We start from the raw sequence: 57,671 nt of genomic DNA on the forward strand, positions 1-57,671 counted from the left end.
CCGTGATGTGCCGGCCGCTTTTCGTCGCTCGAATAACTCGGCAATATTTTGGAAAGGCGACAGCTTGTTCAGCCCATACGTGCAAGTTCGACGGCTTCCCCTTTCTTGAGATAGGGAATTAGTCGAAAGTTCTATCTGGCTGGCAGCGGGCGTTGACGGGCAGCCCAGCGCCTTTGATTTCCCGGGAGGAATTTTGCGTGGCCAATCCATTTTTCTCAATCCTTCTGCCAAGCCGAAATCGCCTGGAGCTTCTTAAATTCGCTGTTGAATCGATCGTCGACCAGGACTGGCGCGATCTTGAAATCGTTATTTCGGACAACGCATCGGAGCCCAGCTATGCGCCCTATGTGCGGGAGATTACGGGTCTCAGCGTAAACTATATCCGCTCGACTGAAACGCTTTCCGTGACAGAGAACTGGAACAAGGCGCTTGATGCCGCCCAGGGCCAGTATATTATAATGTTAGGCGATGATGACGCTCTGACCCCTGGGTGCCTGCGTCGTTTAGCCAAGACGATTCAAAAATTCAATGGGCCCGCCGTCCTATACGTCATGGCCTACCACTATGCCTATCCAGGCGTTCACCAGTGGGCGCCACAGGGATACCTCGCGAAGGTCAATAACAGCGTTGTTTTTGTTGAAGCCTCTGGTCCCTACGAATTGCCGAGAGACCAAGCCCGTCAACTAGGCATCGACGGTCTGCATTTCCGGCACAATGTCAGCTTCAATGCGCAACATTTTATATGGAAGAGAGAATATATTCGCGAAAGGTCAAGGATCGTACCTTTTTTTCAATCGCCATATCCAGATTATTTTGCCTGCTTTGTAACGTTCCTCACCGCTCCGCGTATTGTTGTCGTGCCGACTCCAGAAATGATCATTGGTATTTCTCGGCAGTCCTTCGGCTTTTACTATAGCAACGACAAACAGGATGAGGGATTTCAGCAATTTCATGCCAAGGAGAATTTTGTCAACGGGTCGGCGATGAGCGGTAGAGATGTCCGCGCGGCGCTGGGCGCGCCCGGATCGCAGCACTATAGAAACTGGCTGTTGGCGGCTTTGTCTGCCAAAAATGCATTGGGCGATCTTGACGGCGTGGAGGTCGACTTGGCCCGCTACCTGAAATTGCAATCCTACGAACACCACAAGAAAAAGCGCTTTCCCCGTACCTGGACCATTGACGAAGCCAAGGCGTTGCGGACGCAGAAAAAGGCGTTGAAATCGCGCCTATACCGAGCTTTTTTCAGGTTGGTGGAGTCGCTGGATAAGCGGACCATCCTTCCTATTGCCTACATGACTCCTAGAAAAATGGCCAACTTCGGGCTGTATCACCCTTCCGTGGTTGACTTTCAAGAAATCGAAAATCACTTCAACATTCTTGATGCGTATAATTGGATTAAGCGTCGGAATAATTGATTCGATCATTATGATTCGTCACGAGATGACGGATGCGCGTTGTTTTGCCGTCCCATCGAATACTGCAATCACTCGGTCTGCGAAACCTGGGGTAAATTCATCATGGGCGGAATCAAAGGGATTCCCACTCACCCAATCGCGCTTTGATGTATCACAAGGCCAGCAGCGGTCACTGACCTGCCCCTGAGGTTTTCCTCCATCTTGGATTAGAGTCCGGCCTGCAGTGAACCGCCCCCATTTGTTGGACCGCCTGAGGCTAGAGTTTCCGGCCTCTTTGAACCGCCCCCATTTGTTGGACCGCCTGAGGCTAGAGTTTCCGGCCTCTTTCACGGTGGCGGACTGGCAGCGCCACCGGGGTTCTGCAACGAGATCGGGGTCTTGTGGCCGATCGCACCGTGCGGTCTGACCTCGTTGTAGTATCTGAGCCAATCCTCCATCTTTTCGGTGGCATCTGCAAGCGTCAGGAACCAGTGCGTGTTCAGGCACTCGCTGCGGAACCTGCCATTGAAAGCCTCGATGAAGGCGTTGTCCGTCGGCTTGCCGGGCCGCGAGAAGTCCAGCGTGACACCCTTGGCATAGGCCCAAACGTCCAAATCTCGCGAGACGAACTCCGAGCCCTGATCGACCCTGATCGTCTTGGGATAGCCGACCTTGGCGCACACCCGTTCGAGTGTGGCGACCACGTTTTCTCCCCGATAGCTGAACCGGGGATCGATGACGGGCGAGAAGCGCAAGAAGGTATCGACGACCGTAAGGATGCGGATTTTCCTGCCGGTCGCCAATTGGTCATGGACGAAGTCCATCGCCCACACATCGTTCGGCCGCGTTGCCGGAGCGCGGTCGTCGCGCAGCTTCGCCTTGACCCGGCGCTTGGGTGTCTTGTTCCTAAGCTGTAGTCCCAACTCATTGTAAATCCTATAAGTTTTCTTGATGTTGATGCCCCAGCCCTCACGATGGAGCATGACGTGGACGCGCCTATAGCCGTAACGGACCCGTGTCTGGCAGATCTCCTTGATCCGAGCTGCGATGCCGGCCTGGTCGGGTTTGCGTGACCGATAATGGTAGGTCGAGCGATCGAACTCCAGGGCGGTACACGCCCTGCGGATCGAGACGTTCCACTCCTTACAGATCACACTCACGAGCTTTCGCTTACGGCCAGGCCTTAGAGTTTTCGGCGGATGACGTCCTGCAGCATCTCTTTGTCGAGAGACAGGTCTGCTACCAGCTTCCTGAGCTTGGCGTTCTCGTCCTCGAGCAGCTTCATCCGCCGCATCTCTGGCGGTGTCAGGCCCTCGTATTTCTTCTTCCAGTTGAAATAGGTCGCCTGGCTGATCCCCGCACGTCGGCAGATGTCCGCCACCGGTACGCCATCGGCGCCCTGCTTGAGAATGAACGCCTTCTGCGCCTCCGAAAACCTGCTTGCCTTCATCGTCCTCCGCTCCTCCCAGCCTGGGGATTCGGCCGCGGAAAACTCTAACTCAAAACGGTCCAGTTTCTTGGGAGCAGATCATCACGCACGAGGGTGCGTTCGTTGGGCGCGAATGAGATCAGCAGATTTCTTCGACGATCTTAGCCGCGACATGACAGGGATGGACCAGTCCGGGTTAAATCAAAACCGCCGGCTTAACTATCGAATTCTACCGATACCGAGTTTCGTCGCCCGCCGGACTGAGGGGCACCACGGAAAGTGCCCGCGGAATTCGCCTGCGTTTTACTATTTGGACACAGCATATGTTGCTCGCATATGCACTTTTAGCTGCAAATCTAGCTCGCCTTGCCACCATTCTATGGTCTCCGACAGGCGCTCTCTGATCGTTCTTATCGGCCGAAATCCGACCTCGTCTCGCAGGCGCGTAACGTCGGCCACTATGGCGGCTGGTTCGTTTGGACGGTCCGGGAGTGCGCCGAAACGCAGCTCTCCAACATTGCCTGCGGCCACTCGAATCTCCTCAGCGAAGTCTCTTATGCGCAGCGGCTGGCCGGAAGCAATATTGATCGCACCAGTCACCTTCGACAATGCGAGGGCCGCAAGAGCTTCGCCGGTATCGCGAACATCAGAGAAGTCTCTGATTTGAGAGCCAGACGTCATTTTTGCCGGCCTCCCCGAGAGCAGGCTCGCCACGATCGACGATACGAGTCTGTTCGGATGTTCGTTCGGGCCAAAAAGAAAGAAGAGCCTTGCCCAAACGAATTCCATTCCGGAGTCTGCCGCAAACTTCCCTACGATGCGCCGGATCGAGTCTTTGGAAACGGCATACAGACTTAATGGCCGAATAGCCGTGGTCGCTTCGTTGCAGGCACCACCTTCGGAAAGATCATATTCCATGCAGGTGCCGGCGCAGACGATACGGCGAACACCCCACTTTTCGGCGGCCGAAACCAGCCGGATCGTCGCAGCGGACCAATCGAGGTTTTCGACCGCGTCCCAGAATTTTCCGTGCTCTACATACCAGGCCAGATGAAGCACAACTTCAGGTCGAGCCCTGGCAAAAGCAACATCCAACCCCTCGGGTCTGAGCAGATCGCAGACGATTACTTCGCAACCCTGCATCGACAGAAAATTGCGGGACGTTACGTAGACATCATGGCCAGCGGCTGCGAGCGCAGCAGTCGCCCATCTCCCGACAAATCCTGTGCCTCCAGTGATAAGGATGCGCATGATAACCTATGCTCCTCTTACCAACCGTATCAGAATTCGTTGCCATACGCGGGCAAACTTCTATCTCGGAATAGTTTTCTTTTGATGATCTTGCGCAATTTATAAACTCGGCGATCCACGTAAATCGGCAGGGCAGCCCGGATCAGGATCTTCTGAAGGGCCGAATAAGAGGAACGATCAATGTAATGCCGACATTGGGCCGCGAAGAGGTGCCGCAATGCGATCATGTGTTCGACTGGGGGCTTCGTGCCTTTTGCTGGTGAATAGGACTTGGTCACCAGCCTCTGGATAAATGTGACTTCCGGAACCACAGCCACGGCCCGTTTCAGCAGCGAAGGAAACAGGATCAAATGATCCAACGCCCAGGGGTGCGGAAACGCGGCCCAGCAGTCTTGAAAGTCGGCGAGCAGCGCATCCCGGCGCCAAAGTCCGTAAAACCACCCGGCGTGGGAATTGAACATCAACTGGATGACCGCGGAGACAGTTCCTTTGCCCTTGAATGGCCTCGGCCTGCTCAGCCGGACCTCTTTGTTCCTGGATGTCGAACGTGTGCTCGCAACTGCAACGTTGGCAGTGGGGTCGGCGATGAGCGCGTTGTAGAGACCTTCGATGTAATCCGGCGAAGACAGATCATCATGAGCGCGCCACATTACAAACTCTGTCTCGCAGTCGCGCAACACGCTTAGAAAATTCGGCATTGCGCGGATATTTTCGGGATGCCGGACATATTTAACGCGCGGATCTTTCCTCACATACTCCTGGGCAATTTCACCCGTATGATCCCATGAGGCATTATCATATATGCGAATTTCAATGTCCTTCAGTGTCTGCGAAATGAGGCATTCGAGACACTCCGCAAGCTGGTCGCCGCCGTTATAGACGGGAACACCCACAATGACTTTCGGCATGAATACAACCCAACCGTGGAGGCAGTGTGGCCTTACATCTGGAGGGGTATGAATACTTTTTTTTCCAATAAGTCAAGCGCGTACTCTTCAAGGGGAACTGAAGGACGCATCGCCACTGATGCAATTTATCCCAAAACAACCATACAGTAACGTTGCTTCATTTTAGTGTTTTATAGCCTTAGAATTTTTATAAAATCCGAAAGTGGTAAGCATATAAGCCTGCAAAGTCGACACACCTAGTAAATTTTGGGTATATTAGCATGTCGGTTTTCTGAATGTAATCTTATAATCCTGTTTCGCTACACCTACGATAACGATATCAAGGAGTTTATTTCGGATTCTGGATCGCTCATAATTCAGAATATCGTATTAGTTGCATTAATTCAGTTTCACACTTTGAAAACTAAGTGCTGTCAGCTATCCCCACGCGTTTTCTTTTTTTGCAGAAATGTTACAGAATAACTCGAACACTAAGATGCCGTAACTAGGCAACGTGCGTGGCCGTCTCGGCACTGTGCGGTCTAGGGCGCTATCAATTGGCCAGCGCAGTTTAGATTGGGGTCAGAATGCATTCAAATGCAGTTTTGAGAGTAGCAAGTCACCTGTTCAAATCCCCATCTTAACTTTTGGAATCGCGGTCGGCGGCCTTGAAGAAGAATTGCCAGTTGACGGAAATCGCACTCGTAACTATCCGACTGCACGGAGCCGAAGGTAGCGGAAGGTACTGGCGCTAGCAGTCGCTGGCGATGTCTAAGTTATATTCTTCACTGACGATGAAAACGAGCATGGGAACATCGGGCCTACGGAATTTGTGATATGACTGCTTAGGAGAAACTTGGGAATATCAATTCCGGCCTAGTTTCTGTCAATTGTCATCTTCCAAACGGTCGACGGATCATCTGTGGCTTCATAGAAGCCTTTGCCAACGCGTTGCCGCTCCAGCATCCGAGATTGCCGAATAGCTGCAATGCCCGAGGCCGGAGGAGCTTGGCGACCAGTTTATCCGTAACATCGACCAGCGTGCAGTCGGATCGAGTAGGGCATGATGACCTTACGGAATAAAGGGTTTTCTTAGACCGGCGCGAGTTCGAGCTCTTCGCGGAACTGCACGGCGTGGAGATAGGCATAGCGCCCGCCGCGGGCGAGCAATTGCTCATGCGTGCCCTCTTCGACCACGCGGCCAGCCTCGATCACGCAGATCTTGTCGGCCTCCTGGATCGTCTGCAGGCGATGGGCGATGACGACGACGGTGCGTCCGGCGCACAGATCGTCGAGCGCATTCTGCACGGCCTGCTCGGATTCGGAATCGAGCGCCGCCGTCGCTTCGTCCAGCAGGATCATCGAGGCATCGCGCAGGATGGCGCGGGCGATGGCGATGCGGGCGCGCTGGCCGCCGGAGAGCTGCAGGCCGCGTTCGCCCACCTCGGTATCGTAGCCCCGCTCGAAGGCCTGGATGAAATCATGGGCATAGGCCGCCTTCGCCGCCGCCTCGATCGCTTCCTGCGAGGCGCCGGGATGGCCGAAGGCGATGTTCTCGCGGATGGTGCCTCCGAAGAGGTAGACGTCCTGGCCGACATAGGCCATCGCCTCGCGCAGGCTGCCGATCGAGACCTTGCCGATATCCTGGCCGTCGATGGTGATCACCCCCGATTGCGGCTCGTAGAAGCGCAGGATCAGGTTGACCACCGTCGACTTGCCGCCGCCGGACTGGCCGACCAGCGCCGTCGTCTTGCCAGCCTCGACATGGAGCGAAAGCTCGCGCAGCACCGGCTCGTCCGGCTTGTAGCCGAAGGTCACCCTGTCGAAGACCACGGTGCCGCCCTTCTTCACAAAGGCCGGCTTGGCCCGTTCGACCGCCCCCTCCCCGGCGGGCGTGTCCATGATCTCGTAGAACATGCTGACGCCGGCGATCGCGGCGTTGAGGCTGACATTGGTCTTGGCCAGCGCCTTGGACGGGGCGTACATGGCCAGGAAGGCGAACAGAAACGAGGCCAGCCCCCCAAGCGTCAGCTCGCCATTCGTGATGCGCCAGCCACCATAGACGATCACCGCCGCCACGGCGACGCCGGCCATCGTGTCCATGATGGGATCGGCGCGGTAGGCCAGGCCGGCCATCTTGTTGGCGGCCATCTGCGCCTCGAGGATGCCGGCTTCCATGCGCCGGCGCATGGCGTCCTCCATGCCGAAGGACTTCACCACGCGGATGCCCTGGGAGGTTTCCTGCAGGGTGCCGGTGATCTGGGTGGAGCTTTGATATTGCCGTCTCACCAGGCGCCCGACCCGGCGCGTGACATAGCGAAGCCCGAGGATCGCCGGCGGCATCACGATCATGGCGGTGAAGGCCAGCAGGGGATCGCGCACGAACATCACGACCACGAGCGAGATGACCTGCAGCACATTGGTGACCAAATCCACCAACAGGTTGGAAGCCCCGCGTGCGGAACTGGCAACAAAGCCGTTGGAGGTGACCATTTCGCTGGAATGGCGCGCCGTGAAATACGCCATGTCCTGCTGCACGACATGGTCGAACAGGCGCCTTTGGATGTTGGCGATGATGCTGTTGCCGATCCTCGCCATGATCGTATCCTTCAGGTAGCCCGATACGCCCCTGACCAGAAACACCACGATCGCCGCCACCGCCAGGCCGGCAATCGTGCGCAGGCTGACATCGCCCCCCAAGGCGCGGATCACCGGTCCGATCAGCCAGGCCAGCAGCCCCCCATCGCCGCTTCCACAGCGCCCGCCGCGATCGAGGCCGCATAGAATTTGAGATTGCGAACGCCCTCATCCCGGAACAGGCGCCGCAGCAGCGGGATCGCGTCAATGGGGATCTGCTTCGAAATATTGGTCTTGGTGGTGGAAATGACAACAACTCCTGTACTCGCGCGCGCTTCTAGCATTCGCATAGCGACAAAGCTAGTTTCCCCGTGCCGTGATCTTGCCTTTCCGATACCACGGGCGGGAACTATGATCCCGCGATACGCGGTGAGGCCGACCCGCCGGCGGCCGCCGATTCCCCCCTCAAATGACTGTTGCAAAGGGAAGTTTCCGCCAGCCTGTCAGGCGCGCGCTTCCTGGTCGGCGGATTCGGCAACGTGGCGGCAGGACGCCGGCGGCTTCCTGGGCGAGAAGGCTGGAGTTCGTGCGGATGGTGCCCGAGAACGAAGCTGTCGGGGTCCAGTCTCCGCTCGCGGCCCAAAGGGCCGGGCCGAATATGCCGAGGACGACCACAGCAGCACCCACCCACACGATACTGACCGCGATTGGAAGCCAGAGAGGGAAACCGGGGACTATGTAGGCCGCTACCCGGAAGGCGGCCACGATGTAGGGCCAATACGCTTTTCTTCCGCCACTAAAGTCCTCCCGGCCCACGCGTGATCTCGACCCCAAGCATCCATCATATTTATATGAATTGGATCAACCGCGCCGACCTGGTAGCGCTCTAAGCTAGATCGCGTGGGCCTGGAAAATGTGTGGGCCCTCCAAGTCGACCCGATCTCGGCGCGGCACGTCTTGGCCGCGATGGAGATGGCCTCACTCGCATGGGTTGACTGGTTCAACGACCGAAGGCTTCTCGAACCGATCGGCAACATTCCGCTCGCAGTGGCCGAAGCAAACGACCACCTGCATTGAACAAACCGCCAATCGCGGCGCAATTCGATCAAGCCAGCGTCCGGCAGGTCCAGGGCAGTTCGCGGCGCGACCGGAAACCGCCCCCGATATCGCTCGTCAATCGGCCGCCAACGTGTAGCTCTTGGCGACCGGATTAACCCCTGGAGGTAGCCAGCTGACCGGTTCAAACTCGGGGCAGGCTCGTCCGCTCAGAAACTCCCCCCAGCCGGGTGGTCCAAAATCGGAGAGCATCTGAGCGATAAACCGACTCCTTCTCAAACCAGGAAAAAGGGGGTCTCAGGTCAACCCGCCAGTCTGGAATAGTCACGAATGACCCATGCTTCCCGTCGAAAGTCCTGAGACACCGCTTGTCACGCGTGCCGACGATTTGCCAGGTTCAACCCGCAACAGAGGGGCCCGCATTTCGATCAGCAAGATTCCGACGAGCATAAGCGCTCCAAAAAATACGTGTGACTGCAGGAGATCCAGCGACGGGATTGTAGGATCGCTGGCTAGCGCCCACGGATATCCAGTCAACAGCAGGGAAACTCCCAATAACGTAAGCGCAATCCGTGCCCGTGCACCTTGCCACCGCTCGAACACCCCCTTAAGCGCAACTATATAGACCGGCAAAAGGATATTGTAGTGGTGCACCCAAGCGATCGGTGAGGCCATGGTAAACAGCAACGATGCAGTGCAAAACTCCAGAAGCCTTGAAATTCGATCAGTGCCCTTGGAGCGAACCAAAAAAGGAGTGAGCAACATCAGAAGGCTTGAGATGATTGTCGGAATGTAAACTGCTGCGATATACGGGGGAAACGCGGATTGCGGAATCGAGCCGCTGGGATCCCGGTCAAGTGAGGGTCCCTGATACAGTTCGCGAACCAAGAAGCCACCAAGGGATTGATTCAGATGCTGATATTCCCCGTGCTTGGACAGGAATGAAAGCACACTCAAATAATCGAGGTGGGTAAGCCAGCCGTAAAGACTTATGGAAAGCGCAAGTGACGCCGCCGTCACGCCAATCATTCCAGCGGCGAAGCGCCAATTTCTTTGCCAAAGCGCCAGCACGCCCAAGGGAAGGAATTGTGGCTTGACCGTTGCAGCCAAAGCGATAAGCGCCCCCGCTAACACACGCCGATCATTCAAAACTGCCCAGCAGGCGAGCAAAAAGAGGAAACCCAACAAGATTTGCATTTGTCCGATTTGAAAGGCCAAATTGCTGGGATAAAATCGGAGCGCTAGGATAAAGGCGATCGGACCAATCGGAACTGCGACCTTAAATATTCGAATCGAGCCTAGAACTCGAACTGAAAATACAGCGAATACGAGACCAGTCGCGATCAGCAGGCCAGCATTGATGAAGTTCAATTCCTCAGGCGTTCGAATTCCAATCCAACGCAGCAGATCAAGAATAAGCAAGCCAGCAGGGGGGTATTGAAATTTGACGTGTTCGGAAAAGAACAACGTCTGATAAACCAATCCCGAAGAAGGCTGCTTCAGGAAATCGAGGGCGCGCCCCATCGGAAGCCAAGAATCTTCGCCAGAGTACTTAGCTCGGAGTATAATATAAACGCAAAGCGTAAGGCATACTGCGGCAAACGCGATCCAAATGGCGATAGACAGCCGACTCGCCCACTCCCCGAGCGATGACGACTCAGCGGGCGGCGCATCGTAGTCATCAGGTTCTCTCGACGTCTGTGCACGATCAATCACGAAGAACCTCACTGTTCGGGTCAACAGCAATCCCGCGGGGCGACGTATTCATCCCTGGCACCTTGTCAGCTTTGCCGGCAGTGGGCAGCGCTTTCCTGATGAAAACATTTGAACCTCATTTCGCTCGCTGAGCGACACGTTTGTGAGAGACATAAGTTTATTTACCAGATTGATATCCTTCAACAAGATCGCATTTGGCGGATCAAATCAGGATAGCCCAATTGTAAGGTCTTATTCTTTTGAGCTAATCCCTCACCAACTTATTCACGCTTCATAGCAACCCTTTTTCGTATTGGTTCTTCTCCGGCCGATCCGAACCTGATCCTGGAACCAGACCTCGATTGCCTTGCGCCTTGCCTGTGAACCGCGCCAGGGTTGGCGGTGGCTCCAAACTTTGAAAGATTGGAGCAATGATCATTGATGCCGGAACGAAACTGCCCACATCCGCCGTTTGAAAATTCCTGGCTTGCGATGCATCGGTCATCCCGGGGCATGCCGCGGATAGACTAGCGGCGGCGTTTCGCCCATGCTTCTTTCGCCGGCCTAAGGGGGGCCGTTCGGTGGTCTGACCTGGGGAGATATGATCCTTGATTTGCACCGGCACGGCTTGTACGTGTCGGCGATCGCCCTGCCCCCTAGGGTCGAGACTCAATCAGAGCCACCAGGTGACGGCAGCAGCGAGGTATACGCCTGCAGCGAAGACGATAGCGAGTTTGTCATAGCGTGTTGCGATGCGCCGCCAGTCCTTGAGCCTGCAGAACATACGTTCGATAAGATTTCTCTCTCTGTAGAGGGGTGGATAGAAGGGATGAGGTCGCTTGCGGGTTGGATTGTTGGGTATGACCGGCCGAGTTCCGCGCTCCAGCAAGAATTGGCGGAGGCCATCGCTGTCATAGGCAGTGTCTGCCGCACACAAGGCGGCTGGCGGCAAAGAAGCGAGCAAAGGCAGGGCTACTCTGACATCGCCCAATTGGCCGGGGGTCACTTCGAAGGCTATTGGTCGTCCCCAACCGTCTACAACGGCATGGATTTTGGTCGTGCGGCCAGCGCGTGAGCGCCCGATCGCTTGAATTTGGTCCCCCCTTTTCCGCCAGCGGCGGAACGATGGGCCTTGGCGGTTGTGGAGTCGATCATCTGCGCCTCGCCAGGAGTAACCTCGATCAAGGCGAGGAACAGGCGACGCCAAATTCCCTGCATCGTCCAACGTCGAAAGCGATTATAGACGGTGGTCGCCGGACCGTACCGAGCTGGGCAATCTTGCCAGCGGCACCCACTTTTGAGGACGTGGACAATGCCGCTGATGACCCGGCGATCATCGACCCGATGCGCGCCGGATCGATGCTTCGGCAAGAGTGGCTCAATCCTCGCCCATTGATCGTCACTGAACCAGAACTCATTCGCCATGATCCAAGCTCCAAGCTTCATTCAAAGCTTTGAATCACATTGGAAAAATTCTTTCAATAGCTTGAATGAGTTTCGACCCTAGAGCAAAATGCGTCCTGGCGGGAACGGATCCCCAACGTTAGCGCATTGGTATTAAAAGCATTTTACGATTCTTGGTGATTCCATCTGAAGGCAAAACACCCAAGTCCCTACTGCCGAATATCCTCAAGGACCGCGCAAGGTTGGCCGTGACTAAGTAGTGTCACCATCAGATGATTGTGATAAGCTCGTGAAACCCAAGGAGACAGGGCCAGCTTTCGAATATCTCCATTCGATATCAACTACTCTTTTCGGCTATGCCGGGTTGATTCACTCTTTTAACGAAGATTATTTTTTGTTACGCTACCACAAGTAAATTGTTCGGTAACATTGACATTTTTGTCGTAGAATTCGACATTCTCTTAACACTCTATAGCTATTGAGGCAGGAATGGAAGTTTTAGCGTCGGCAGCCAACAAGGTGCTTAATCCACTCGTAGTCGATCTCGACGGAACCTTAATTGCGTCGGATCTTCTCATCGAATCTTTTTTTCATTGTGTTGGGAAAAGCCCTACCAGTTTGCCGTCTCTACTTTCTTCCTTGTTGAAGGGGAGGGCCCAGCTGAAACAGGCATTGGCGTCGCTGGTCGATATAGACGTTGCAACGCTGCCTTATAATCAGGAGGTCCTGGGTTTGATCGAAGACGCCCGTCGTCAGGGGCGTCAGGTTTTTCTTGCAACTGCTACCAACGAGCGATTTGCACGCGCCATTGCCGATCATCTCGGCGTCTTCGATGGCGTATTTGCCAGCAGCACAGATCACAATCTCGCGGGTGCCAACAAAGCGGTGGCGCTCACGGAAGCATTTGGCGAAGGCGGCTTCGACTACATTGGGAACCATCGTAGCGATCTAGCTATCTGGCGGCACGCCGGAAATCGCTATGCAATAGGTCTTGACGCGGGAACACTTAAGAAATTGCACGAGCTCGGCAATGTGATTGTGCTGAAATCGGCGCCCGCGAATTTGAAAACTTGGAGACGAGCCCTTCGAGTTCATCAATACGCCAAAAACATTCTTGTCTTTGTTCCTGCGTTTGCGGCGCACGCCTTTAACTTGGAAATTATCCTGCAAAGTTGCGCGGCTTTCTTTGCTTTCTGTGCAGCAGCGTCAGCGATCTATCTTCTGAACGATCTCGTGGATCTTAGCGACGATCGACTTCACCCGTCTAAAAGAAACCGGCCACTCGCCAGTGGCGCCTTATCCGGGCACGCGGCTCTTGCAGCGATACCTATTCTGGGACTGTGCGCTGTCGTGGCCTGCATGTTCTTACCATGGATATTTGCCTTAACGCTGGCCGGTTATATCGTCTTGACGACTTGCTATTCGTTCTGGCTGAAGCGCAAAAAGCTTGGCGACGTTGTTGGCCTCGCACTTCTGTATACCATCCGGCTCCTCGCCGGCGCCGCTGCAACCGGCATCGTTCTATCCGAATGGATTCTGGCGTTTTCGCTCTTCGCATTCACTTCTCTGGCCTTGATCAAGAGATATACCGAGTTGCTTGTTCGCCTCGATAATAATCTTCCAGAGTCAAGCAGCCGTGCATATATCAAGGACGATCTATTTATACTCGCGGCCCTTGCAGCGGCTTGTGGTACAAATGCGGTAACCGTCTTTACGCTATACATTACGTCGGATGCAGTAAAGGCAATGTACAGGCATCCGAATTATTTGTGGATCTTATCGCCCATTCTGCTCTTTCTGCTCGCACGCGCCCTCATGGTCGCGCATCGACGCGATATGCATGATGATCCGGTCATCTGGGCATTGCGTGATCGCACGAGTCGCATTGCCATGGCATGCTCATTCCTGATTGTCGTTTTGGCGTCGCTTTAACATGGCTCAATCATTTACGACGCCGACTACGCCTGCCTTGGGGGCTGGATCTGTTCGGTCTTGGTGCATTGCCTTCGCGATCGTATCGTTTGGCACCGCACTCTCCCTAGTAATGTCGGGATATATTGGTGGATGGGGCAATAATTACTACCATCTACCTATTCTTGCGGGGCTTTACAACGAGCCACAATTCTCCGGTGATATGTTCATCCAGAGTTTGCGCTTTTATTCATCGGGATTTTGGCAGGTACTTTCTGACCGCGTGCATGGCCGGGATGTTTATTGGATACTTTTTCTCTTTCAGATCCTATCGCGTATGCTTTTGTTTGCCGGTATGCTCGCGTGGGCAGACTTGCTAGGCATCAAGGCCAGCAAGGAACAATTGGTATTCGTCACACTGATCGCTCTTTCGTCCATCCTCCAGGGATTCGCGAAGGCGGGCGCCGGAGGATTGCTGATCGACGGTTTCACGCAATCCGAACTTGCCAATAGTACGACCCTTTTTGCGCTTGCCTGGGCCGCTCGCGGTCGGATTACCGCTGCATTCGTGATGAATGGCTTGACGTTCTTTCTCAATGCCTTTGTTGCCGTCTGGACAGTCGTCCCGCTGCTGTTCATCATCTGCACTCAATGGCGGCAGGGCAGGTGGACCTTGCGTTCGCTTTCCAAGCCGGCGGCACTCGGTCTGGCGGGTGCCGCGTTTCTGGCAGCACCTGTCGTCTACAATATCATGACGAACCCATACACCGAGGCGACGCCAGCCTTTGGTTACATTGACTATCTCAAGGCCTTCTATCCGTATCACTTCCTCGTTTCCTCCCTCCCTTTGCAAGACCTGTGGCAATTCGCCGTCATTTTTCTTTGTGGCGCAATTGCCTCATCGATGCTTCGGCAACCGCAGTCATATCTTATACCTGCGCTGTGCGGGGCTGTTGTCGTCTGGGTGATCGGAACCTTCCTTCCTGCCCTGACGGACGCAAGGATGTTGCTGAACCTGCACCTTCTGCGATCGGGCACGACTGTTCACCTGCTCTGCGCAATCGGCATCGCGGCCCTGACGACCAGATGGACATTCTCATCTGCCGAGTCCGATCGCCATGTATGGGCTCCAGCCATGGTCGCGCTGTCCTGTACATTCAAGACGATGCTGATCCCATTGCTCCTGGTGCTGGGAATACGCAGTCTGTGGCCCGTCGTCAAAACACCGTGGCGCTATTATGCTGCACCTGCCTTTCTTGCAGCAGCGGCCTTGTTCATCGCGGTGCACATCTATGGAATCGCGGTTTGGGAGCGTAACGCCCTGAATAGCCGAAACGACTGGGAGGCCTTGGCCGAATGGGCCCAGACCAACACGCCTTTGAAAGCGGTGTTCCTCATGCCTCCTGGAATTTCGCGGGGCACAGGGCAGATGCTCCCCCCGTCGAACGAGGATCAGGATAGGCTCTTCGAGGGGTCGGAGGTCTTCCCCTATTTTTCGCACCGCCAGTCCTGGGTATTTACCCCCTCCGGCGCCGCTGTCATGTGGGCACCCGCCTATTACTGGACATGGCGGAACCGGCTGACGGAGGTGAGAAACCTGAAGAACTTGCCCGATCGCCTCAATTATGCCGCTCGGCAGGGGATCTCGTATGTGGTCGACGGCTGCCTGCAGTCATCCCCCCAGGCGCCCGTGGCCCAGTTTGGCAATCTTTGCGTCTTTAAACCTTCAGAAAGCACGCCATCATGAAATTCGGGACCATTGTGCTCGTGCTCGTCAGCGTGCTGCTTTCCTCCTCCGCCCAGATCCTGCTCAAGCTCGGAATGTCAGCCCGATCCGTCCAGACGGCGATGGCGAACCGATCGGATCTGAGGGAAGTACTCGTCGTCGTTGCGCTCAACCCATTGGTCATATTAGGACTGCTGGCCTTTGGCCTAAGTGCTGTCGTATGGCTTTTGGTCCTTGCCCGTATCGACGTGTCGCAGGCCTATCCGTGTGTCGCCCTGGGGATCGTTCTAACCGTCGTCGCCGGAATCGTCCTACTAGGCGAACAGATCCATATGATGCGGATCATTGGCCTAATTGTGATCATTTCTGGCGTGGTCTTGATGGCGCGTGCGAATTAACGTGATCCTGATGGTGTGCCAGCACGATCACATATGGTAAGTCAGAACGAATTCCATTGTCGTTATTTTAGAATCGCCGAAGTGTTTTTGGGAATCGTCGGTGAAACGTCTGACATTATTTACCAAGGCAATGTGGACGTACACGATTGACTACATTCTGGCCGGCTCGGCGGAGAGTTGCTGTGGAACGGGATAGACGACGTCGTGAGACAGCGCCATCCTGGAGTAACGGCCCGGAAACGCTATGAAACATGGACGCGTTCGGATGCTCTCCTTGCGAGCGCCGGGGTGATGCACGAAGCGATTGCCAGCCGTCGCCTTCCTCTAGGTGTTCAGTCCCCAGCTCAAGTGGTCTGGCTGATGGCTGAAGCGTTCTGGCTCTGCACCCATGCCTTACAGATGGCTTCGCATGGCGTGAGGCCGCGTAATGTTTTCAGGCGCTTGGCGAAGTTGCAGGCGTCGAGGAACGTGGCGAGGTGGTGCCGAAGCTACCGATGGGTATCGTAGTGATAGCGCCGCACGGTCGCCTCCTCGAGCGTCCGGTTCATCCTCTCCACTTGGCCGTTGGTCCAGGGGTGGTTTGGTCTTGGCGAAGCATACGTCACTTAGGCTCGCCTGGGCGTTTCAGGTTTTGGCTGCAAATAATCAAAACGGTGGTCCATCTAGCGAAGGAACGAAACGGATCATCCGCCTCCCGCCGTCTGCCCCCCTGCCCTGTCATGCTGTAATCGGGTTTTCATGAAGTCGACAGATCGCTCCAAAGCAAGTTTTCCAGCGTCCGTTTCGAGGTTGAACTGGAATCCATGCCAAACTTTCGGAATACTATCTGGCGGGAAAAACAAGCGATCAAGCGGCACGCCATAACCGCCAACCTTTTTTGCGAGGGCATAAGACTGCGGCGCGAGAGCATCGTCACTTGCTGCCGACATGAATATCGGGGGAAAGCTCGATGTGACATGGTCAAGGACAGAGAATTGAGACAGTCTTGGATCGTTCACGAAGTCTTTGGTTCCAAAATAGGACCAAAGCACCCCCCTTCTGCCGAAACGTGCCAATTTGGTGTCGTACATGCCACAGTGGAATACCACGCCCAGTAACTGCGGTGGTTCGAGGGTCGGCACAATACCGACATCGGCTGCATAGGATGGGGAGGTGATGGCGTTCGCCACTTGCGCGGCAATCTGAGCGCCCGCAGAATCACCTGCGAGAAAGAACCGGGATGGATCCACATGCAAGCGCGCCGCATTCTTGCTGAGAAATCCAAGTGCGACGTTAACTTGCTTGACCGGAGTTGGGTAAGTTGAGCCGGGCGCCAAGGAATAATCGACGCCGACCGTGGTGAATCCTTTGGATGCCAGGATCCTCAAGTAATTGGCGATATAATCCTTGCTCCCTGAAATCCACGAACCGCCATGCACCCAGACGACCGTCGGTAAAACTTCATCGTTCTTATCGACCGTCGAAGGATAAAAGACATCGAGCTTAGGGTCGGTATCAGTTGCATCGTAGCTGATGTTGAGTTGGGCACTTACTCCGGCTGGAACATATTGTTCAAGCGCCCTGTTTGTGGCGGCGCCGTCTTTATCCCAGATGTAACGCCACATCAAAGCCGATGGCCAAGGGCTCCAATAATAAACGGCACCGGCAACGACGATGAATAACGCCATCACCGACGATACCCCCAGAATTGCCTTCTTGATGTTAATCTTGGCCACTAAACTGCCTCATTTCGACTGGTGCAATCTGCGAATACCTTGGATGTAGGTATAGCAAAGTTTAAAGGCTGTCTTGGTGCACGCATATTAAACTTATTTAATACAAAATACCCGAATTGGGGTCTTGCTCGAAGAAGATTCCATCGGCGACGGCGCTTTATCTCATATTGACGTATTGACGCTGGCCTTGCGCCAGACGGCGCTATCCCCGCCAATGACATCCCAGGTAGGCAGGGGAGCCTTTATCGCAATGCGGCCGACGGGTACCGGCGCCGTCACCCCGCGCAAGACCGGCGCCAATGGCGTCGTTCGCCGCTTCGGGCATGCCGAGCTCACGTCCGCGACGGGCGGCGAAATCACCATCGTCACCCACCCCAGCGAAGTCGGTTTCAGCCCGATCGACCTGCTCGATGCCGCCCTCTCCGCCTGCCTCGAGCTCAGCGCTGGCATCGCCGCGAGCGAAGACCGGTACGCGACAGGCTGCGCGGCGTCGAGGCGAATGTGAGCGGCGTGAGTGCCCGGATGGCTCGTGCATGGTTCATTTCCAGGTCGAGATGCATGTAGATGCCGATCTCGATGAAACCGGAATGGAGGAGACCATCGCGGCGGCGGAAAAGCTCTGCACCGTCAATACGCTGTGAAGTGAGCCTTCTTTCGAAATCCATCGACGGGCATGACAGTCGGCACCTGGAAACCTCGGCGCCAGGGTTCCTCCGCCGTACGTGGTCAGCCCTCGGACAACGCACCGTTCAGGTGATCGGCCAGCCGGATTGTCAGCGCAATGATTGTCAGGGTCGGATTGGCATGGCCGCCTGTCGAGAAGATCGAGCTTCCCGCTACATAGAGATTGGAAAGCCCGAACACCCTGGCATTTTCGTCGACCACCCCGTCACGAGAGGTCCGGCCCATCCTGGTCGTGCCGATCAGATGATAATTGCCCTTGAGGTTGTCCTCGGTGATAGGCTCGTTGCTCGTAAGCCAGGGCTCCAGCGTCGCCTTGCCGAAACCCAGCCGCTGCAACTCGCCGGCCACCGCCTCGGCGAATTTTCGGGCCGTGGTGCGCTCGATCTCCGAGATCCGCCAGTCGACCACCGCCCGGGGCACGCCGAGTGCGTCGCGCTCGGCGGACAGGGTGATGCGGCTATCTGGTCGAGGCTCTTGTTCGAGGTCCGCAACGACCCTGATCGTACCGGCGGGAAAATAAAGCTGGCGGCCCGTGATATATTTCCTCCAGAGCGTCCGGATCATGGAGAGACTGCCCAGGGACAAGTGCGCGAAATCCCTCAGGGCGCCTCGATAGCCGCGCCGGCTGGTCAAGGCCGCTCGCATACGCTTGGCGGCCTCCACATCGAAAGACGAATAGCAAAGGCCCGCACTGGCGTTGAGGAGCTTGTGCTCGCGCTGTGCCCGCTCCGACAGGGCAAAACCCAGCTCGTATTGAACCGTCCGGTTGCCCCGGACCTCATATTTGTTGATGGCGCGTTGGAGCCGCAGCGATTCTGCCTTGTCCGCCTCTACCGTCAGGATGGTCCCGCGCGGGTGCTGGGCGAAATATCGCCCTATGTTGTCCCCGCCCGGCAAGGCCCGCTGCAGGCCGGCATTCAGATTGAGCAGGATCCTGGCATTCTCGATGGCGCTGCAACACAGGACAAAGGCCTTTGCGGCGATCTCGAGGCTGCCGCCATTGAGAGACGCGAAGCGAGCGACCCGTATGGCTTCGCCTTGCGCCGCCGGCTCGAGCTTGACCAGATTGGCATGCAGGAAGACCTTGAGGTTGCGCGCCCGTCCGAATGCGGAACGGTGGGCACTGCCCCAATTGAAGCTGCGACGATGTCCCGACGGTATCCGAAGCAGCCGCGCCCCGGCCGGGTCCGGCGGTGCGAAGCGCCAGACGAAGGGAACGACGTCGGAGGTCTCGAAGTGCGGCAGGGCTTTGCCGACAGAGGCCAGCGCGCACTCGTCGTCAAGCCATGGCTCCTTGAAATTACCTGCCTTCTTGGCTCTCTCGTAGTAGGGCAGCAATTCGCCCCAGGTCATCGGCCACGACGAGTTCTGAACCCAGTCGCGGCCTTCGAAATCCAGGGGGTCCATCATGGCCGAGCGGCCGCCCCACCGGGTTCCGGAGCCACCGAAGACGCGGTACCGCCCCTCCGTCTGCAGGATCGGATGGCCGAGGCTGTCCCCGTGATAGAGGTGCTGCGTCGGCTGCTCGTCACCAAATCCGCCGGATTCCGCAAGGCAGATCTTGAGGCCGCCCTTCATCAGTTCCGTCGCGATGGTAATGCCCGCCGGGCCCGCGCCGACGATGCAGACATCAGCGGACATCGCTGGCAGGTTCTTATCGCTCCGCAAGTCAAAAAACATAACTGAAACCTTGGCAGGACTCTGACACCCCGGTGCGTGGCTATCCTGCTTTCAAATGAGATTTTCCGATCGGGCCCAGGCGATGGAATTGCGCACCCCGACGTCGAGCGGCGTCCGAGGAACGAATCCCATCGCAACGGCGCGATCCGGCGAATAGAAAACTGGCCTGGAATAGGCGGTCGCGGCCCGGTCCTCAGGCCGCGCGCCCATGGCGGCGTACGTTGTTGCGAAGACGCTGGCGAGGCGAGGGCTGCGAGCGAGCAAAGGCCCAAAGAGCCTGCGCAATCCCTGCAGTGCCCCACGCACCACTCGACGCATTTGCCCGTGACTGCGAACGGCACCGCCTCCGCCCTGGCGAGCCTTCTTCCCAAGTCCCCGCGCAATCTCGCCGAAATAGTCGTTGAAGGTCGGCGCCGGGAAACCATTGACGTTGAAAATCGAGAATGCCGGTATTGACGCCGAGATCAGCCGCTCGCAGAAATCCGCAAGGTCTTCGACATAGACGAGATTGGCAGTGCCCGCGCCGGCGGCACCCAATCCCAGGAGGTGGCCCCTCGCGATGCTGCGAAGGAATGCCAGGCTCCATTCGCTCCCTTTCGGTCCATAGATCAGGGAGGGGCGAAGGGCGGCAATGCGGAAATCTTCCGACGCCCGCTCAGCGCAAGCCCGCTCGGCTGCGAGCTTCGCGCGACCGTACCAGTTGATCGGCTCGCAAGGCAAGGTTTCCTCAACGACTACCCCCCTCGCCTCGCCGTAGACGGCCACCGAGCTGAAGTAGATAAGTCGCTTAACCTTGTTATGCTCGCAGGCGTTCAGGATATTCTGGATTGCCACCGCAGCGTCCCGCCCCGTCGTTCTTTCTCTGAAACAATTGATGACGACATCCACCTCATGCATGGCTTCGTGCAGAGACTTTGAATCAAATACATCGCAATGTATTGACTTTACGCAATCGATCCCTCCGGTATCGCTGGTTTCTGTTGTTCTCGAAGCCGCCAGAATAAGCCCCGTGCGACGGGAAACGAGCTTTTCTATGACCGCATTCCCAACAAATCCGGTGGCACCAATTACGAGGATTTTCGAGCTCATCGCCTTTGTCAGGGAAACGTCAACCCAATAGAATCTGGAAAAGCAGCGCCGTCCGCAAATAGCCTACACCTATCGGCTTGCATTTCAAGTTTCCCGGCACTCGTTCCAGACATTCTACAGATTTGATTTACTGCCCCCGTTAGGGGATGCAAAGCCCTCGCCTTTAGGCGAGAGCATAAAAAAGTTGGGGGTGCCTTGCCTCCCCTGCTTGCATTGTTCGGTGCATTGAGGCTCCCGAAGGATTGCAGAAGGGCCTGGTTAGGTCGGAGGGCATAAAGTGTTCAGTCCCAAAGTGTGGTGAATTCAGTCAATCTGGTCCCGCATTCCGGTAGGAACTATGGGTCAGATACCCCATGGCAGCGCCACGACCACGCACGCCATCCGAGCTGCGAGACAGCGATCGAAGGCTCCGCTCAAAGAGCTAGAGCAGCGTGTATTTTCTAGGAGTCGCGTGGATTCCCACATCGGGTGGGAAGTGATTCAAGATGGGTGCCGAGGCGGAGGCCGCAGCCAATGACACGTCCTTATTCGATGGATCTTCGGGAGCGTGTTGTTCGAGCCGTGCGTGAGGAAGGGCCTTCGCGCCGTCAGGTAGCAGAGCATTTCAAGATCGGGGTTTCGACAGCAGTCGCGTGGTTGGATCGGGAGAAGTCGACGGGAAGTGCCGCTGCGGGGAAGGTGGGCGGCTACAAACCGCGCCGGATCCTTGGCGAGCACCATGAGAGGCGGGTGGCCCGCTGCCGGTATGGGAGCCATTTCACGATTGCCAGGCTAATCGGGGAACTGGCCGGGCGCGCGGTAAAGGTCGATCATCACAGTGTGTGGAACTTCCTGCACGAGCAAAAGCTGACTTTTAAAAAAGGACGTTGGTCGCCAGCGAGCGCGAGCGACCCGACGTCGCCAGCAATGGACCAAGTACACTCCCTTGATCGATCCCAAGCGTCTCGTTTTCATTAACGAGACCTGGACCAAGACGAACATGGCTCCGCTTCGCGGCTGGCGCGAATGTGGCGAGCGGCTCGAGACCGGTGGCCCGCATGGTTATTGGCAGACCCAGACCTTCATAGCGGCCTTGCGCCATGACAGGGTGGAGGCCGCGGGTCTGGGATGGCCCGATCAATGGCACCCGTTTTCAAGCCTATGTCGAAGCTGAACTGGTGCCAGCACTGAAGGCAGGCGACATCGTCGTCATGGACGATCTCGGCTCCCGTTGGGGGCAAGGCGGTGCGTCAGGCCATTCGCAAGGCGAGAGCTAAGCTGCTCTTCCTGCCCAAATATTCGTCCGACCTGAACCCGATCGAAGAGTTCTTCTCCAAGATCAAACACTGGCTACGAGAGATAAAGGCACGCTCGCTCGGCGACATCTTCAGCGAAGCGGCGGCGATCCTGCGCAGCCTGGTCGAGAGCATCACCCTGGTCCCGGATGCCGGCACGCTCGCCATCGTGCTGCGCGGCGACCTCGCCGCCATGCTGCGCCTGGCCACGGCCAAGCAGAACCGTAGGCCTCCGGCGAGGGCCGCCTTGCATGGTGACGGCCTGAGGCGAAGCATGCGGCTTTAAGGCTAGCCTTAAGGTCGGTTGATGCGAGTTGAAGTTCTGGGCGGAATTGAGCGCCGCCGTCGCTGGTCTCGCGACGAGAAGATGCGGATCATTGAAGAGACGTTGGCGCCTGGCGCGGTGGTGGCAGAGATCGCGCGCAGACACGGCATTGCGACGAGTTTGGTGTTCACGTGGCGGCGACAGGCCCGTGTTGCGAGCAGCCCTTCGACAGCGGCACACCTTGTTCCAGTCCGGATCGTCCCAGCCGAGCTCGTGGCCGAGAAGGCACCCTCCATGGAACCGCCATTGGGGGCGCCCGTCAGGAAACGCCGCGGCCTGATCGAAATCAAACTCGGTGACGGCAAAAGTATCCGGGTTGATGAGAATGTCGACGCTGAGGCGTTGGGGCGGGTTCTTGATGTTCTGAGCCGACGATGATCCCGATCCCAAGCAATGTCAGGGTTTGGATCGCGACGGGCCACACGGACATGCGCCGCGGCATGCAAGGCCTGGCTCTGACGGTGCAGGAAAGCCTCAAACGTGATCCGCATGCGGGCGATCTCTACATCTTCCGGGGCCGTCGTGGCGATCTAGCCAAAATTTTGTGGCATGACGGCATCGGGCTGTCTCTTTACGCCAAGCGGCTGGATCGCGGAAAGTTCATCTGGCCCTCGGCATCGGCTGGGGCGGTGTCGATCTCGGCGGCGCAGATGGCCTATATGTTGGAAGGGATCGACTGGCGAAATCCCCAACTGACATGGCGGCCCGAGCGCGCGGGTTGAGGCAGAAAAATGCGAAGCGAGGACCATTTTGGGGCATCACAACGCGCCGAATTTGTGATTCACTTCCTGGCATGAATGCTGCCAGCGACGCCGTTCCCGACGACATCGCCGCCCTGAAAGAGGCGTTGAGGATCGAGCGCGCGCAGGCTTTGCAGATGGCGGCAGAGCTCGCGGTCGCGCGCGCGAAAGCGTCCGAGGATCTGGCGTTGATCGCCCAGCAGAAGCTGCGGATCGCCAAACTGGAGCGCCAGGTCTGCGGGCAGCGATCGGAACGCTCTTCTCGCCTGATTGATCAGCTGGTGCTTTCGTTCGAGGAGCTGGAAGCCAGCGCCACGGAAGATGAGCTTGCGGCCGAGAAAGCGGTTGCCAACACAACAGCTGTGAACGGATTTACGCGTAAGCGCCCTGAGCGCAATACGTTCCCCGATCACCTTCCCCGCGAGCGCGTGGTGATCGAGGCGCCGACAGCGTGCGAGTGCTGTGGCGGCCATCGCCTGCGCAAACTTGGCGAGGACGTGACCCGAACACTGGAATCGATCCCTCGGCAATGGAAGGTGATCGAGACCGTGCGGGAGAAGTTCAGCTGTCGCGACTGCGAGAAGATCACGCAAGCGCCGGCGCCGTTCCATGTCATTGCAAGGGGATGGGCGGGGCCCAGCCTCCTGGCCATGATGGTGTTCGAGAAGTTTGGTCAGCACCAGCCCCTGAACCGTCAAGCCGAGCGCTACGACCTGGAGGGCGTGCCGATCGCTCTGTCGACCATGGCCGACGCTGTCGGATCGGTCTGTACGGTGCTTGACCCCCCTCCGCCGACGGATCGAGGCGCATGTCATGGCCGCCGAGCGTCTCCATGGGGATGACACGACAGTGCCTGTACTGGCAGCAGGCAAGACCGACACAGGTCGATGCTGGGTCTATGTTCGGGATGACCGACCTTTTGGGGGCACGGGGCCGCCGGCGGCGCTGTTTTATTACTCGCGTGATCGCAAGGGCGAACATCCTCAGGCGCATCTGGCCGGATATACCGGCATCCTGCAAGCGGATGCCTTTGAGGGCTATAACAAGCTCTATCTGGCCGGTCGCAATCCCGGTCCTATCCGGGAGGCGGCATGTTGGGTGCATGCGCGGCGCCCGTTCTTTGCCATGGCCGATATCGAGGAGAATGCGCGTCGCAAGGCCGCGGGCAAGAAGGAGATCGTGTTGTCGCCGATTGCGATCGAGGTCGTGCGTCGCATCGATACCTTGTTCGAGATCGAGCGATCCATCAATGGCCAGAGCCCAGAAGAGCGCCTGGCGGTTCGACAGACCCTAAGCCGGCCCTTGGTCGAGGATCTCCATGTCTATATGCGCGAGCAGGCAGCCAGGCTGGCTCGCGGGCATGACCTGGCCAAGGCCTTCAACTATATCCTCAAGCGGTGGGCGAGCTTCACCCTGTTCCTCGAAGATGGGAGGGTTTGCCTGTCCAACAATGCCGCCGAACGAAGTCTGCGTGGTATTGCTCTTGGCAGAAAGTCGTGGCTGTTCTGCGGATCTGACCGCGGCGGGCAGCGTGCAGCGGCCATGTACAGCCTCATTGTCACGGCCAAGATGAACGGCGTCGATCCGCAGGCCTGGCTGGCTGACGTCCTCTCTCGCATCGCCGCCCATCCCGTTCACCGGCTGGACGAGTTGCTGCCATGGAACTGGACGTCTCCAGCATCAGCGATCCGCGCTCGAGCGGCCTGACCATGCACATCAATAAGGTCCATCACGTCACGACCATCGCTCGCGTCGCCCAGGACCTGGGTGAAGACGAGGACTGGCTGCACGACGTTGCCAATGAAATGGAAATCGAGGATGGCGTTATCTGGGTCTACGGTGTTGGCGAAGATGGCGTCATGGCGTTCACCGACTTTGGAATCGAGAATCTGATCGAGCTCATCAAGATGCACAAAGACGACCCGACACTACTCACACGATGGGACCGGACCGAGTAGCCAGCATGCGGCCTACGCCGGATGCCTACGCAGAACCCAGCCGCCCTGCAGGAGCTCAAGGCTCTCGACCGCCTGCTTGGCTCAGCAACCAAGGCGGTCGTAGGCCAGCACGCAAACGCAAAAACCCCCGCCCTTTCGGGGGCGGGGGTTTTGGGTCGCTTGCTGTCGCAAGCATCAGTGGTTGCGGGGGCTCGCAACACCCGATTCTTGCGACTGGTTGAAGACATCATACTACGGGTCGCAGCATAGCGGCTTCTGGTCGACAAGAGGCTGATCTGTTGATTTCCACTGAGAAGTGACCCAGTTCGAGGGGATTTTTCCATCGAGAATTGACCCATGTTCGAAGCTCCCCCTGTGCGGCTAGCGCAGGGGACGACGGAGTGATCAACATGGAGTTATTGAGCGTCATCCGACGCTGGCACTACCGGGACCATTTGCCGATCCGGGAGATATGCCGACGCACGGGGCTATCGAGGAATACGGTTCGCAAATATTTGCGCGCGGACCGGATTGAGCCTCAGTTCTGTGTTCCCGATCGGCCCAGCAAGCTTGATCCTTACGCAGACAAGCTGTCGGCGATGCTGCGGGTGGAGGCTGGCAAGAACCGCAAGCACAAGCGCACGATCAAACAATTGCATGTCGATCTGACCGTCCTTGGTTACGAAGGCTCCTATAATCGGGTGGCAGCCTTCGCACGCGAATGGAAGGCAGCCCGCCAGCATGAACAGCGCACCAGCGGTCGTGGCACCTTCGTGCCGCTGGCCTTCGTGTCGGGCGAGGCGTTCCAGTTCGATTGGTCCGAAGACTGGGCCATCATCGCCGGTGAGCGAACCAAGCTGCAGGTTGCCCACTTCAAGCTGTCGTGCAGCCGTGCCTTCACGCTACGGGCCTATCTTCAGCAAAGCCATGAGATGCTGTTCGACGCCCACAACAACGCCTTCCGTGTCCTGGGCGGTGTGCCGCGCCGGGGGATTTACGACAACATGCGCACAGCCGTCGACAAAGTCGGCCGTGGCAAGGATCGCCAGGTCAACATCCGCTTCTCGGCCATGGTCAGTCACTTTCTGTTCGAGGCCGAGTTCTGCAATCCCGCCTCAGGCTGGGAGAAGGGACAGATTGAGAAGAACGTCCAGGATGCCCGGCATCGATTGTGGCAGCCTATGCCGAACGTCCCGTCCCTGGAGGCGCTGAACGACTGGCTTGAGACACGCTGCCGGGACCTATGGTCCTTGACCCCGCACGGCGTCCAACCCGGCACCGTCGCCGATGTCTGGAACGAGGAGATCCGTCATCTGATGCCGGTCCAACGCCCCTTCGATGGTTTTGTCGAATACACCAAGCGCGTCTCACCGACCTGCCTGATCCATCTGGAACGTAACCGCTACAGCGTTCCAGCTTCCTTCGCCAATCGACCGGTCAGCGTCAGGCTCTATCCAGACCGCATCGTCGTCGCAGCCGAGGGCCAGGCTATCTGCGAGCATCGGCGGGTCTTTGTCCGGTCCCATTCCCAACAGGGCCAGACGATCTATGATTGGCGCCATTATCTGGCGGTCATCCAGCGCAAACCAGGAGCCCTGCGCAACGGTGCCCCCTTTGCCGATTTGCCGGATGCCTTCCGATCGTTGCAACACCGCTTGCTCAAAACGCCAGGCGGCGACCGCGAGATGGTCGAGATCCTGGGGCTCGTGCTTCAGCATGACGAACAGGTCGTGCTGACGGCCGTCGAACTGGCATTGAGTGCAGGTGTTCCGACCAAGACCCATATCCTCAACCTGCTGCATCGCCTGATCGACGGCAAGCCGATCACCCCACCAACCGTGGACGCTCCCCAGGCTCTGGTTCTGACCACTGAGCCCAAGGCCAATGTCGAACGTTATGAGGCCCTGCGCCGGGAGGCTCGCCATGCGTCATAATCCGGCAAGCGGCGCTCTCGTCATCATGCTGCGCAGCCTCAAGATGCACGGCATGGCCCAGGCCATCGGCGAATTGACCGAACAGGGCTCCCCGGCCTTCGAGGCCGCCATGCCGATCCTGGCGCAACTCCTCAAGGCCGAGACAGCCGAACGCGAAGTTCGATCAACGGCCTATCAGCTCAAAATCGCCCGCTTTCCAGCCTACCGAGACCTCAGCGGCTTTGACTTTACTTCCAGCGAGGTCAACGAGGCTCTCGTGCGCCAGCTCCATCGCTGTGAGTTCCTCGAGGACGCTCATAATATCGTCCTGATCGGCGGCCCCGGTACGGGCAAGACCCACATCGCCACCGCACTCGGCGTTCAGGCGATCGAACATCATCATAAACGCGTTCGCTTCTTCTCAACCGTCGAACTCGTCAATGCTCTCGAGCAGGAAAAGCTCCAGGGAAAGGCTGGTCAGATTGCCGGTCGCCTCGTCCACTCCGACCTCGTTATCCTCGACGAATTAGGATACCTGCCCTTCAGTGCCTCGGGTGGCGCGTTGCTCTTCCACCTGCTCTCCAAACTCTATGAGCGCACCAGCGTTGTCATCACCACCAATCTCGGCTTCAGCGAATGGGCTTCCGTCTTCGGCGATGCCAAGATGACCACTGCGCTCCTCGATCGCCTCACCCATCACTGCCATATCCTGGAGACCGGAAACGACAGCTTCCGCTTCAAAAACAGCTCTGCGAAAAGTCCAAAGCCAGCAAAGGAGAAGGCACGAAACTTGACCTCAGCCTGACACACAAACATCATCGAGGCGGGTCAGTTCTCAATGGAAATCCCGGGTCAATTCTCGACGGAAATCAACAATCTGATCAAGGCGGGAGCGAAACATGTCCTTCTGCCCGCCATCCTCGCGCTCGATCGGACGCATCAATCCCCTCGCAATTTGCAAGAAATGCCGCACGAAACGGCCAGAATCTTGCAAATCACTATACTTCAAACCTTGATTTCATCAATAAATATCAATGAGTTGGGATTAGTTCACTGTCGACAGTTTAAGGACGGACGACAGCAACGAAAAACACTTGTTCTCAGGCGGATGGCTGTGTGGCGGGTTGCGTCGGCTTACGCCGCGGTGCCGCGCTCTCGCGAGGCGTGCGATAGCGAAACTCGTTGGATTGTCGCACACGTCTGCACTTCGGGGTCGGATACTTTGAAATGGTTCTATTTTCGATATATGTCTGTTATTGGCGCCCAAATCGAATGGCCTTGCGTCGACATAATTACATCACCGCCAACCTTAATACGATCTCCCTGGTTTATAGACACATTCGGCACGCTAGGAGGATTTTCGTATATACGCGTACGTTTATTCCAATGTCGTGGTCCTATTCGTACATTTGCGGGAGTGTCCGCCACCATAATGTCGTTCGGAGCCGGATATATTGCCGTCGGCCTAGATATATTCTTGAATGATTGCTCCGTTAGCGAACTCATATCATCGCCTGTCAGCCCGATGTTAACGTATCCCAGCACTCCTGGCAGCGGCACCGGGTGACTAAACACGTCTGGCGACGGTTCTATCTCTCTACCGAGAAACTCTGAAATAGGCGCCACCACATAAAGTTTGTGGTCTGTTCTTTTCGGATCAAGTGTTATAAAAACATCGCCCGCAACCCTGAGCTTATCACCCGGATCTGTTTTGACGACGGGTGGATCGCTTTGTACAACATAGTTGTTTTGGACAGAATCCCAGTGAAAAGGAACTGCTCTAACACTGAACGCGCCCAACGATTTCCTCGAAATCACGTCACCTCGACTCGGTAGACGCGATTTGTCCGCTCCATCAATAGTGAAATATGAAGGATTCAGCGTGTTTGCTGTGTCTATTAGCCCGAATATGACATATCCAATAACTCCATCTGCACTGTAGTCCAGCTGGGCGATCCGCTCAGCCACCGCGTCTCTCAGAGGCGGAAACGAACTGGCTATCGCTTTGAGTTCTTCACGATCATCCGACATGGGGATACGCTTCTGCGCTTTAATCAGTCGTTCCGCTTCGTTCACTTGGGCTATCCGCGCCTCCACCTCAACCTTAAGAGTTGGAAAATTCGTTTCAATCGCGGTGAGTTCATCGATGTTGTTTATCACGGAGACGCGCTTTTGCGCCGCGGCCAATTTGTCAGCATACTCCAACTGTGAGATTCGTGCCTCTGCTGCGCCATTTAGGCTTGGGTAGTCACGGGAAATCTTTCTAATTTCATCGGGGTCGTTCGCGGCGGCAATGCGGTTTTGGGCCGCATTCAATCGTTCCTCTTCCTCCAACTGAGCTATCCGCGCGTCCGCAGCGCCTTTTAGGCGTGGATAATCATTGGCAATCTTTCCGATTTCATCGCGATCGTTCGACACGGCGATGCGTTTTTGCGCCGTACCCAATCGTTCCTGTTCATCCAACTGGGCTATTCGTGCATCCACCTCAACCTTGAGGCTTGGAAAGTTCACCGCAATCCCCTTGAGGTCGTCGCGGTCGTCCAGCAAGACAATGCGCTTCTGGGCGTCAGCCAATCTGTCCTTATAGTCCAATTGGGCTATTCTGGCGTTCACCTCGCCTTTCAAGTCCGGATCGGCGTTCGCAAGCAATTCGAGTTCATTCCGGTCAGTTGAGATCGCGATGAGCTTTTGCGTCGCATTCAATATCTGCGCGTTCTTTAGAAGAATTATTCGCGCATCTGCTGCGCTTTGCAAATCAGGAAAGTCTGCCAAAATCTTACGGATCTCGTCTGTATTGTTTGACGAAGCGATGCGCTTTTGCGCTGCCAGCAATTTGTCGGCGTACTCCAACTGTACAATCCGCGCATCTGCTGCGCCTTTTAGACTGGGGTAGTCACTACCAATCTTTCTGATTTCCTCCGGGTCATTCGCAGCGGCGATGCGTTGTTGCGCTGCGGCCAATTTGTCGGCGTATTCCAACTGTGCGATGCGCGCGTCTGCTGCGCCTTTCAGGCTTGGGTAGTCGTTAGCAATTTTTCTGATTTCATCGGGGTCGTTTGCCGCCACTATGCTCTTTTGAGCCGCATCCAATCGATCCTCTTCGTCTAGCTTGGCGATCCGCGTATCCACTTCAACCTTTAGACTTGGAAAAGTCGCTCCTATTTCTTTGAGTTCATCGGCGCTGTTCGTCACAGCAATCCGTTTTTCCGCCGCGCTCAATTTGTCAGCGTACTCCAACTGTGAGATTCGCGCGTCTGCTGCGCCTTTCAGGCTTGGGTAGTCGTTAGCAATTTTTCTGATTTCATCGGGGTCGTTCGCCGCCACTATGCTCTTTTGAGCCGCATCCAATCGATCCTCTTCGTCCAACTGGGCGATTCGCGCGTCCGCAGCACCTTTTAGCGTTGGATAGTTGTTGGCAATCTTTCTGATGTCATCGCGGTCGTTCGACGCCGCTATGCGCATTTGCGCGGTATTCAATCGATCCTCTTCGTCCAACTGGGCTATCCGTACATCTACCTCACCCGAGAGTTTTGGAAAGTCACGACCAATAACTTTTAGCTCATCGCGGTCGTTCGACGTTGCAATCCGACTTTTCACTGAGCTCAATAATTTGCTTATATCATTCTTGACTGGCTCATAATCGTTAGTGATGGCCTCAGACGCGTTATAGAGGCGCATCGCCTCGCGGTCATCTTTATCGAGACCACCTCGTCCCTCCGCATACATCTTGCCAAGATCGTCTAGCGCTACAAAATATTGGGCGTCCGCACCCTTACGGAACCATGACACGGCTTCTACTTCGTCTTTTGGGATACCGTCTCCATCACGATACATTCTCCCGATATTGTCAAAAGCTGGTGCAAAACCGAGGTTAGCGGATTTTTTGTATAGTCGAAGTGCTTCTCTTGACTCCGGACTAGTACCCTTTCTCTGATAGGCACGGCCAAGCTCAAAGGCAATGCTTGGATCGTCTGGATGAAAACCCAGTGCAGTCAAACATGCTTGAACAGCTTTATCTGCGTCCAGTTTGTCAAGCTCAACTCCTGGGATTCCAAATGCTCTGTTAGGGTCGAGCGGACTTGCCGCTAATAGATTACAGTCACGCACAGCGTTTACGATCCGCTCATCTTCGACGGGAGGCGGTGGCGGCTCAGAAACGAGCCTATCGAATGGGATGTCCCAGTCATGCAAGTGTGCAGTGAGAGTAGTCATCGCGACGGCCCGGGTTTCAAAGGCGTCGGCATCACTCGTGACCATGGCCACGATACCCTCTGGCATTACAATAGCAGCTCCGGAACTCCCAGGCGGTGTGGGCAGACTGTCGAATACCAGGCGGGTTGGATCGATAATTCGCTTAACGAATCCGCCATGGACACCCGATACATCCCAGCTTTCCGCACGCCCTATACTCCAGACCCACTCGCCGCCCCTCAGAGCATCCGGCGCGACTATCGGAGCGGCGGCTTTCGGCGCTCGATCAGCAGCGTCGCGAACCACTAGCACCGCCAAGTCGTCATAGTTTGGAGGGCTGGCGTTCGGAGCGTCGAGCCGCTCCGCCGTTACATCTGTTTCAGGCGTGCTTCGAAACCTAAGGTGCGGTCGATCAGTTAGCTGATGATCGCGATCAAACACCACGTGGTTGGGCGTTACAACATAAAGATCGGTACCCTTGGTACCAACGATCAAGCCGAAACCTTCGTTTGTGGAGTTGCCCTTGCTTGTTTGAGGCAGCACGCGAACCACTTGATCGTCAAAGCGGGCCGCCCGCAGTCGTTGAGCCGACTCCCTTTGGCTCTCCGTTGACTGAGAGCCAGCGGGCAAGACCGTGCTCGTCAAAGCCAAGAAAATAAGGGCAAACCGCATCAGGACTAGGACTTCATTGCCCATTGTCGAGCTTTCCAAAGTGCGGCAAGCAGCGCAATTGCTGCTCCCCAGGCAAGTTTCAATCTGTGCTGGCCAACAAGATACTCAAGAACGCTCGGGGTAAGATCACGATCCGCCTGCGGTGTTCTGTCGGGTCGAGGCGGCCCCAGTCCAATCCGTCGCGCGAGTCCTGACACGTCCAAAGCCACCCCTTTGTCAGTTATCTCGATCCGTGCCACCGTAGCCACAACGTTATCGAGCCACACCAATTCATGCGGTCGCAACGTAGTCTTAGAATCGGAGTCGAGAAGCTGCAAAGTGCCGCTGATAATCTCCGACTGGAAAGGTAGACGACGATCTTCGGTGCTGGGCAGAGGTCGGCTAAACCGAAGTTGGTTCACCGGTTGATCGAACAAACCTAGCCCTTGTACCCCCGCAGCGCCAACCAGTACGATACGAACTGGTTCTGGGGAATTGCCCTGTTTGGCACTGAACCTAAATGGCCGGCTGGCTTTAGCAACCTCGGTCGGCACGCCGTCTTCGTGAATCTCGGAGACGGTGCCTTGAAACGTGATTCCGATCTCACCTCCACCTGACAACCGTAGATCAGGGTTGCCATCGGCGGTGATAGTCACCGTCAACGTCGCGTTTGAATCGAGAAGAATTGAGTCGATCACCTCCTTGTTCGCGGAAAGTCTTAAGATCCCAACTGGTTTGTTCATCCCTAATAATTCAGGTGGGAGGCCGCTAGCGTCGTATCCAGATACGCGAACCTCAACATTGGGTGGCAATAACAGGCCGAGCGAATGGTCAGCCCGCTCCGAAACCGTGATGTCAATTGTATGACTCACAACTTCAAGAGAGAATCGATTAGTCGACCAGGACACCGAAGCACAAACGAGTAGTCCGACAATAACCAGTACAGCACTAGAGATAAACCAGTTGCTTCTAAGAAACCTCGCAGCCATGCTTTCTGGAACCCATGGGGCCATCTGCCTTACCCAATTCAATGCGCCAATAGGATAAAGAGAGCGGCCCTAGGAACTCCCTGAGCGTAGAACGAAACCTCCAGTGTAGTCTGCTCTGCAGGTAACGCCGCTCCCAATTCAATTGCTAGCTTCGTCCCTTGGGGTACAAGCCCACTGTCCAATGTTTGCCAGAAGGTAGGCACTGCGGTGGCAGCGTAAGTGCGCCATGCTACGTCTGTCACGTCGGCCCCGGAACGCACAATCGCGCGGAGGCCCGAGTCCGATTGGGGGCCTGCAACTGTGACTTCGACTGGAATATAACCGGTTTCCCCGTGCGCCATTTTGCGCAGACCGAAAGCACCAAGCTGATCCGCTGTAATGTGCGCGGGACTAATCACGTCATCGATCGGCACGCGCAATTCGTTCTGCCCCGATGGGAGCTCAGCGTCGAGGCGGTAGAAACGCGTAAGTGGAATTGCGACCGCGCGCAATTCGGTGACTACCCCCGCCAATCCCGGTAGACGAAAGACTAGTTCGCGATCCTGCTTTAAGTCGTATCGAATAGCGCCCCTCGTGAACGAAACAAGGGACATACCCAGTTCACCTGCGACAGGGGATACATACAGCCCTTCGCATCGAGGCCCTGGTTGCCGTAACTTGTAGCTCAACAGCGATCCATCGGTTGGAAGCTCGCCGCAATTCTGTTCGTCCGCCAAGACCTTACCGCTAGCAGCGATCGTCAATCCGATAGCGAGAAGGAGCAACCAGCTTTGTCGGATGCACATATAGGTCTCCTCCTCGACACCGTTTTATCGGTAGCGACGACCCGCCTGTTGGATTGGTTGCACGCTTGCGGCCATACGGACCGGGTAACGAGCCCTCAACTAACCCACAGAGATCGCGATGTATTTTGCTACAATTCCGCTGGGGTCAACGGCTAGGTCTGCCGCATGCCACCGCTGCCAACGGGGTGGATGTCAATCGTCTTACCGGTCCTAAAAAGGGCGCCATCTGGTATTCCTTTCCCCCAACGGTCAGATAGGCCCAGCGAAGCTCAATAGAACAGAGCTATGGTATAATTGAGTTGGCGTGATTAGTTTAGCGTTCGACTATAACACAAGCGCTTCTAGTTTCACTACCATGTATAGTCGAACGATTTACATGCTCCCTCGCAGCCGACGGTAGATTGTTTGAGCTAACGTCTCACTACGTTTGATTAGACAACTTTTTTCACAACTATGTTTTGTTCCGGAACGCGGTGTCTGCTCCATTGGAATACAGTTGCGTACTGCCAAACTGAAATACGATCACACCCTGCGTGACGCCGGCGTGATTTACTCTCATATCTAGATATTTGCGAACATTTACCGGTATTGTTACGGCAAGAATATTTCATTGAAATAAAAATATTCAAGCATTGACGTTGATGTGTCACAAGGCATGACAATATCACATTACGTTTGATGAATTATTGTGAAAGAATGGTAAGATTGGGATTTTCCGACCGTTTAAATGGGCTGATAGCTCCTAAGCTAGACAATCAATAGAGTGCCTATTCAACAAAAGTATGCAAGCCTCCATCTCTCGGTAGTTCGAAATACGACCAAGGAGGAGCATGAAGGGCAGTGGGTTTGACCGGCCGCGAAGCCATTTAGTCACATCCAAACAACCACCCAAATCGCCTGTTTCATGCGTCTCTGTTTGGATGGAGCGTGAGGGGGCAGACATGGGACAGCCTGGTTTCCAAGATCTGGATGAGCTCTCTGGGCGACGCTCGGAGAGCGGCGATCCACTGGTCAAGCTCGGAGCCCCGGTAAATTTCGAACTCTTCAGGCTGCGGTTGAACGCGGCGCTAAGGGCGGGCGCCCGCCCTATGACCCGATGCTGATATTCAAGGTCCCGGCGCTTCAGACGCTCTACACCCTGCCGGACAATACCATCGAGTCCTCGAACCGAGATAGTCGTTCATCGAGCTTCTCGCTCTGGCGAGTATGCAGAACGCGGGTTTAGTTTCTACCCCGACCTGGGTGTTTCGATCTAAGGCCCGTCAGCGCAAAATGCTAGGAAGGAAGTCGAGTGGCGGCAGAATGACAAAGCCCAGCATCCCGGCCGCTCGGATCTTTTGCGGGCTGGGAAAAAGTGATGCTGTATCCTCAAGATTTTTCGCGGCCTGTTTAGAAAGGCCGGGCCTCCTCTTCGAGGCTTGTGGTCAAACCATTGCATATATGCTTTCTATGATCTGGTCTCGTTCGTCTGCAATATTTGAAGCAGCACCGACACGTTTTGAGCTTCAAAGGTGGCCAGCGTTCCAGACGGATCAGGCTCGCGTTTGAGCTTGGTTTCAACGCCAGGACCGTCGCGCATGCGAACTCCAGCGCCCCGGGGCAGCGTTATGAACCGCCCCGGGTTTGCCGGAGGCTGATTTTCTCAAATTACGCAGCGCGGGGCAGTTGCTCCATGGCTGCGTAATAGTTTGCCTCGGCTTCGGCCGGCGGAATATTTCCAATCGGCTCGAGCAGGGCTGAGGATGCAAAATTGCGGGCCGCAGATCGACTGGCGAACCTGGTCGCCGTGTTCTGCATTGTCAGTTGGCGGGACCTGTGGCTAACCATGATGGCGCGCACAGCTCCTGACGCCCCGCCCACCATCGCTTTGACAAACCCGGAAATCACAATCCTCGACCGCCTCGTTAGCAACCCCGGGAACCGAGGTGCAAAGCCAGGAACGCTTCAACTATACCTGACAAAACTTGCACGCCTGGGAGGATACCTTGCCAGGGCTTCTGACTCACCGCCAGGAAACACTGCCGTCTGGCGAGGCCTCAAACGACTAGCCAACATTCAACTCGCCACAGAAGTCAAGACCGCCGAAAGTTATGGGTAATTGCATGCTTCGCCGGAGGCGTACAATTCCAGGTGTGCGTGACGAGGAACGAGTTGGCGTCGATCAGCTCGACGCGCACGGCGGAATATCTTGAAGAATGAAAGGTCTGCTCTCTGGCTTTTGCCCACGCGAAACCGCGAGGAGCCCCGCGTTGAAGTCGGTCAGGGAATGTTGGCTGATAGGAGAGCCCTTTAGCAGCTTCATGCGCTCCGTCACGATTCTTGGATTGCAAGCTGTTGGCGGATTGAACTGACGGATCAAGTATCTTGGATAGGCAAGGATTTCGCCATGCTCGTAGATGAGTTCAGTGTGGAGGCCCTGGCTGTTTTTTCGAAGTCTGCCGGGGGCAACTGTGTCCGTTCCAATAACCATTGATGGGTCAATCGCATAGACATGCCTAATACGATTGTCGCTGTAGGCAGCTAGCTGTGCCAATCCCCCCCCAAGAGAGTGGCCAATGGCGACGATTTCGGTTTTGCCTTCTCGATAGCACGGCGCGGAATCCAGTAGACCCAGATAATTTATGATGTAGTCGTGCACCTGATTGTATTGGTCGTAGCCGGGCAGTTCTCTGCGTAGCCAGTGCAGGTTCGATTCCCAGTCGCCGACATCCCCACTCACCGTTCCCCGGAAGACAATTGCTGCCTCCTTGCAGACCGGGCCGTCTTCGTGAATCCATAATTGAACGCCCAGACCCTCAGCGCTGCTGCCGCGTAACTTTGGACATTTGCCGTGTTCGTCGACCCTGTGCTGGTGGTCCTTGTCGATATAGAAGTAGTCGCAGCCTGCAACGTAATGCCATTCCTTCAGAAGTCGCGCTTCTCGCTCCTCGTCGGTGAGCACAGTCGCAGGTGTGCAATTAGGCATTCCGCCAGAGCTGGAAACAACCCCCTCGCATTGGTAGTGGTCCTCCACAGGACGCCCCGTGTCGTACACTGATCGGATGTAGGCCTGCCTTGCTAGGAGCGAATAGCCTACGATTCTCGCTGCCAGCGGGCCGGCAGGTTTGTAACGGTCGGTCGCATAACTGTCATAACCTTGGGTTCTCACGATCACGCTGCCGGCGGCCTGATAGGGGTGGAACTGGGCGCAGCTAGCCAAGCTAACGAGTGAGGCGATTAACAGAGCTATTGATTTCAGCATGGCAGCCTCGTGCCCCAAGTAATCTAGCTGTCTACGGGTTGTTTTTCACGCTCGCGGGTGAAGGAGTCTGACCCGCCGCCGGTGCTGCTTGATCATCGCCGGTGGGGTTTGGCTCCCGCCTTTGCCGTCCGCCGCGTGGCGGGGGCATGTCTCTGATCTTGCGACCCCGTTGATTGACCGTAGTAGAAGCCAATCAGTACGGTCAGAACGTGCGTTACCGTATTGCAATTGACGGAAATTGGCGGGATTCGTCGAAAGTGAAGAAACAAGTCCGTGCCGTGTTCGAACGGATGCGAACCCTTTTTTTTTCTTTATTTCAATGCACGATTTTCTGGCCTGCAGCTTCTGTGCTGAAGGAGAGGGCAATATCGCTGCCGAGGCCACGGCGAGAATAGCGAACTCGGCGCAGATCGAATGACCAGTTGAAGAGAACCCCGATACTAATAATGATCCTTTGCGATGCTGCTTGTCGAGCGAGAAAAATATACATCTCGCTTCTCCGTCCACAGTGTCCAACGTTTTCATCGCGCAAGGCTCCATTCAAGGCGTCCGCCGAAAAATGGATTTGCCAAATGACTCTTGGAGCAACGAACTCATATCTAAAGAGAGAAGACAAAAGGACGATTACCAGAAACTCACCCTCTGGTGTTAACTGAAATCTCAATGTTACGAGAATGTATTGGCGTCACAAAGTTAATTGGGAAGATGAACTTGACTACCGTGACATAAGCGTGACTCGCTCTTCAAATTAACGAAACTGACAATTGAGAAAGGCTTTACAAAGTTGACTACAATTCTTCGTTGTATTTTATATATCTACCTACACTCTTTGATTGCATACGTGCATTCCAGAGCATCGGTGACCAACTACAGGAAGATCCGCCTTGATGGGATTGAGGCGTATTTTGAATTCTTCCAGGCTAGTTGTAGCCCTTCCCAGATGCACCACTCGCTCTACTCGTGGACCCGACAAGATTCGGGTCTGTGTCGCGTGGTCTGCCCCGTCGACACCGTGGCACAGTCGTCGCCCTTTTCACGGCCGCAAAAGCTGAACCTCCGGAAAAAGTGCACCGCACTCACCAGAGTTCACCGCCCTCCCATTTTTGACGCCACGACAGGGGATGGGCGATCCAGCTGTTGATGTCCAATTCATGCCAATCCGAAGATGAAGGTTCATATGCTCTTGAGCGAAGGCGAGCAGACCTGCGTCGCGCTCGCCGCGTTCCTGACCGAACTGGGGACCGCGCCCCACAAATCAGCTATTGCTTTGGACGATCCCGTCACCTCCCTCGATCATCGGTGACGGAACAACGTGTTTACCGCCTCGTTAAGGAGGTCAAGGTCCGGCAAATTATCGCCGCGCAACGACATGAATCCTAATAAAATGCGGCGTTCTAAAAAAGATAAATTACTACATCCGAAGAGACCGGCCCTTCGCCACCCGCAAAAATTCCAGGAGAAGACGTATCGTTTGGATGCAAGCCAGAGATTGAAGGTGGAAGAAATTTTTGTGCTATTCCAACAACGTCATTCTCGATATCATCCCTCGCCTGCAATCCAAGTTTTCTACCCAGCACAATCGCGGGGATAATGTACGTCGTCCCGGGATTATGTGGATCCACAATATGCGGCGCCGTAAAGGCACGAGGTTTTGGGACCTGAAAGCAGGACGATCGAAGGCCGGCTGCCAGCATTTGTGGATCACGACTAGCCGCGTATGCGATAGATATTTGAATTTGACGATTTCTCGAGCATTCTTGCGCTCGGGAGTTACCCCCGTGTAGCCACAACCCCAGATACCCTGGCGGATTTCCCGTTTTTTGTAGGCGAGGAACCAATAGATGTTTTGGATCAGGCAAAACATCATCAACAATGGCGGCGACATCTGCGGCAATTACTTCGTCGCGCAGCGTGAAATAATCTACTCCGGGCCCAGACTCATCATAATTCTGGTCAATTCCCCCAATGAAATAGCCTGCTCCTTGAAGCGCCTTCACCAATTCTGAAACGTCATCTCCGCCACCATTATTGCCGTCGCCGTGCCCAGTGTGAATGAAGATTTTGTAAAGAGAATTACCAGGTACACCCCCGGCCTGATCAGTTCCGACATTCCCGCTGCGCGAATAGAAAGGTGAAGTTGCCCCGTAAAATATGATGCATCTATCCTCTGTCTGGTGAGAAAGGCAATACTCTGCCGGGTCGTCTTGGGCCTTCAAACGATCGACGCAGGCCTGTGCAATCAGGAGCGCAATTAGTCCAATCAATCTTGGAAGAAGGAAACCACGCATCTCAAGGCTCACCCTTTTTCGTGGCATTGGGATCGTCGGGCTGCCATCGAACCGCTCTATAACCTATCGCGATCGGCCGCGGAAACGTTTTCTTCAGCACAAACTGCGCTCCAGATGAGGTAATCTCTGTCAGAATGCCGTTTGGTGTCGTCGAACTTAAACCCCTTAGTGTCCCATCTGGAGATGCGGGCCCTTTGGCGAGGCCATCGTCGTCCTCGGGCTTGCTGGGCGGCGGTGACACCGCCTTTTTAGCTTGGTCGATTTGGTCCGCTCCATTCGCCATGGCTTTGAGCAATGCTTCATTGCTCTCGTCAACCTTTCTAGTTTCCTCAATGGAGCGTATGAGATAAACGCGGTTTATGAGAGCCACCTCGACCTTGACCGGATAATAATTCCTCCCCTGCGCGTCCGTATCTATCTTTAACACGCTGGGGTTGATGAAGCTTAACTGACGCCGGAGCGAGCTATCGCTACACACATTAGGATGAAACGCGTCCGCACAAAATCGATCAAGTAAGCCAGTGGCTACCAAGCTTGGAATGCCATAGGTTTCAGCCGAAGGTATGTTCATCTCAATCAACTCGTCATCATTATGGGAAGCTCCGAAAAGCCCACCCAACCAAGCAGCAAATCCCCCTGCTAGCACTCGCTCATTTCTTATTGTGAACCCCGGAAAGGCTGCAAGCGCAAGCATACCTCTCACCTTGTGTCCAAGAAAGATTCCATTCTGGTTGATTATTTGAGGCCAGGGATCTTCCTCTTTGCTAGGCCTCTGCGCTGTGTCAGGAAAAATAGGAAGTTGTTCGTATGTCGTCTCCAGGACCGGCTCTATCGCGTCAATATGAAATATTTTAATAGCTTTGTTAAGTGACGGCTCTCCCTTCGTCTCCTCCTCAGGTCGACTATTGTCTTGGGTCATAACCGCTATCACATCGCCTACATAAATATCCTCCTCGGGAGGAAATATTGGATCAATTCCAAGCTTCCCAATAACATCATTCCATTGTGAAATTACACTACCCTGGCCTATGTCCGCTCGCCACATAGGCAACATTACAATGGCCGCGACACACAGTAATAAAGCTGAACTACAGATTATAGTGATCCTCCGTTTGCTTTGTAGGGACCACTGCCAAACTTGACGTGGAAGGTCCATATCTAACCTCAAGATCTTAAACATGCAATCGGGTCTGTCTCTACTCTATTACCGATTACTCGTGATTTGTCGATGGAATAAATGTATTTTCTGTAGTCTATCGTCTATGTTATTGTCAGGGCAGCGGGCATAGTCACTTTAGCACCTCCGTCTTTCGTCTGCAAAACAACGGTCCAGGTGCCAGCAGGGGTACCTGGCGACGGGATTGGAAGATTAAAATGAACAATATCGCTTCCAGACGTGACGTCTGAAGCCAATACTTGATTGTTGCCACTGGTAATTTTCACGGCCGCAATTCCGTCCAAATTTTCACCACCTACCTCGATAGCAACCGGTACCGCACTTCGGGCAACTGTTTGGGGATTTATTCGGCTTGCTGTCGGGCTCGGCAATTTTGAAGTCGAGTCCTTCCCGGTCTTATCGCCCGCAGTCTTGCTTCCAAAGTAAAAGCTAGCGAGCGACGTCACCAGAACACTTAATGTGGTCATCAGTTGCTTCGCGAAATCAACCGCTGCTTGATCTCTCGGCTCCTCAACATATAGGGTGTATAATTTCTGTTTGTCGCCAGAGGCAACGAGCGCCAGTATAATTCCTTTTGACCCATCGCTGTAGATATTAGAAAGTTTATCCTTTGCGGAGTCATCAAGTCCCTCAAACTTCCTAATCAGCGGTGACGAGATGGAATTGTTGAGGTAGACAGCTAGGATTGCGAAGATCGCTATTAACGAAATCGCAATTACCGCCCGAATTGAGCCTTTTGGAAGCGCAAACGCCTCTTCCTTGTCATCAAGCTGCGAGGCCGCAAACAGTATCGATACAAGACATAAGACAATGACTACAGACAGAGTCGCGGCAATAATGAGTATAGAAGTACCCAATTCGCCACTTGAAAAATAGAACACGGCCGCTGCAATCAGCAGGAAAATAACGATAATTACACCGAGCGCCATTAGTACGATTGGTCTTTTTATCGTATCCGTAATTGAACTCGACATCGGATTTCTCCCTTTACTCTATTTAGGAGATCCATTCTTTTCGCAGATCATCTGCCGCCCCGCTGTAATAATTTAGATCACAAGGTTCAGTTATTCCTGCGATTGATCTAGGCTGCGGACCACTCTTGCCATCGGTATACTGCCATAGCCAATAATTCGGCCAAAGCCCCGGATATTTGGGGGTTGGTCCATACTCTGCCCACCATAATCTATATCCACTTAATGCAGCATTCGGTTGAGCGCCAAGCGCTTCCTTGAGATATGCTCCACCATATATGACTGGTTTGCGTTTTGTTTTATCTTCGAGTTGACCAAGAAACGCGACCATATCCGGCAGTGACATAGAGTTAGTTGGATCTTGTGGGTTCTTCTCAAAGTCTACTACCAAAAGAGTGTTAGGCCCAGGAGCTGCCTGCGTCAGAAAGTGCTGAACCTGATCGCTTACATTGCCATTTTCGCAAAAGTGGTAAGCTCCCCAAAGGAGTCCTGCTGCCTTCGCTAGACCGCGGCGCACAGCGTAAGTTGGATCAGTGTAATTCGTGCCTTGCGTGGCTTTTGCGATTACACCTATAACTCCAGCCTCGGCGACAGCAGAAAAGTCAATTCTTTCTACATGGTGCGAGATATCAACGACAAGGGGGCTAAAATGCGCCTCGGCGGCCGGAACTGGTGTTTGTCCACCTAGATTTGGCGCTGGGGTCACCGCGTTACCGGCTGCGGGCGTTGGGGCCACCGCGTTACCGGCTCTGGGTTCTGGTGTCACCTCGTGAACGACGTTGGTCGGACAGGGGGGGTAGACGCTCAAAATGGTAAACTGACCATTGTCGTCGGGGGTTGACGTGACGCTTAATGGCTTCGGAGTAGACGCGTTCGCTTCCTGCATTAAAGCCACGACTTGATCAGCAGGCACAGACGTTATTCTGAAAGTTCCGCAAATCATCGCAGTTTCCTTTTTGCTATTTTATTGCGAGTGCTCGAATTGCTCTTTGCCTGCTTTGCTCAAAGCTGCTACTTGCCAGAAATATATCGATTGGAACTGGTAACCGTCGATCCTGCTGATCACCCTTCATCCAGTTAAAAAGCGCTGCCGACCTGTTGATATCGAGGGTGCCATTGGGGTGAAGCCATAATTGGATTTTAGTAGCGGACATACTTGAAGTAAAAGAAACGTTTCTTACCGCTTGCAATTGCTCCTCTGCTGTGGCCGCGTTATCTGAAGCATGCTGCGTAACGGTGGAGATGGCTGCCGGAATGCTTCCGGCTTTCTTAAGAAGCTCAAGATCGACGTAAGCTGCTGCAAGCGGATAGGCGCTATCAGGAAGCTTTAGCCCCTGTATGATTCCAATCTTGACAGTGGCTCGGTTCGCATCCATCTGCGCCAAAAGAGCTGGCATAGTCCGTTGATAATAGAGGTCCTTGCTCATCGCGCCTTCTGCACCGACGACGGCCGCTGATGCAGCTGAGAGAGCTGCTTTAGCTGCGGCACCGCCGGTTGTTGCACCGACGGCACCCAAGGCGAGTACCGCTAAGTCACTCCCAGTAGAGAGTGCATTCGCGTTACCGTAAAGTGATCGCTCAAACTGGTCGAACTCCAAATCAAAGCTTCGCATTCTATTGAGTACGATGAGATTTCGTAACTGCTCGCGCTTGCTCGGATCAGTTTCTATACCGTACGCCGCGTCTAGTTTTGGATCGAAATAGTTTGCCACGGACGCCCGAACCGCCGGAGTGTTCTCGGGATCATCAGGAAATCCATTTATTGACGAGCAGGAGGCGGTCGTAAGTACCATGAATAGAAGCGTTACGCACGATGCAGTGGGGCGTCGTGGGTTGACTTTGCTGTTTTGTCGTGACACCCACGGCACCCCATCAGAAGGCAACATATCGTTCTCCATCGACTTTGAGAGCCAATGCTGGTGAGTAAACGGTGCACGTCAGATGCGATATAGGCGGGGATTTCTAGAGCGATATTAGGAATGCCGCCGAATGGGCGATATACAGCTTAGACTTATTCTACTTCAGCTTGACTATCGTATTGCAGAATAACGAGCGTGACGGAATCGTGACACAAGTAGAGCTTTAATTAATTTTAGATTTAATGCGTTCATTTGGTAGTATCGTCGGCACAATAGAGGCGATATGATGGCATCATTGGGTTAAAAATGTTGCGTTTTTTTGCATTGCGGGCTTCAAGATTAGTGATCTATTTTAGTGGCGGCAAATCGCTTCTTTTCCTTTGAGTCTTATAGGTACACTTGGAGACCAAACCGTTAACGTATGTACGTTATAATAAGATGGTGGGATATTAGTGTGCTTTCTACTTGACTTTTTGCCCTCGCGCCTCGATTGGTTCAAAATTGCCTGACCTAGGGTTGTATATGCCTGACGTGCTCATCTATTGCGAGCAAATGTTGTTTTGATGGGCGGGAAGTATGGTTTGCTGCGTTGGCATCCGGCGTGGGGCGCAGACTGGCCACAGCCCACATTATCGGACTGACCCGGGGGCCGGACATGAGGAAGACTGGCCTGGAGACAGCTGCAATTTGTTCCGATGATGAACCCGTCGCCTGCCAAGACTGGGAAGCACTTACCGGCGCGTTCAACCCACCGCGAGCTCTATCGCTTTCTGATCTTGGCTGAACTCGGGCCCGCACTTGTCGCATTACCTCAACGAGGATTTTACCGGGCGGGGGTCGTTGCCTCACCTAGAATGTTACCGGCCAGTTCGCCGCCGCCCGCGCCCTCAAGGACAAGGCTGGGGACATGACGCTTCGCCGGAGGCGAAGCTTGGACAACGCTCACGCGTTGCCCACATGCCCACAGCCACAGGAGCAACACACAGGCCTTGTCGCGTGATTGGATAAAGGATCAGAGGCGGCCAGCCTTCCAACCAAAAACTCAAAGCTGTAGCCCCGCTGTTCGGGTCCACTTCACACGTCGTCCAGCGGCAGATCGCGCCGCCAGCAGTGTAGCGTGAACAGTCGCTCCGAATGCCGCACGTTACGCGGATCGGTAACATTCTATTTGAGGCATTCGGTAACAAGATTAACTGAGACAACACGACACGCGCTCACCTTTCCCATCGAGCACCTCAAACGTATCGACGACTGCTACAGCCATCAGCCGACGACAATCGGGAAAGCGATGCATAGAACAGCTGGGACGCTTCATGCGTCGCCCTCACTAGAATTCATCCCTCGCCTTTCGGACGCCACGATATAGGATCGGCGACCCAGTTGTTGATCTCATATTCATGCCAACCGGCGCCGTGGACGCTGATCCTAATCTGAGGCGGGAACGTACCTTCGGCGATCTTGCGGTAGATCGTGGACCGGGACAGCCCGGTCCGAGACAGGACGGTCTTCAAGCGGATGATCCGGTCTGGTTCGCGCATGGCCGCCCTACCTCCTTCTGGATCTTTCTGGCTGCTCCGGATGTGAGACAGGACGGGCCGTCGTGGGCGCGCAAGAGGATTTTGTGGGTCATCCTCCTGCAGCGAAGAGACGGCGGTAATTGGGACGGATCACAAGCCGATCCCCAGTCCACTTCCAAGGTCGATGCCTTGGCTGAACGCGAGTTCTGCGCCAAGCCGGCGGCCTGATTCGAACCCGATGCCGAGCTCGGCCTTGCGGTTGGCGAGGATGGACTCAAGCTGCGGATCGCGTTCGAGGCTCTTGGCCATGTCGCCCATGGCAGATCGCGTGGCCTTGTAGCCCGACATGTCACCTTCTCTGTACTGACGCTCGCTGGCCTGGTCGAGCTTCTGCCAGCGTTCCACGAAGCGGTCGGCGCGGTGGCCCGGATCGGTGCGGAATTCGGTTTCAAGCTGCAGGGCTTGGACGGTGCGGTTAATCCGGCCGCCTGCGGCCTCGTGGACAAGCTCGGGGTTCTTGAGATAGGCGGCTTCGGCATCGCGCCAGCCATGGGGCCGCACCTCCTCGAAGGCGTTGCGCGCGTCGGTCAGTTCGCGCCTCTGCTCCGGATTTTCCTTGCCGCCCGCCTCCCTGGCGGCGACGATCGCGTCCACCGCACGGGCATGACGCTTGAGGGCTTCGCCGCGGGCTTTGCGCAACGCCGTCTGTTCGTCCTCGAAGGTCTCTCTGGCGGTCGCTGCGGGTTCACGGCGCGCCTCCCTTCCGACGCTGTCTCGTTCCGGCCTCTGCGCCTCATCTGGGCCGCGCGCATCGGCGGACGGGCGCAGGCCGTCAAACAGGGTACGCACCTTTTCGGGTACGATCTTCCTGACGATCTCGACAACACGTTCGCGGAAGCTGATGCCACGCTGCTCGGCATAGCGCTGCGCCGGATCGGCGCGCTCATGGTCCGAGGCCATGTCCTTGGCCCGGTCGCGCGACAGGGTGCGGATCAGCCGGTCCTGATCGGAGAAGTCATCGCGGCCGTAATGGAGGTCCATGCCATCGCGGTGGCGCGACAAGGCGACATAGCTGGCATGGGCATCCAGGCCTGGTGTTGCAAGCACATGGCTGCGGTCCACCGTCATGCCCTGCGCCTTGTGGATGGTGGCGGCATAGCCATGGTCGATGCGGTTGTAATCCTTGAGGTCGAAGTCGATACTTCGGCCATCATCGGTGTGCACGGTCATGGATTGCGTGCTCACCTCCAGAATGGTTCCGAGCGTGCCGTTCTTGACGCCGAGGCCGCGTTCGTTCTGCAGGAACATGACGCGGTCGCCACTGGCAAAACTGCGCGCGCCGCGTTCGACCGTCAGATGCACGTCCTCGCCGAGATCGCCGGCGTCCCGCATGCGCTCGCGCGCTGCCTCGTTGAGGGTGCGCACCTCGTCATTGGTGTGGGTGAGGATGATGCGGCTGTTATCGGGCGAGGCCTGCCGATCGCGATCCCAGTGCTCGATCAGATCCGCGCGGGCCTGCTCGCGTGTTGCTGCCGCATGCACCATGCCATGGCTGTCATAGGCGCCAATGGCATCCCCGGTCCTGCCGGTGGCAAGATCACGCGTGGCGTCACGCTGCCAGTCTTCCTGCTGACGGCGGACTTCGCCGATTTCCGCACCGCCATGCCGGTCGTGGAGCGAGCGGAAGGCCGCGCCCGCCTCGATGGCTTGCAACTGCTGCGGATCGCCGACCAGGACTACCTTGGCCCCAGCCTCTGCCGCATGGGACAGTACCCGCTCCAACTGGCGCGTGCCGACCATGCCCGCCTCATCGATCACCAGGACATCGCGGGCGGTGAGCAGATCGCGATCCTGTTGCCAGCCATGTTCCATACTGGCAATGGTGCGGGACGCTATGCCCGATCCGCTTTCCAGGTTCTCCGCCGCGATGCCGGACAGCGCTACGCCCCGGACTTCATAGCCTGCCGCTGCCCAGGCTTGTCGCGCCACGCCCAGCATGGCGCTCTTGCCGGTGCCGGCATGGCCGACCACGATGGCAAGATCGCGGCTATCCGTGACATGCGCCAAGGCGTCGGCCTGCTCGACCGAGAGGATGAGGCCGCGTTGCTCAGCGGCGGCAAGAGCTTCTTCCCTTTCCGGGTCCTTCACCGCATGGCGCTCCCTCCCGGCCATGCGCTCGGCAGCGCGGTGCAGACGCTGTTCGGCCTCGATCATGGTGCGTGTGGTGAAGCGATCCTCGCCTCGTCCATCCCTGCCGAGTTCAATGAGATCAGGGGCGCTGCTGATCGCCTCCATCACCGCGTTGAACTGCTCCAGGCCATCACTGTGGCGATGGACGAACATCGCCATGTCGCGGTGCGTGAAGGTCGATTGCTGATGCGTGATGGCGTCCAATGCCAAGGTAGGATTGCCGAGGATGCGTTCGCCATTGCCGCGCGCGATCTCCCGGTGAAGTTCCGCGCGGTCCACCTCGATCCCCTCCCCGTCGATGCCTCGATCTTCAGCGTTCTCCCCCTCGATACGTTTGGCCGGCGCGCCGATCTGGCTTTGCGGCTCCAGCCCGATGCCCTGGGCTTCCAGGCTGCGATGGTCGATGCGCGCGTCGATATCGAGTTCGGCCAGGCGCTGATTGGCAAGTTCCGCCCAGCGCTCGCGCCAGTGCTCGACCATTTCGGTGCGGTTCCAGTCCCGTACCTTCGGACCGAACGTGTGTTCGTCCCCATTCACTTCCACCGAACGCATGGTCAGCATGACATGGGCATGGGGTTTGGGCATGCCATCTTCGGAAAAATCCCAATGCACGTTGAGATCGGCGATCGTGCCCTGGTCGACGAATTCGGCCTGCACGAAGTCGCGGGCAAGCTCGATGCCCTGCGCCTGGCTCAGTTCGCGCGGAAGGGAGAATTCGACCTCGCGGGCAAGCTGGGCGTCCTTGCGGATCTCAAAGGCTTCTACGTCGTTCCAGAGCCGCTCGCGGTCGCTCCAGGCCGCGGGGGCGTTCTCGGGTAGCATCACCTCGGAATGCACGACGCCGCGCTTGGCCGAGAAGTCATAGCTGCGATCAAGGCGCTCGTCGCGCAAACGTGAGGCCGAGCGGTAGGCGGCGGAGGCCACCGCGCTGGAGCCGGATTTGCGGCCAATGACCTTGACGTGAAGATGATAGATCGCCATTGCGATCGGATCAGTGCCACGGCCAAGCGAACGTCGGAACGACGTATAAGCGCGCCCTCCCTCGAAAAAATCTCGGGTGGGATCTTCCCGTCCCAGCCTGTCCTGGCAACCCTGCAGCCTTTCGCCAAGGGCTCCCCTATCATCGCTGCATCGACAATCGACGAAGATGATGGAGACAACGATGCGCAAACCGCGGGATTTCGATGCCGAATTGAAGGCCCTGGAAGACAAGGCACGGGAGCTCAAGAGCCGCAAGGTGCAGCAGCTTGGCGAATTGGTGATCGCCACCGGGGCCGACGCGCTGAGTGCCGAGGAACTGGCCGGCGCGCTGGTCGCAATCGCCGAGACTAAGGACGCCGGCAAGAGGGAGGCATGGGCCAGGCGCGGGGCGACGTTTTTCCAGGGGCGAGCACGGCGACCTACACCGCCGACTGACCGCGACACAGGTGGCGCTCAAACACAACAGATCAGCCCGCAACCGGCATCAGGCGGCACAGGCTCGGCATGACATGCGCACCTGGCAAGTCGAGCGCCGCCAGCGCACGCGGCATCTGATCGAACTTGGTGGTCTTGTCGTCAAAGCCGGCATCGTGGACCTGACGAGCGACGACCGCGCCATAATCTATGGCGCACTGCTCTGGATGGCCGACAAGCTCAAAAGCGAACATGGAGAACAGGCGCGGGCGCTCTGGACGGTAAAGGGAAGGCAGGCATTCGAGAATGACTGAAGCATCTGATTTCCGAATGATGCGGCCTCTTTGACGAGCGCCGTTGTAATTCTCCACTTACCTTTGCGGCAGTGCTGTGGATTTACCCCTTTCGAATCGTGTAGGTGCGCTGCCCCACTCATCTTCCCGAACGCTCAAGTGGCGGCCGGTTATCGCTTTGAAGCCAAATTCAGATGTCCACAGACTGGAACCCCGATGCGCTCTCCCACAAGGTCGCGCATTTTTGTAGATTGAAGCTCGCGGCCCATTTTCATCCGCGGGATCTCGGAAAGCTTGAAGCTTTCCTTTTGAGCCTTGTCGTTCACCGATCATCACCACCGTTGCGAGGCAAGACCTACGACTGGGGCAGGATTGCAGAGCGTTGCACCGTCCAACGGCAGGAATTGGTCAAGAGCAGAGAGGCGGTCCGTCCCGTCCTCGACGCAATTGCAAGAGCGCTACGCGTGATAGACGACAAGGATATCGCCGCGTCTGGATCGGAACCGTCGAAATCCAAGAGCCTTTGCGGCAGGCCCCAAAAGGCCTTCGTGGAACCCATACTCCGGACAGCTGGTTCAGCGGAACCGGTTCTCTGGGCATCGTCATCGCGGAGGCTGGCGAACTCGATCGAGAACGCCGCTGAGTCCAACCCCGAACCGTCGCGGCCGAGAAGACCACGTGGAAGGCCGCCCAAAGTCCTCCCAGCTTTTCAAGGACCGGCGTCGATGGCGCCTGTAGTGTCGGAAACACTCGGCGCGCCGAATTCGTCTCGAATGCCGGCGGTTCCGGGCACCGCTCCTCGCCTAAGAAAGAAGTCGGGCCCGAAGCCAAAGCCGATCGAGGAATTCCCACGCGCGCTCACGGACGATTGGGAGGATCCCGTCGCCTTCGATGCGGCGTTGACCCTTCATATTCAACGTCATGGCGAGACCTATTGGCAGCTCTATCGGGCCATCGTCAGGGCTGACGAAGCCTTCGACAACAAGACGTTGCTAAGTTGGATGCAAGGAACGAAGGCGCCGCGTAGCGTGGAGAGCCTCGAAATTCTCCGCCGCATCGAATGCCGTTATCGGCTGCCCGAGGGATATTTTCAGGCGAAGATCCCGAACCGGGCCCGTGCGGCTTCCGGCTTCGATCTCGATGATATCAGCCCGGCTGAACGACGCCGGCTCGCTTGGCATCTGCCGGATAACTTCAACCTGCTGCCACTCTCGGAGCAGGAGAAGATTCTGGAATGGGTCCGACGGGTGATCATCAGCGGCGCAACGGATTATCGCCGGTTCCAGGCGGCTGCCATGAAACAACGATATGCCATCCGCTTTCCTGGCATTGTCTATGGCCGCTCGCAACCTGCGGAGTCTCTCAATCAAGACGACGCCATCCATCTCGAAGACGGAGCACCAGACACTGATCCGGATCTCCTTTCGGGCGTAATCGACGCACCGCCGCAGCTTGCCATGGAGATGGCACAATTGGTGCGCTTCAAGACGTCTACGCTGACCGCCCTCGGTCTGCAGCGCAACGGCGTGTGGGGCGAGGAGACCACCTCCCAGAAGATCGAGCATCTCGGCCTGATGCTGGGGTGCCCTCGCCGCTTCGCCCAAGGGCAATGTCAAAGGTTACGGCGTGCCGCTTCATCATCTCACGCTCGGCCTTCTCGCCTTCCCAGCGATCTGGGATTGGTATGTTCAGTGGCGCGAACGTCGGCGCGGTTTCTACACGACTTGGGAAGTCGACATGCTGCGTATCGCGCTCGCTTTGACCCGTCAGGAGACCGGTTGGCTTCGGCAGCATGGCCAACTCGTACAGCGGGTTCGGCCGATTCCCGGCCTCGTTTCGCAACAGGAAATCGAACGAGCCAAGGCGGATTGGAATGGTGCCTGCGATGCGTTCTACAAACATGCGACCGGTCGGGCCAAGGAAATCCAGCGGGTGGCGCGTGTGCATCGCGATCCATTCGAACCGATTATGCCAGTCCTGGAAGCACCGAGCCCGGTCGGGGAATACCGCAAGATCACCGAAGAAATCCTGCGGAGGATGCCCGACGAACGGCGCTATCCAAGAGCCGCCGCAGAAGCCGTTCGTGCCTTTCTGATGCTCAGGCTCGGCCTCCATTTGGGATTGCGACAGAAGAATCTGCGACAGCTGATGATCTGTCCGCGCGGTCAATTTCCGCGCACGGAGCGGCAGCTCGAAGACCTTAAGCGCGGCGAAATCCGCTGGAGTGATCGCGACAATGGCTGGGAGGTCCTCATCCCGTCGGTCGCCTTCAAGAACGCGAGCTCATCATACTTTGCGAACAAGCCATTTCGGCTCGTTCTGCCGAACGTCAGGGATCTATACGATCACATAATCGCCTATGTGAACCGTCACCGCGACGTCCTGCTCGCCGGTGCGGAAGACCCGGGGACGTTTTTCGTCAAGACGGTCAAAATGACGAGCAAGGATCCGGCCTATGACCAGAACACCTTCTATGAGGCGTGGCGGCTGACGATCCAACGCTACGGCGTGTACAACCCTTACACGGGTCGGGGCGCCATCAAGGGCCTACTCCCGCACGGACCACATAACATCCGAGACGTCCTTGCGACGCATATCCTTAAGCAGACCGGGTCCTATGAGCAGGCGAGCTATGCCATTCAGGATACGCCGGAGATGGTCACGCAGCACTATGGACGATTTCTCCCGCAAGATAAGGCAGCACTGGCTGCGAAGATACTTAATCAGGTCTGGGAGGCGGCATAAAGGGGGAGGATTTGTTTGGATAATACGGCTGGACTTGGCGGACGCGCCAAGTCCAGCCATTGATCACCCAAATAATAGCGAAAGCTGAGCTTCGAGCTGATCCCGACGACCGGTGCCTCGGCCCGGTCGCAAGTTCGAGTCCTCTCACCCGCTCCAACCAATAAAATCAAGAACTTATGCGGATTTTGAGAGGCCGAAAGGCACCAGAATTGCAATATTTGCCACAAATCAACATGCCATGGAAATCCGCGGAAATCCGCCAAAATCTCCTCCGGTCCTTTTTGGTCTGTGGCGCGTTTGTGGCGAGTTTCCACTAGCCCGTCGCAATCAAGCCGACCCCGGGATTTGGCCGGACCGGATTCCCGGCCCATGCGCCGGGCCGCATTTACGATCTGACTCGCTGACTCATGCGCTCATGCTCGGCCATCAGGAAGGTGACGTAGCTGCGGATCAGATTGCAGTAGAGACGTCCCTCGTCAGCGTTGATCGTGATTCCGCTCTTGAGGTCGACGCCATGCCGTACCCCGCCGCCTGTCGGCGATGAAAGATAGCCGTGGAGGGTAGTGAGCCAGGCAAGAACCTGCTCGATGGTTTGTCCCTTCCTTTTGGTCCGGAGTTCCAGCGCGATCTTGTTGAAGTATTTTTCCTCGATCGTGGTGTTGCCGGTGCTCAGTCCTTTGAAGGCGGTTACAACCGATTCCATCAACCAAAGGATTTCCTGCACGGCCTGCCGGGGCTGGCCTTCGACGAGCAGCTTCTCTGATTGCTGAAGCGATTGCTGAACTATCTCCTGCGCCTGTTCATCGAGCGACTGATAGCGCTCGGGAACGGCGATCGGCTGATGAAGGCCGATGGCGACCAACTCTGGCGGCCTGATCTCGTATCCGACGGCATGATCCCTAAGAATGCGGTTCATGCGACCGACATCAGGGACCGCAATGCTGTCGTCGCCGCGCAGAGCCTCGCACCCTTCGTAAAAAGCTTCTATGAACAGCGGTGCATTCTCTGCTGTCTGCCGTATGGAACTGTCCAGGTCGGATTCCGCCCAGCTCTCAGAAGAACTCCTGCCTGATGCGCCGAAATAGCCTTTGAAATGTTCGAGCATACGCCAGCGGTTGCCTTGAGCCACGACCTTACCGATGAGGGTGTCGAACTCACGTACCGCTTCCGTCGGCATGGGGCCGGGCGTATCGAAGCGCCAGGAAGCCTCCATTTTCATCGTTTGATTCTCCTTCAGGAAAAGAGCTTTTCGAGCTCCTCCTTATGCGCCTTGTGCTTGTCAGGATTCTCGTCGCTGAGTTTCTGCAGATTCAGCACCTTCCAGCGGACTGCCGGCAGAGATGCCGCCTGCGGCAGGCCGATAATGTCGAAATCCGGCGCTCCGTTGTGAAGGGTCGTCAAGAACCGCAGGATGTTGGCGTCCAGACGCGCACGGATATCGGCGAGCAGCTGGGCTCTGGTTTCGGCAAGGTCTTCGAGAGTGATCGGAATTGTCGTCATGCCAACGAACTCGCGTGCATAGGGTTCGTCCAACACACCAAGGCTTGGTGCAAGCAGCTCGTGCGCCGGTCTCGGAGAACTGGCCACATAAACCAGAAACGTGCGGAACAGAGCGTCGGTGAAGCCCTCGTTCTCATAAAGCAGTTTGACGTCGAACAGATCGCGCGGGTGCTGACGATCTACTGCGGCATGAAGCTTACCCGCGAACAGGTCCTCGAAGGACACGACCTGCGTGGCCGCGTATCCGAATTCGTCTTCGACGGCAGCAGACACAGACCGCTTCTCCGGATCGTGAACTACGCCGCGCGTAACAGGTGAGGTCTCAATCTTGACTTCAGCACCCTTGAGCCGGGCACGGATGCGGGTTGCACCGCCGCCTCCGCCTTCGATGCGGCGGGCATCAAGACCGACGATGCCGCGGTTGGCTGCCGTCATGATCCGGTCGAGCGTTTCGTTAATGTCGGCGAGGCTTTCGGCGCGGTCACGGACCGGCAGGTATGTGAGGTCTATATCGACCGAAAGGCGCGGCATGTCGCGATAGAAGAGATTGATGGCCGTGCCGCCTTTGAGAGCGAACACCTCTTCCTGCGCGATGAAAGGCAACAGGCGCACCAGCAGCGCAACCTGCGCAGCGTAGATTTCACGGACCATTGGTGTCTCCCGTCGCAGGCACAAATTCTGCAGGTACCATGATCCGGTAGCGGGGATGAATTTTGCCGCCCTTCACCAGGGCGCGATCGCCGGTTCCGAGGTCAAACTCGTCGGGGTTGAGACGCTCGCGCCAGGAATGTTTGTGACGGTCCGTGAACACGAAGAACAGGCGGCGGACCTTGATCTTGCGGCAGCTCTGCAAGAGAGCCGACAGGCGCCGGGGGCTCAGCGTCGCGAGTCCCTCGAACATCATGTCGAGATTGTGGAAGCTTTCATGGTCCGGCAGTTCGTCGAGAGCTTCGAGGATCGCACGCTCCGGTGAGGAAAGGCGGAGCGCCCAGCCCCAGGGCAGCGTGTTGGCGCTAACAGACTTGCTTTCGGCAAGGCCGAGGGTCGGGTCGTTAAACAGGGAGATGCTACGTGTAGTCAGCGGCGCATCGAGTTTCAGGCGTGCAAGCCATGACGGGATGGCTCTGCCGTAGAGCCATACGGGCGGCGACGTGCCGAGCGGCAGATAGTGGCTGTATCCCTGCAGACTGAGGGCGGTGATACCGCCCGCATGGACCTGGTAATTCATGATGTGCTGGAGCGAGAGCAGGCAGGTTTGCCAGTCAAGCGGGACCGGTTGCGGAGTTGGTCGGCGGAACACGCCGCGTTGCAGGCGTTCCAGCCAGCCGCTCGCTATATATTTGCGGGTGAGGAACCGGCTGACGCCATGAGCTTCCAGCCAAGGCGCATCGACGACGAAGCCAGCAGGGACGGCTTCCAGAACGTTCTTTAGCTTATCTTCTTTAAGTGCACCCATAGTACACATAATAGCACTTAATTAAAGAATCCGACAAGCGCATCTTTGACAATAGGCTGATTTGGGTATTATGAGTACACAAATTCGTGTATTTTCAAAGAAACGGAAAGCCCGCCGCTATGGACGGCGACGGAATGAAGAGGGCGGCAGGGGCGCAGGGTTATATGTTCAATCTACTCGTATCGGGCAACGGCGAATGGTGGGAAAACCCACCCTACACTTCAACCATCGACCGGTTCAAAGAATATAGCGGAGCCGAGGCCGAAGCTATCGACCTTGCCCGTCCTGAAACATTGCGGCGGCTTGAGGAAGTACCTGCCCTGCTAATGTACGAAGTCGGCGCTGGGGGCCCGCATGCCCGCGTAGTCAGGCACGGGCGCATTCGAAATATTGTCCGGCGGGGACATGAATTGGCCTTTACTTTCGAGCCCGACCCAGAACATGCCTATCTCGATCGAGCGGAGGTATTGAGGACTGCGGATCAGTTGGGCATTGCGCAGTTTGAGCAGCACCGGACACACTGGGCGATCAAGGATGGCGAGATTCCAGCGGAGCTGATTGCCACCGGTGCGGCCGAACGTGCGCAGCGCACCGTGGCCGTGGTTGCCGGCGAATATGTAGAGGCGCGCCGGGACGGGCGAAGGAGAGAAGCTGGCGAACTGGCGGAGGAATTGCAGAATTTCCCGCCGACCCTCGACAAAGCCCTGTCACTGGTACCGGCGCGCATCCTTCAGCAGCCGACACCTGAACTGTATCCCATCCTCGGGATCGAACCTCGTACGCCTGAAGGGCGTAATGCTGTCGTTGCGGTAGTTGCACGTCACGACAACCAGCAAGACTTGCCCGCAGACTGGCCTTACTCCTTTGTGTGGTTTCTTGACCTGTATGGCAGCGCGACAGAAACGGCACGCCTTCACGCCGCGCTGGAAGAATGCGCCGCGCACATGATCGCGCTCGGCGCCGGTGACGGTGAAGCAGCCTCGTCTGTTGAAGATATAGGTTACGCCCTCTGGCGCTGTTCGCGAAGCCCAAGACTTGTCGGGGGCCTCCGCCGGGAAATCGCTGTGCTGACCGACCGTCTCGTGCGCCGCCAGGAAATGCAGGGCTTTTGGAGTGAAATTAGAGAAGGCGTGAGCCGCCCAGGCGTTCGCGCTACAGCCCTTGCGACGGTGTCGCTGCAGCGGCTCGGCGATGATCGGTACCACGATGCGATCAGGAAAGCTGTGTCATGGCTCATCACGCAGGTCATTCCTGACGTAGGCGCGCTGTCGCGCGATGCTGGCGGCGCCGATCCTGATGTCATCGCGACAATACTGGCGATGGAAGCCATTCGCCGGTCTGATCTTGTCGATGATGTGCCTCACGTTCTCGCCGCTGGAGATGCTTGGCTCGTAGCTGGCCAGACTGTGCTCGGTGGCTGGCAGGCTGCGCCGTGGGCTGAGAATTTCGTTGCGGCAACCGTGCTTGAATATCTCGCGCGCCAGAATGAAATGCTGCCGCAGGTGGATGGCTTTCTCCTGATGGCGCGCGACTTCTTCCGCAAGGCAGAAGAGCTGCAGCTGGAAGGGGGCGCCAACAACCGGCGCCTTGCAGCCATCGCAACGGTGCATGCGGTCGAAATGTTTCTGTACGGACTGTTCGAGCGGCGCGAGGACCTCGCACTCTCGGCATTCCGGGAGAATGGCACTGAAACTCTTGGCCCTCGGGAGGCGCTACGCGCCTTGCAGGACGCGTTGCAGCGAATTGGGGTGCTGCAGGCTCCGCAGCGTCTGTCCTACCGGGACAATCTGAGTGCCTTGGTCGGGCGGCGGGATGGGATAATCCACCGCGCCCATGAGATCAGCGAAGCCGAGCTTGGGGACGGGATGAAGCATGCCCGCCGCTTCATCGAAAAATATGCCCGGTCGCTACTGGATTTGAATCTTTTGCAGTAATTGACGGTGTTGGCCGTGGAATAATATATAAAAGTGGAGGTTCCTGCGATTTTTAGACCAGCCCTCAGAGAGGCTGGGGAAGAATACTGGCACACAGATAAGTATTTGATGAAGGATACCACCAACACCGAAGTTGAGAGATCCTTCAGGTTTCCCTTTTCTTTGTCCAGTGTATGAAAGCGAGGTGGGACCGTAGCAATCCGGCGCTCCGATCCATCCGCCTTAATCTAGAGTTTGTGATGAGGCGCCGGGAGTGCCTCAACTATGTGGTGCTGCACTTCATCGTTCCCGACCGTAGCGCACGGCTCTCAGGGTTGCTGGACGAGAAGATGCCGGGATGGCGCCATGTGCGTCAAAGCTTCAATGACGCGCCGCTGTTTTGTGGTCGCGCGGCGGCACACCGTTAGTGGCGAAGGGCGAACCTCAGCGAGGCATCGCTGAGGTTCAACCGCGGCTGTAGGAAAGTTGCCGGTCCACGCCTGTAACATTGCGCCGCATCCTCAGGAGCTGCGGACTCACGCCGAAATGACTGGCCATACGGCTGTCGTTCAAGCCTAGGCGTATGGCCTGCAACAGAGCCTCGCGGGGCACAAGCAGCGTGCCCGCGAGGCAGTTCGCTTCCTCCTCATGCACGGCGTTGTATTCGTTCATCAGCATGTGCCCGTCCGGCGTGTGAAATACGTGGGCAGGCTCGTGCTCGAGGATGATGTGCGAAAGCTCATGAGCAAGCGAGTTGTTACGCCGCCCGATGTCCGGCGCGCTGTTGAGCACAATGGCTGTGACACCATGCGATTGGATGGTCACCGCATCCCAACTATCTGCATCGGTGACCGTCAGGTGTGTTACGACATCTCCCTTGATGCCGGGAACCTGCTCCGGCGTCCAAACCACGATGCGAAGGTGCCGGGCCAGGATTAAGGGGTCGAGGGCCGCGTCGCGGCCGAGCGCAAGATCGCGACGGTAACTCGCCGCCGCATTCTCGCACCAGGTCTTGAAGCCACGCCGCAGGTTGGACACCGTCAATCGCTCTCCTGCCGCAGGTTCGCCATCGCAGCCTGAGCGGTCAAAATCATCTGAGCAAGATTCTGCGCCGTCTTCGCACTCACGGTCGGCTTTTTCCTGAAATGAACTCGGGCCTCCGAAGCAGCAGCGCTTGCCCCGACCCCGGTGACGGCCTCGACCTCTATACCGAGCCATCTACAAATGCGGCGGTAGTTGGCGAGATCAGGCATGAAGCCCCGCTCTACCCGCGACAGGGTAGCATGACTAATTCCGATTTCTGCTGCTGCTGCCCGAATGCCCTGCTCGCCGCGCTTCTCCCTTACGCGTAGGCCGAGATTCTCCAGCGTTACCATATCATCGTCCCCTCCTTGGATTACTTATAAGACAGCGGTTGACAGGTGA

Annotated in this window: 43 protein-coding genes and 4 pseudogenes; 18 read left to right on the forward strand and 29 right to left on the reverse strand. The window is 56.4% G+C overall.

The window, feature by feature from the left end; translation table 11 throughout:
• Positions 1–197: 197 nt before the first annotated feature.
• Positions 198–1,415: a glycosyltransferase gene (locus ACMDCR_RS28055; protein WP_413989767.1), complete on the forward strand. Its 1,218-nt coding sequence runs from the start codon at positions 198–200 to the stop codon at positions 1,413–1,415.
• Positions 1,416–1,741: 326 nt separating this feature from the next.
• Here the strand turns inward: ACMDCR_RS28055 and ACMDCR_RS28060 are convergent.
• From ACMDCR_RS28060 to ACMDCR_RS28095, 8 genes are all read right to left on the reverse strand, one after another.
• Positions 1,742–2,844 (reverse strand): IS3 family transposase gene (locus tag ACMDCR_RS28060; RefSeq protein WP_413989190.1). Its coding sequence is split into 2 segments (ribosomal slippage): positions 1,742–2,583 and positions 2,583–2,844, totalling 1,104 coding nucleotides; the frame shifts between segments, so codons are not numbered across the junction.
• Positions 2,845–3,129: 285 nt separating this feature from the next.
• Positions 3,130–4,074 (reverse strand): NAD-dependent epimerase/dehydratase family protein, encoded by a 945-nt coding sequence (locus tag ACMDCR_RS28065; RefSeq protein WP_413989768.1) that lies wholly within the window; start codon positions 4,072–4,074, stop codon positions 3,130–3,132.
• Positions 4,075–4,103: 29 nt separating this feature from the next.
• A complete protein-coding gene (locus ACMDCR_RS28070; RefSeq protein ID WP_413989769.1) occupies positions 4,104–4,982 on the reverse strand; it encodes a glycosyltransferase family 2 protein in 879 nt (292 codons plus the stop codon).
• Between the two features lie 1,071 nt (positions 4,983–6,053).
• Positions 6,054–7,673, reverse strand: coding sequence for an ABC transporter ATP-binding protein (locus tag ACMDCR_RS28075; protein WP_413989770.1), 1,620 nt, complete (start codon positions 7,671–7,673; stop codon positions 6,054–6,056).
• 8 nt (positions 7,674–7,681) lie between these two features.
• Positions 7,682–7,882 (reverse strand): hypothetical protein, encoded by a 201-nt coding sequence (locus ACMDCR_RS28080; protein ID WP_413989771.1) that lies wholly within the window; start codon positions 7,880–7,882, stop codon positions 7,682–7,684.
• 1,036 nt (positions 7,883–8,918) lie between these two features.
• Entirely contained in the window at positions 8,919–10,118 is a 1,200-nt protein-coding gene (locus ACMDCR_RS28085) for a glycosyltransferase family 87 protein (protein ID WP_413989772.1), read from the reverse strand.
• A 463-nt stretch (positions 10,119–10,581) separates the two neighbouring features.
• A complete protein-coding gene (locus ACMDCR_RS28090) occupies positions 10,582–10,794 on the reverse strand; it encodes a hypothetical protein (protein WP_413989773.1) in 213 nt (70 codons plus the stop codon).
• 168 nt (positions 10,795–10,962) lie between these two features.
• Positions 10,963–11,714 (reverse strand): IS5 family transposase gene (locus ACMDCR_RS28095; RefSeq protein WP_413988602.1). Its coding sequence is split into 2 segments (ribosomal slippage): positions 10,963–11,381 and positions 11,381–11,714, totalling 753 coding nucleotides; the frame shifts between segments, so codons are not numbered across the junction.
• A gap of 468 nt (positions 11,715–12,182) precedes the next feature.
• Here ACMDCR_RS28095 and ACMDCR_RS28100 point away from each other — a divergent pair.
• From ACMDCR_RS28100 to ACMDCR_RS28110, 3 genes are read left to right on the forward strand one after another with little or no spacing between them, the layout of a single operon-like run.
• Positions 12,183–13,625 (forward strand): UbiA family prenyltransferase, encoded by a 1,443-nt coding sequence (locus tag ACMDCR_RS28100; protein WP_413989774.1) that lies wholly within the window; start codon positions 12,183–12,185, stop codon positions 13,623–13,625.
• Between the two features lies 1 nt (position 13,626).
• Positions 13,627–15,351 carry a hypothetical protein gene (locus ACMDCR_RS28105; RefSeq protein ID WP_413989775.1) on the forward strand — a complete coding sequence of 575 codons (1,725 nt, stop codon included), beginning with the start codon at positions 13,627–13,629 and terminating at the stop codon, positions 15,349–15,351.
• A complete protein-coding gene (locus tag ACMDCR_RS28110) occupies positions 15,348–15,728 on the forward strand; it encodes a DMT family transporter (RefSeq protein WP_413989776.1) in 381 nt (126 codons plus the stop codon). Before ACMDCR_RS28105 ends, ACMDCR_RS28110 begins: the two co-directional genes overlap by 4 nt.
• A gap of 324 nt (positions 15,729–16,052) precedes the next feature.
• Here ACMDCR_RS28110 and ACMDCR_RS28115 read toward each other — a convergent pair.
• Together ACMDCR_RS28115 and ACMDCR_RS28120 are read right to left on the reverse strand one after the other, a co-directional pair.
• A pseudogene (locus ACMDCR_RS28115) lies at positions 16,053–16,315 on the reverse strand (integrase core domain-containing protein); the annotation flags it as partial.
• 96 nt (positions 16,316–16,411) lie between these two features.
• A complete protein-coding gene (locus ACMDCR_RS28120) occupies positions 16,412–17,443 on the reverse strand; it encodes an alpha/beta hydrolase (RefSeq protein ID WP_413989777.1) in 1,032 nt (343 codons plus the stop codon).
• A 124-nt stretch (positions 17,444–17,567) separates the two neighbouring features.
• Between ACMDCR_RS28120 and ACMDCR_RS28125 the strand changes: the two genes are divergently transcribed.
• On the forward strand, positions 17,568–17,948 hold the full coding sequence (locus ACMDCR_RS28125) for a hypothetical protein (RefSeq protein ID WP_413989778.1): 381 nt from the start codon (positions 17,568–17,570) through the stop codon (positions 17,946–17,948).
• A gap of 221 nt (positions 17,949–18,169) precedes the next feature.
• Here the strand turns inward: ACMDCR_RS28125 and ACMDCR_RS28130 are convergent, their stop codons facing one another.
• Together ACMDCR_RS28130 and ACMDCR_RS28135 are read right to left on the reverse strand one after the other, a co-directional pair.
• Entirely contained in the window at positions 18,170–19,768 is a 1,599-nt protein-coding gene (locus ACMDCR_RS28130) for a GMC oxidoreductase (RefSeq protein ID WP_413989779.1), read from the reverse strand.
• A gap of 90 nt (positions 19,769–19,858) precedes the next feature.
• Positions 19,859–20,896, reverse strand: coding sequence for an NAD-dependent epimerase/dehydratase family protein (locus ACMDCR_RS28135; RefSeq protein WP_413989780.1), 1,038 nt, complete (start codon positions 20,894–20,896; stop codon positions 19,859–19,861).
• 513 nt (positions 20,897–21,409) lie between these two features.
• Between ACMDCR_RS28135 and ACMDCR_RS28140 the strand changes: the two are divergent.
• From ACMDCR_RS28140 to istB, 7 genes and pseudogenes are all read left to right on the forward strand, one after another.
• Positions 21,410–22,294 (forward strand): annotated as a pseudogene (locus ACMDCR_RS28140) (IS630 family transposase); the annotation flags it as partial.
• Positions 22,295–22,477: 183 nt separating this feature from the next.
• Positions 22,478–22,873, forward strand: a complete 396-nt coding sequence (tnpA, locus tag ACMDCR_RS28145) for an IS66-like element accessory protein TnpA (RefSeq protein WP_413989781.1) — start codon at positions 22,478–22,480, stop codon at positions 22,871–22,873.
• Positions 22,874–22,923: 50 nt separating this feature from the next.
• Positions 22,924–23,217 (forward strand): IS66 family insertion sequence element accessory protein TnpB, encoded by a 294-nt coding sequence (tnpB, locus tag ACMDCR_RS28150; protein WP_413989782.1) that lies wholly within the window; start codon positions 22,924–22,926, stop codon positions 23,215–23,217.
• 71 nt (positions 23,218–23,288) lie between these two features.
• Positions 23,289–24,942, forward strand: a protein-coding gene (gene tnpC, locus ACMDCR_RS28155) for an IS66 family transposase (protein ID WP_413989783.1) whose coding sequence is annotated in 2 segments (ribosomal slippage) — positions 23,289–24,017 and positions 24,019–24,942 — 1,653 coding nt in all. Because the reading frame shifts where the segments join, the coding sequence is not laid out codon by codon here.
• Positions 24,894–25,193: a hypothetical protein gene (locus ACMDCR_RS28160; protein WP_413989784.1), complete on the forward strand. Its 300-nt coding sequence runs from the start codon at positions 24,894–24,896 to the stop codon at positions 25,191–25,193. The genes tnpC and ACMDCR_RS28160 overlap by 49 nt, the downstream gene beginning before the upstream one ends.
• Positions 25,194–25,582: 389 nt before the next feature.
• Positions 25,583–27,106, forward strand: coding sequence for an IS21 family transposase (istA, locus tag ACMDCR_RS28165; protein WP_413989785.1), 1,524 nt, complete (start codon positions 25,583–25,585; stop codon positions 27,104–27,106).
• A complete protein-coding gene (gene istB, locus ACMDCR_RS28170; protein ID WP_413989052.1) occupies positions 27,096–27,890 on the forward strand; it encodes an IS21-like element helper ATPase IstB in 795 nt (264 codons plus the stop codon). Before istA ends, istB begins: the two co-directional genes overlap by 11 nt.
• A gap of 428 nt (positions 27,891–28,318) precedes the next feature.
• Here the strand turns inward: istB and ACMDCR_RS28175 are convergent, their stop codons facing one another.
• The 5 genes from ACMDCR_RS28175 to ACMDCR_RS28195 all read right to left on the reverse strand — a co-directional run bounded on the left by ACMDCR_RS28175 (position 28,319) and on the right by ACMDCR_RS28195 (position 37,432).
• Positions 28,319–31,972 (reverse strand): trypsin-like peptidase domain-containing protein, encoded by a 3,654-nt coding sequence (locus ACMDCR_RS28175; protein WP_413989786.1) that lies wholly within the window; start codon positions 31,970–31,972, stop codon positions 28,319–28,321.
• A complete protein-coding gene (locus ACMDCR_RS28180) occupies positions 31,954–32,940 on the reverse strand; it encodes a hypothetical protein (protein ID WP_413989787.1) in 987 nt (328 codons plus the stop codon). The genes ACMDCR_RS28175 and ACMDCR_RS28180 overlap by 19 nt, the downstream gene beginning before the upstream one ends.
• Before the next feature lie 2,208 nt (positions 32,941–35,148).
• Positions 35,149–35,280 carry a hypothetical protein gene (locus tag ACMDCR_RS28185; RefSeq protein WP_413989788.1) on the reverse strand — a complete coding sequence of 44 codons (132 nt, stop codon included), beginning with the start codon at positions 35,278–35,280 and terminating at the stop codon, positions 35,149–35,151.
• A gap of 582 nt (positions 35,281–35,862) precedes the next feature.
• A complete protein-coding gene (locus tag ACMDCR_RS28190) occupies positions 35,863–36,942 on the reverse strand; it encodes a hypothetical protein (protein ID WP_413989789.1) in 1,080 nt (359 codons plus the stop codon).
• Positions 36,943–37,258: 316 nt separating this feature from the next.
• Complete coding sequence (locus tag ACMDCR_RS28195) at positions 37,259–37,432, reverse strand: hypothetical protein (protein WP_413989790.1); 174 nt, start codon at positions 37,430–37,432, stop codon at positions 37,259–37,261.
• A 669-nt stretch (positions 37,433–38,101) separates the two neighbouring features.
• Between ACMDCR_RS28195 and ACMDCR_RS28200 the strand changes: the two are divergent.
• Positions 38,102–38,298: pseudogene (locus ACMDCR_RS28200) on the forward strand (hypothetical protein); the annotation flags it as partial.
• 38 nt (positions 38,299–38,336) lie between these two features.
• Here the strand turns inward: ACMDCR_RS28200 and ACMDCR_RS28205 are convergent.
• The 7 genes from ACMDCR_RS28205 to traA all read right to left on the reverse strand — a co-directional run bounded on the left by ACMDCR_RS28205 (position 38,337) and on the right by traA (position 47,925).
• A complete protein-coding gene (locus tag ACMDCR_RS28205) occupies positions 38,337–39,242 on the reverse strand; it encodes a hypothetical protein (protein WP_413989791.1) in 906 nt (301 codons plus the stop codon).
• Positions 39,232–40,284, reverse strand: a complete 1,053-nt coding sequence (locus ACMDCR_RS28210) for a hypothetical protein (RefSeq protein ID WP_413989792.1) — start codon at positions 40,282–40,284, stop codon at positions 39,232–39,234. Before ACMDCR_RS28210 ends, ACMDCR_RS28205 begins: the two co-directional genes overlap by 11 nt.
• Before the next feature lie 206 nt (positions 40,285–40,490).
• Positions 40,491–41,381, reverse strand: a complete 891-nt coding sequence (locus tag ACMDCR_RS28215; RefSeq protein ID WP_413989793.1) for a hypothetical protein — start codon at positions 41,379–41,381, stop codon at positions 40,491–40,493.
• A gap of 22 nt (positions 41,382–41,403) precedes the next feature.
• A complete protein-coding gene (locus tag ACMDCR_RS28220) occupies positions 41,404–42,321 on the reverse strand; it encodes a GH25 family lysozyme (RefSeq protein ID WP_413989794.1) in 918 nt (305 codons plus the stop codon).
• Between the two features lie 16 nt (positions 42,322–42,337).
• Positions 42,338–43,264 carry a hypothetical protein gene (locus tag ACMDCR_RS28225; RefSeq protein WP_413989795.1) on the reverse strand — a complete coding sequence of 309 codons (927 nt, stop codon included), beginning with the start codon at positions 43,262–43,264 and terminating at the stop codon, positions 42,338–42,340.
• Between the two features lie 1,307 nt (positions 43,265–44,571).
• Positions 44,572–44,775 carry a helix-turn-helix transcriptional regulator gene (locus tag ACMDCR_RS28230; protein ID WP_413989796.1) on the reverse strand — a complete coding sequence of 68 codons (204 nt, stop codon included), beginning with the start codon at positions 44,773–44,775 and terminating at the stop codon, positions 44,572–44,574.
• A 129-nt stretch (positions 44,776–44,904) separates the two neighbouring features.
• Entirely contained in the window at positions 44,905–47,925 is a 3,021-nt protein-coding gene (gene traA / locus ACMDCR_RS28235; RefSeq protein WP_413989797.1) for a Ti-type conjugative transfer relaxase TraA, read from the reverse strand.
• Between the two features lie 181 nt (positions 47,926–48,106).
• Here traA and ACMDCR_RS28240 point away from each other — a divergent pair, with 181 nt between their 5' ends.
• The 3 genes and pseudogenes from ACMDCR_RS28240 (at position 48,107) to ACMDCR_RS28250 (ending at position 51,377) form a co-directional block, all read left to right on the forward strand.
• Entirely contained in the window at positions 48,107–48,433 is a 327-nt protein-coding gene (locus ACMDCR_RS28240; protein ID WP_413989798.1) for a conjugal transfer protein TraD, read from the forward strand.
• A 1-nt stretch (position 48,434) separates the two neighbouring features.
• A complete protein-coding gene (locus ACMDCR_RS28245) occupies positions 48,435–48,653 on the forward strand; it encodes a conjugal transfer protein TraD (protein ID WP_413989799.1) in 219 nt (72 codons plus the stop codon).
• A 752-nt stretch (positions 48,654–49,405) separates the two neighbouring features.
• Positions 49,406–51,377: pseudogene (locus tag ACMDCR_RS28250) on the forward strand (hypothetical protein).
• Positions 51,378–51,762: 385 nt separating this feature from the next.
• On the opposite strand, the gene ACMDCR_RS28255 reads toward ACMDCR_RS28250, so the two are convergent.
• The 3 genes from ACMDCR_RS28255 to ACMDCR_RS28265 are packed head-to-tail and all read right to left on the reverse strand — an operon-like array spanning position 51,763 to position 54,333.
• Positions 51,763–52,596, reverse strand: coding sequence for a hypothetical protein (locus ACMDCR_RS28255; RefSeq protein ID WP_413989800.1), 834 nt, complete (start codon positions 52,594–52,596; stop codon positions 51,763–51,765).
• Between the two features lie 14 nt (positions 52,597–52,610).
• Positions 52,611–53,528, reverse strand: coding sequence for a nucleotidyl transferase AbiEii/AbiGii toxin family protein (locus ACMDCR_RS28260; protein ID WP_413989801.1), 918 nt, complete (start codon positions 53,526–53,528; stop codon positions 52,611–52,613).
• Complete coding sequence (locus ACMDCR_RS28265) at positions 53,518–54,333, reverse strand: type IV toxin-antitoxin system AbiEi family antitoxin domain-containing protein (protein ID WP_413989802.1); 816 nt, start codon at positions 54,331–54,333, stop codon at positions 53,518–53,520. Before ACMDCR_RS28265 ends, ACMDCR_RS28260 begins: the two co-directional genes overlap by 11 nt.
• Before the next feature lie 164 nt (positions 54,334–54,497).
• On the opposite strand from ACMDCR_RS28265, the gene ACMDCR_RS28270 reads away from it, so the two are divergent.
• Positions 54,498–56,267 (forward strand): hypothetical protein, encoded by a 1,770-nt coding sequence (locus tag ACMDCR_RS28270; protein ID WP_413989803.1) that lies wholly within the window; start codon positions 54,498–54,500, stop codon positions 56,265–56,267.
• Between the two features lie 173 nt (positions 56,268–56,440).
• A complete protein-coding gene (locus ACMDCR_RS28275) occupies positions 56,441–56,674 on the forward strand; it encodes a YgjP-like metallopeptidase domain-containing protein (RefSeq protein ID WP_413989804.1) in 234 nt (77 codons plus the stop codon).
• Between the two features lie 37 nt (positions 56,675–56,711).
• Here the strand turns inward: ACMDCR_RS28275 and ACMDCR_RS28280 are convergent, their stop codons facing one another.
• Both ACMDCR_RS28280 and ACMDCR_RS28285 read right to left on the reverse strand, forming a co-directional pair.
• Positions 56,712–57,284 (reverse strand): ImmA/IrrE family metallo-endopeptidase, encoded by a 573-nt coding sequence (locus tag ACMDCR_RS28280; protein WP_413993750.1) that lies wholly within the window; start codon positions 57,282–57,284, stop codon positions 56,712–56,714.
• A gap of 2 nt (positions 57,285–57,286) precedes the next feature.
• Positions 57,287–57,622 carry a helix-turn-helix domain-containing protein gene (locus tag ACMDCR_RS28285; protein WP_413989805.1) on the reverse strand — a complete coding sequence of 112 codons (336 nt, stop codon included), beginning with the start codon at positions 57,620–57,622 and terminating at the stop codon, positions 57,287–57,289.
• Positions 57,623–57,671: the final 49 nt, after the last annotated feature.

The sequence above is a fragment of the Labrys okinawensis genome (genome assembly GCF_047345005.1).
GTDB classification, from domain to species: Bacteria; Pseudomonadota; Alphaproteobacteria; order Rhizobiales; family Labraceae; genus Labrys; species Labrys okinawensis.

Bases quoted from the DNA above. Each gene is read 5' to 3' on its own strand.
- ACMDCR_RS28070 (WP_413989769.1), bottom strand. From the start codon at position 4,982: ATGCCGAAAGTCATTGTGGGTGTTCCCGTCTATAACGGCGGCGACCAG.
- ACMDCR_RS28275 (WP_413989804.1), top strand. From the start codon at position 56,441: ATGAAAGCGAGGTGGGACCGTAGCAATCCGGCGCTCCGATCCATCCGC.
- ACMDCR_RS28210 (WP_413989792.1), bottom strand. From the start codon at position 40,284: ATGTTGCCTATGTGGCGAGCGGACATAGGCCAGGGTAGTGTAATTTCA.
- ACMDCR_RS28130 (WP_413989779.1), bottom strand. From the start codon at position 19,768: ATGTCCGCTGATGTCTGCATCGTCGGCGCGGGCCCGGCGGGCATTACC.
- traA (WP_413989797.1), bottom strand. From the start codon at position 47,925: ATGGCGATCTATCATCTTCACGTCAAGGTCATTGGCCGCAAATCCGGC.
- ACMDCR_RS28190 (WP_413989789.1), bottom strand. From the start codon at position 36,942: ATGCTGAAATCAATAGCTCTGTTAATCGCCTCACTCGTTAGCTTGGCT.
- istB (WP_413989052.1), top strand. From the start codon at position 27,096: ATGCGTCATAATCCGGCAAGCGGCGCTCTCGTCATCATGCTGCGCAGC.
- ACMDCR_RS28220 (WP_413989794.1), bottom strand. From the start codon at position 42,321: ATGATTTGCGGAACTTTCAGAATAACGTCTGTGCCTGCTGATCAAGTC.
- ACMDCR_RS28175 (WP_413989786.1), bottom strand. From the start codon at position 31,972: ATGGGCAATGAAGTCCTAGTCCTGATGCGGTTTGCCCTTATTTTCTTG.
- ACMDCR_RS28265 (WP_413989802.1), bottom strand. From the start codon at position 54,333: ATGGGTGCACTTAAAGAAGATAAGCTAAAGAACGTTCTGGAAGCCGTC.
- ACMDCR_RS28180 (WP_413989787.1), bottom strand. From the start codon at position 32,940: ATGGCCCCATGGGTTCCAGAAAGCATGGCTGCGAGGTTTCTTAGAAGC.
- ACMDCR_RS28085 (WP_413989772.1), bottom strand. From the start codon at position 10,118: ATGGGGCGCGCCCTCGATTTCCTGAAGCAGCCTTCTTCGGGATTGGTT.
- ACMDCR_RS28080 (WP_413989771.1), bottom strand. From the start codon at position 7,882: ATGCTAGAAGCGCGCGCGAGTACAGGAGTTGTTGTCATTTCCACCACC.
- ACMDCR_RS28160 (WP_413989784.1), top strand. From the start codon at position 24,894: ATGGAACTGGACGTCTCCAGCATCAGCGATCCGCGCTCGAGCGGCCTG.
- ACMDCR_RS28260 (WP_413989801.1), bottom strand. From the start codon at position 53,528: ATGGTCCGTGAAATCTACGCTGCGCAGGTTGCGCTGCTGGTGCGCCTG.
- ACMDCR_RS28285 (WP_413989805.1), bottom strand. From the start codon at position 57,622: ATGGTAACGCTGGAGAATCTCGGCCTACGCGTAAGGGAGAAGCGCGGC.
- ACMDCR_RS28240 (WP_413989798.1), top strand. From the start codon at position 48,107: ATGCGCAAACCGCGGGATTTCGATGCCGAATTGAAGGCCCTGGAAGAC.
- ACMDCR_RS28185 (WP_413989788.1), bottom strand. From the start codon at position 35,280: ATGCGCGACGGTCCTGGCGTTGAAACCAAGCTCAAACGCGAGCCTGAT.
- ACMDCR_RS28215 (WP_413989793.1), bottom strand. From the start codon at position 41,381: ATGTCGAGTTCAATTACGGATACGATAAAAAGACCAATCGTACTAATG.
- ACMDCR_RS28105 (WP_413989775.1), top strand. From the start codon at position 13,627: ATGGCTCAATCATTTACGACGCCGACTACGCCTGCCTTGGGGGCTGGA.
- ACMDCR_RS28110 (WP_413989776.1), top strand. From the start codon at position 15,348: ATGAAATTCGGGACCATTGTGCTCGTGCTCGTCAGCGTGCTGCTTTCC.
- ACMDCR_RS28195 (WP_413989790.1), bottom strand. From the start codon at position 37,432: ATGTATATTTTTCTCGCTCGACAAGCAGCATCGCAAAGGATCATTATT.
- tnpA (WP_413989781.1), top strand. From the start codon at position 22,478: ATGCGAGTTGAAGTTCTGGGCGGAATTGAGCGCCGCCGTCGCTGGTCT.
- ACMDCR_RS28270 (WP_413989803.1), top strand. From the start codon at position 54,498: ATGTTCAATCTACTCGTATCGGGCAACGGCGAATGGTGGGAAAACCCA.
- tnpB (WP_413989782.1), top strand. From the start codon at position 22,924: ATGCGCCGCGGCATGCAAGGCCTGGCTCTGACGGTGCAGGAAAGCCTC.
- ACMDCR_RS28065 (WP_413989768.1), bottom strand. From the start codon at position 4,074: ATGCGCATCCTTATCACTGGAGGCACAGGATTTGTCGGGAGATGGGCG.
- ACMDCR_RS28230 (WP_413989796.1), bottom strand. From the start codon at position 44,775: ATGCGCGAACCAGACCGGATCATCCGCTTGAAGACCGTCCTGTCTCGG.
- ACMDCR_RS28255 (WP_413989800.1), bottom strand. From the start codon at position 52,596: ATGAAAATGGAGGCTTCCTGGCGCTTCGATACGCCCGGCCCCATGCCG.
- ACMDCR_RS28245 (WP_413989799.1), top strand. From the start codon at position 48,435: ATGCGCACCTGGCAAGTCGAGCGCCGCCAGCGCACGCGGCATCTGATC.
- ACMDCR_RS28135 (WP_413989780.1), bottom strand. From the start codon at position 20,896: ATGAGCTCGAAAATCCTCGTAATTGGTGCCACCGGATTTGTTGGGAAT.
- ACMDCR_RS28090 (WP_413989773.1), bottom strand. From the start codon at position 10,794: ATGACCGATGCATCGCAAGCCAGGAATTTTCAAACGGCGGATGTGGGC.
- istA (WP_413989785.1), top strand. From the start codon at position 25,583: ATGGAGTTATTGAGCGTCATCCGACGCTGGCACTACCGGGACCATTTG.
- ACMDCR_RS28100 (WP_413989774.1), top strand. From the start codon at position 12,183: ATGGAAGTTTTAGCGTCGGCAGCCAACAAGGTGCTTAATCCACTCGTA.
- ACMDCR_RS28225 (WP_413989795.1), bottom strand. From the start codon at position 43,264: ATGTTGCCTTCTGATGGGGTGCCGTGGGTGTCACGACAAAACAGCAAA.